Genomic DNA, 45,599 nt, shown 5'->3' on the forward strand with positions numbered 1-45,599 from the left:
CGCCCCAACTGAGCAACCCTTCGGACGAGAGAGCGGAAGGCTGATCATGACTCGAGTCAAACCCGCGAGACTGATTGCCGCACTGGCACTCCTGATCCTCGGAGTCGTCGAATTCGAACTGGCAGTCAACACTACTGGTGGTCAGATCGTCGACCAACAACTCATGGTGGGCGCGGCCACTTCCGAAGGACTCAGTGTGTTCTCCACCGAGTTCATCGGCCTCGTCACTCCGATACTGATAGTGGGAGGAGTGCTCGTGGCACTCATGATCACATTGCGCAACAACCCGATTGCGCTGGCCCTACGCGTCGTCGTCGTGACCCTCGGTCCCATCACGACGGCCTGGGTTCTCAAACAATCGTTGGATCGACCGGACCTGAACGGCCTGGTGATGCACAATTCCTTCCCCAGCGGCACGCTGACGGCCATCGCTGCTCTGGTCTGCGCGATCGTGCTCGTCACACCCTCGAGGTGGCGGGCAGTCGTTGCAGTCAACGGTGCGCTGATCACCATCGGGACCGCGATCTCGGTAGTCGTGTTGCAATGGCACCGGCCGAGTGACGTGATCGGTGCGCTACTGCTCGTCGGCTGCTACACCCTCGCCGTGTCGGCATTTCCGTTGAACACCAGCGTCGCACGGCACGCAGTACTGGCGGACTCAGGCAACGAACGGCTCTCGAAAGTGTGACCCCTGTACCCTTGGCTGACCGAGATTCCTCCGACCGCAGAAGGCCCCTGATCATGGCGAGTCCAAGGTGAGCGCATGGTGAGCATTCTTTTCATAGAAGACGATCCAGCGGTAGCCGAGGCAATCACGTTGGGACTGAACCGACTCGGGCACAACGTCAGCCATCGGCCCGACGGTAACGGCGATTTCGACGACGTCCTCGGCTCCACCGACCTCGTCCTACTCGACCTCGGACTGCCAGGAGCCGACGGTTACGAGATCTGTCGACGCATCCGTACGCGCAGTTCGATCCCGATCATCATCTTGACCGCCAGATCCGACGACATCGACACTGTTGCGGGCCTCGAGGCCGGTGCCGACGACTACGTCGTCAAACCGGCCAGTCCGCGTGTCCTCGATGCTCGGATCAAAGCCGTCGTGCGGCGCTCGGCGCCCGCAACGACGCGTTCAGATGTGGCGCCGGGCGCAGAGAAGTTCGGCGACCTGGAATTGGATCGGTCGTCATTGCAGGTACGCAAAGCCGGGACGCTGCTGACCCTGACTCCGACCGAACTCCGACTGATACTGGCGCTGACCGAAAACCCCGGACAGGTTCTCAGCCGCAGGCAGTTGTTGTCCGCAGCCTGGGACCAGGAATACCTGGGCGACTCACGAATCGTCGATGCAGCAGTGCAGCGGCTGCGCGGAAAGATCGAGGACGACCCAGCCGCACCGACCGTGATCGAAACGGTGCGCGGGTTCGGGTATCGCTTCAACACCAGCCCGGCCCGATGAGACCGACCTGGCTTCGGGTCGACGGTCTTCGGACCAGGCTCGTGCTCGTGTTCATCGCAATCGTCGTGATCATCGCCGGGGCAACCGCAGGCGTCGTCTCGTTCATGGCGCGGTCATGGATCTATTCCAACGCTCAGGACGTGGCAACGGCACAATTTCGCGACGAACTGCAGTACAGCAACGGACCGCCGGTAGACGGGTTGACACCTGACACCCTCGACCAGATCTTCCAGTCCGACATGACTCTGATCGTCGACGGCGAAGTCATTCGTCAAGGATCAGTGGATGCGGCAACGATCCCACCCAGCTTCGAAGAGGGTTTGGACAGTCCCAAACTGATCCGCTTCGAGAGACTCGACTCCCAGCGCATCATGTTGGGAATGTCGGTCAATGTCGTGGACATGACTGCAGACGACGGCTACGACAACGAGACACTGGTCAAAGCCGTCACCATCCGGCCGCTGGTAGGGGTGCAGGACAAGTTCGACGACCTGCTTCGAGCAGTCGGTCTCACCCTCGCGGCGGGTGTGCTGGTGAGCGGTCTGCTCGGACTCTGGATCGCGTCGACGCTGGTCCGTCCGCTCAAACGCCTGGACGAGGCCGCCGCCCGCGCCGCCGACGGCGACCTGAGCGTCCGGCTCCCCGAAGACGGAGTAGCCGAACTTGCCCAGGTCACAACAACTTTCAACAACATGGTCGCTCGCAACGAAGCGGTCATCCGAGGTCTGGAAGAATCGGAAGAGCAGTCGAGAAGATTTGTCGCCGACGTCTCCCACGAGCTTCGAACGCCGCTGGCGGCATTGGTTCCGGTCAGCGAAATCCTCCGCGAAGAGATCCCCAATCTTCCGCCGGACGCAGCCGCTGCAGCGCGCATCGTGAGCAGTGAGATCGGCAAGCTCACTCGACTTGTCGAAGATCTGATCGAAATGTCGCGCCACGACTCACAACAGGCGCGTCTCGTCCTCGACGACGTCGACCTCGTCGAATTGACCGAGCGCACACTCGAGAGCCGAGGTTGGACAGAAACCGTCGAACTCCGTGCACCCGAAAACGTCAGCACCAGAGTGGATTCGCGTCGAATCGACATAGTCGTCGCCAACCTCGTCGGCAACGCACTGCGCCACGGAGCGCCTCCGGTTCGCGTCGAGTTGAGCGCAGAACCCGGTTTCTCCGTCATCACCGTCGTCGACCACGGCCCCGGCATCTCACCCGAAGACCGGCAGGCGATTTTTCGGCGGTTCTACAAGGTCGACACCGCGCGCGGACGCAGCGAGGGCAGCGGACTCGGGCTCTCCCTCGCCGTCGAAAACGTGCACTTGCACGGCGGCACCATCAGCGTCGACCAGGTGGACGGGCGCACGATCTTCACGGTTCGCCTGCCCCATCGCTGACCCCTTCCCGAGCGAACGTACCTTTCGGCGCACCCAAGGCGATCGTCGTACCGTTCGCTCGAGAAGGGGTGGACACTTCGCACCCTGGGCCCCCCACGTTTGACCAAATAGTGGGATTCTGGTTTCAACATGTGAAACCACACGAGTAGCGTCGGCATCGTCGAACAGCGTAGAAATCGGAGGGCACCATGACGCAGGCGTCGCGGTTGGAAAAGACGGCCGTCTCCCCGAAGGCGTGGACGATGCTCGGAATCGGCGTCGCAGCCCAGGCCGCAGGCACCGTCTTCGTCAGCACCCCCGCCTTTTTGATCCCGCTGCTGCATTCCGAGCACGGTCTCTCGTTGACACAAGCCGGAACCCTGGCCGCTGCACCCACTTTCGGCATGGTTCTCACCTTGGTGGCGTGGGGAGCGATGGCCGACAGATTCGGTGAGAAATGGGTCATCTCCATCGGGCTCGCGCTGACGGCGATCGCCGCGCTCGCCGCGACCACCACCGACAACTACGCCCTCCTCGGGATCGCATTTCTACTGGGCGGAATGGCTGCGGCGAGCACCAACGCCGCCAGTGGGCGTGTTGTGGTCGGCTGGTTTCCCAAGGATCGGCGCGGCCTTGCGATGGGCATCAGGCAGATGTCACAGCCACTGGGCGTGACCATTGCGTCGTTGACCATCCCGACTCTCGCTGCAAACGTAGGAATCGGTTCGGCCGTCGGACTATCGGTGGCGCTCAACGGCGTCCTCGCCCTGATCTGTGCCGTCGCATTGGTCAATCCCCCGCGCCCGGCGGCACGGCCCACAGATATCCCGGTCGAAACGATCAACCCTTATCGCTCGAACTGGTTCCTCTGGCGCATTCACGTCGTCTCGGCACTCCTGGTGTTTCCGCAGTTCACCCTCTCGACGTTCGGTCTGGTCTGGCTGATCAGCGAGCAAGGCTGGGACGCGGCGCCCGCTGGACTCCTGATCGGGATCTCCCAGTTCGTGGGTGCGCTCGGCCGCATCGTCGTCGGCATCTGGAGTGATCGCGCCGGAAGCAGAGTAGGCCCGCTGAGGTTGGTTGCCGTCTCCGCATCCGCGGTCATGTTGGCAATGGCAGCAGCCGGCGCAGCGCCTTGGGGCGTTCCGGCCCTGATCCTGCTGCTGGCAACCACCGTCAGCGTCGCCGACAACGGTTTGGCGTTCACATCCGTCGCCGAAGCGGCCGGGCCGAAATGGCAAGGAAAAGCGTTGGGCGCACAGAACACCGGCCAGTTCATTGCCGCGTCAGCAGTGGGCCCGGTGGTCGGTGCGCTGATCGGCGCGGTCGGCTACCCGCTCGCTTTCGCGATAGTCGCGGCATTTCCAGCCGCGGCAATCCCCTTGGTGCCCAGCCGAGATCGCGACATCAGCGTCTAGTCCCTCATCGGATTCGGTTGCACTGCAGGTCCCGTCAGATCACAATGCGGCTTGCACGCAACCGAATCCGCTTCCTGAACAGGCTCGACAGTCGGAGTACGGATCAGCGTCGCGGCGATGGCCGCACCGATCAACAGCAGCGCCGCACAGATGTACATCGCGTACCGGAAACCGTCGGAGAAACTCGACGGATCGACCAGGCTCTCGGCATCAATGCCCACGAGAGCGGGCAAGGCCGCAACCGCAAGAAGCTGGCTCGTGCGAGCAACGGCATTGTTCACACCTGACGCGATTCCGGACTGCTCCACCGGCACCGAGCCGAGCACGGCCGCAGTCAACGGCGCCACCATCACCGCCAGGCCGAGCCCGAAGACCAGAACTCCCGGCAGCACGACGGTCAGGTACGACGCATCCGGGCCGATCCGCGTCATCAACACCAACCCCACCGCGGCAACGGCGGGCCCGACCGTCATCGGCAATCGCGGTCCGTGCGTCTGCGCGTAACTTCCCGCGCGCGAAGACAACAGCAACAATGCCAAGGTGATCGGTACCGTTGCGACGCCGGCAGCCACCGGTGAGTACCCCGCGACCAACTGCAATTGCAGCACGAGCAGGAAGAACACACCGCCAAGCGCCGCATAGACCGCGAGAGTCACCAGATTGGCCGCGACGAACATCCGCGAACGAAACAGGGACGGCGGCACCAACGCACTCGGCGATCGACGTTCCACCACAACGAACAGGCACAGCGCGAGCACCCCGACCAGCCCGACTATCGGGTTGACTTCGATCAGCCCGTACGTCAGCGCCCCGAGACCGACTACTGCGCAGGCAGATCCGACCACGTCCAGGTGCTCGGGCGGATGCGGATCGCGGCTCTCGGGCACGTGGCGCACCGCTGCCCACACCACGACGATCGCCAACGGAATGTTGAGCAGGAACACCGATCGCCATCCCGCCACTTCCACCAGCCAACCGCCGAACAGCGGACCGATAGCGCCGGCGACACCACCCAAGCCCGACCACAAGCCGATGGCCGCACCGCGGTCCTCCTCGCGAAGTGACGCGGAAATGATGGCAAGGCTGCCAGGCGTCAAGAGCGCAGCTCCCACTCCCTGCAGGATCCGCGCAATCACCAGAAATGTGATGTCAGGTGCAATTCCGCACAGCAACGACGCGACCGCGAACCAGACCGTCCCCCACACGAATACCCGCCGCCGACCCCAACGATCGCCGAGGGCTCCGCCGAGCAGTATCAGCGACGCCAATGCCAAGGTGTATCCGCTGAGAGTCCACTGCAGCCCGGCGACACCGGAATTCAAGTCCTCGCCGATGTGCGGCAGAGCAATGTTGACGACGGTGCCGTCGAGGAGAGCCATGCTCGAGCCGAGAACGGTGGCGGCGACAACCCAACGCCCACGTCTCGACGCGAGCGCCAGTGGTTCCGTCATCGGTCCATGGTGCGCCTTCACTCGCAATCGCGAAAGGGTGCGCGGAAATTCAGTCGATCTGTCGGCGATGTGCCCAACGTGTCAGCGCATTGCGATTGGACTGCTGAGTCTTTCGCAGAACGTTCGATGCGTGAGTCTCGACGGTCTTCACGGAAATCACCAGGTCCTCGGCAATTTCACGGTAGGTGTACCCACGTGCCAGCAATCTGAGCACTTCGAGTTCTCGCGGAGTGAGCGAGTCGAGTTCCGGATCGAGTTGTGGCTCGGGTGCATTGGAGCGTCCGGTGAAGGAGTCCAACACGAAACCTGCCAGGCGCGGCCCGAACACCGCGTCACCACCGGCAACGCGTCGTACGCCCTCGGCAAGTTCGGATCCCGAGATCGTCTTGGTCACGTACCCGCGCGCACCGCCGCGGATCACCGCGATCACGTCTTCGGCGGCATCGGAAACGCTGAGCGCCAGGCACACCGGGCCGGAATCGATTCCGCGCAGAACTGCCACTCCACCACCGTCGGGCATGTGGACATCGAGCAGAACGACGTGCGGCTTCGTCGAGTTGATACCGGCGATTGCCTCCGCGACGCCGCCGGCCTCACCGACGACATCCATATCCGTCTCGCGCGAGAGCTCGGCCCTCACCCCGGAGCGGAACACTGCATGATCGTCGACAAGAAATACGCGGTACGGGGGCGGCGCAAGCGAAGTCACTGGGGCTGTTCCTCGGGGTTGTCGACACGGTCAGCAGTCTGGTCCCACTTTAGAGCAGAGTCACCGAGCGGCATGTGCACGCGGATTTCGGTGCCCTTTCCGATGTCGGATCGAACCACGACGCGGCCACCGCGCCGCTCGATTCGACCACGAATCGACTTGGCCAGCCCCTGGCGATCCTCCGGCACCGCGTCGACGTCGAATCCGACGCCGCGATCACGAACGAACACACTGACCTGATCACCCTCGACCTCGGCGAACAGATTGATTTCCTTCTCCCCCGAGTGCTTTGCCGAGTTCACGAGAGCTTCACGCGTCGCACCGAGGAGCGCGGTGAACGCTTCCTTGGGCAGGCCGTTCTCGACGCCTTCGCCTTCGAGTTGTACGTCGCCGACAGTGACGGGACGGACCGTGACACCGTGCTGGTCTTCCACTTCACCGGCGATGATCTTCAGGCCTTCCGTCAGGCTCGTGTGGTCGATGTCGCCGCCGCTGAACAACCACTTGCGCAGCTCGCGTTCCTGACCGCGGGCCAGGCGCGCCACCTCTTGTGGGTTGTCGGACTGCTTCTGAATCAGAGCCAACGTCTGAAGGACGGAGTCGTGTAGGTGCGACGCAATCTCTTCACGTTCGTCGTTGCGAATTCGGGCCGCACGCTCGGCGCCGAGAGCACGCCACATCCGCAGCCACAGGGGCACCGTCAACAAACCGACACCGATCAGCGTCACGACCACCGCCAAGAGAGACGAGCGCAGTGCTTCGAGGTCGACCTGAGCAAGGACGACAACGCCAAGACCCAAGATGATCAAGGTGGCTCCCCCGACCACCCGCGCCCACGTCAGAACGGTAGGCCGCTGCGGCAAGCCGATGACAGTACGGGGACCGTCGGAGTCGAACTCGCGCCACACCAAGGCGGCACCGATCGCGACGACGAAGAACGGCGCGAGCACCGAACCCGCCGTGCCGCTGAACAACCAGGACAACGCGGCTGCGCCGCCCAATCCGAGTGCGATCAAGCCGTACGCCCGCTGCCTCTCGGCCGCGGACGGCTTCTGCGTGTCCGTGCCGGCGGAGGTGAAGATCCACAAGGCGCCGTAAATGACGATGCCGGATCCGGCCATCGCCGCAAGAATCGTGAAGGCGACGCGCACTTTCAGGACGTCGATACCGAGATGATCGGCGATCCCGCCCGCAACTCCGGCGACGATGCGACCGCCGGAGCGCCGCTCCAGCTTTCGCAGTGGCACGGCACCCGGAATGGGCACGCCCTTCTTCATGGGTACGGGATGCACCGGTACCCCGTTGACGGGCGGGCCTCCCGCAAACCCGGGAGCGGGACCGCTCACGAACGGCGGATCTGACAGATATTGCACATAGTCGATACTGGCACGAACCACGCGGACACACATCAGGGTCCAACCCTGAATCAGGCCGCCACACTCACCCGCGATCACCACAAAGATCAGGGTTGGCCCTGATGCGCGGAGGCTGCCTCGGAAGCCAGGATTGATTCATGAACAATCCGACTTTCCAAGAACAGATCCAGGATCTGTGGCGGACCCGCCCCGTGCGTCTGCCGGCACAAGGTCACGTGGCTGGGGTATGCGCCGGAATCGGATACCGGTACGGCATCGACCCCGTTCTCGTACGCGTGGCGTTTGTCGCGTCCACCATTTTCGGTGGCTCAGGCATCCTTCTCTACCTCGCCGGCTGGTTGGTACTTGCCCGTGCCGGTGACGGATCGTCCCCCGCGCAGTCGTTGATGGGCCGCGGACACAGTTCCGATTCCAGTACCAAGACCATCGTCTTGCTGGTGGCCCTCGCCATCGCGGCTACGACTGTCGGCCCCGTCGGCGTCGGTCTGGGCGGTTCCGGACTGATCGGGCTGATCCTGATGGTCGGTGGCCTGTGGCTGCTCTACCAACGAGCGCCCATCCCGCCCGCACTGCCGCAGAACACGTCGCCTTATGTCGGCGCAGGTACCGCGTATCCAGGCACCGGATTCACGCCTGGGCCGTTCACCCCCGGATACTTCGCGCCCAATCAGCCTCCCGTGTACACGCCGTACACCAAACTCCCCGACAGTTATGTGCCCGAGGAACGACCGGCCGACCATCCGCAGCAGTCACCACAATCTCAGGCCGCTCATCCGACGATCAACCTGTCGAAGGACCCGAGCGCTTCGGTCAGCACCAATCCGACCGAGGTGATCGGTGAGGCCGCCATCACGCCGCCGTCCTGGGATCCGCTCGGTGTCGCTCCGTTCGCCTGGGATCTTCCGGATCCGGCAGCCAAGGCCACACCGCTGCTCCCGTTGCCGCCACGTAAGCGTCGCTCGCGTTGGACGCTGACGGTCCTCGGACTCGCAATCATCGTCGCCGCAGTCACCGGGGCAGCGGGCGCCGCAACCGGCAACGAGTGGTTCACTCCCGGCCGGGTCGGTGCAGTCGGACTCGCCGTCATCGCACTCGGCCTGATCCTCGGGGCATTCTTCCGCAAGGGGTACGGCCTGCTGGTCGTCACCGGACCACTCGTGGGTTTCGTGCTTCTCGCCTCGCTGGTCTACCCGATCGAGTTCGACGCCTCGGGTGAGCAAAGATGGACTCCGGCAACAGCTTCCGAGCTGGAGCCGTCGTATTCGGGAGCCTTCGGAAGCTTCACTCTCGACCTCAACGGGGTCAAGTTCACCGAGGACAAGACCATCGACGTCGCGGCGTCGTTCGGCGAGTTCACCGTCATGGTGCCACCAACCGTCAACGTCAAGAACAGCTGCACCGTCGTCATGGGTGACGGATCGGGTTGCCTCGACGGCGGAATACACCCGGGCCGTGATGTGACACCGGACTCTCCCACCCTGACCATCAACGCCAAAGCCACGTTCGGCAGCCTGAAGGTGACGCAATCATGAGCGAGTACGACGAGACGACAGACCAGGACGAGACCCGAGAATCCAAGCGCCCCTCGGCACTTCTGCTGATCGCCGGACTGGCCGCACTACTGGTCAGCGTGTGGGCGTTGGTCGGGCCGTTCTCTCTGGCGCCGGCAGCGAACATTCAATTCCGTTGGCTGTTCGTCGGTGCCGCCGTCGTGGCAGGACTACTGCTGGTGATTCTGCCGAATCGGCGCAACCGCAAGTAAAACTACTGTGCGCCTTTATTAACCGCGGGGGGTTAATAAAGGCGCACAGTTGTTTTTACTCCCACTCAATAGTTCCCGGCGGCTTGCTCGTCACGTCGAGGACTACGCGGTTCACGTCCGCAACCTCGTTGGTGATTCGAGTCGAGATGCGCTCGAGGGTCTCGTACGGCAGACGCGTCCAGTCTGCGGTCATCGCGTCTTCACTCGAGACCGGACGCAGCACGATCGGATGACCGTACGTCCGGCCGTCACCCTGCACGCCCACGCTGCGGACGTCGGCGAGGAGAACCACCGGGCACTGCCAAATCGTTCCGTCCAAGCCTGCAGACGTAAGCTCTTCGCGCGCAATGGAATCTGCATGACGCAGGATCTCGAGGCGATCGCGGGTGACCTCACCGATGATGCGGATACCGAGTCCGGGACCGGGGAACGGCTGGCGTCCGACGATCTCTTCCGGCAGACCGAGTTCGCGGCCCACTGCACGGACCTCGTCCTTGAACAGCAGACGCAGCGGTTCGACCAACTTGAACTGCAGGTCTTCCGGCAGCCCGCCGACATTGTGATGGCTCTTGATGTTTGCAGTTCCCGTGCCGCCGCCGGACTCCACGACATCCGGGTACAGGGTGCCCTGCACGAGGAAGTCGACGGTCGCACCGTGAGATGCGTTCTCGCCCAGAACATCACTGACTGCGCCTTCGAAGCTGCGGATGAACTCGCGGCCGATGATCTTGCGCTTGGTCTCGGGATCGGTGACCCCAGCCAGCTCACCGATGAAGGTGTCCGCAGCATCCACGGTGATCAGACGCGCACCGGTTGCCGCGACGAAGTCCTGCTCGACCTGCGTGCGCTCACCGGCTCGCATCAAACCGTGATCGACGAAGACACACGTCAACCGGTCGCCGATTGCCCGCTGAACCAAAGCCGCAGCGACAGCCGAGTCGACACCACCGGACAGACCGCAGATGGCGTGTCCGTCGCCGACCTGCTCGCGAACCTGCTCGATCAGCGCATCGGCGATGTTGGACGCCGTCCACGCTGCCGGAATACCGGCGATCTCGTGCAGGAAGCGGCTCAGGACCTGCTGACCGTGTGGGGAATGCAGAACCTCGGGGTGGTACTGCACGCCGGCGAGCTTGCGGGCGCGATCTTCGAACGCTGCGACGGGAGCGCCATCGCTGGTCGCAGTCACCTCGAAGCCCGACGGCGCTTCGGTGACGGCGTCACCGTGGCTCATCCACACCGGCTGCGTCGCGGGAAGTCCGTCGTGCAGCAACCCACCGGATACCGCGATGTCGGTACGACCGTATTCGCGGGTGCCGGTCTCGGCAACGGTGCCGCCGAGGGCGCCTGCCATTGCCTGGAATCCGTAGCAGATTCCGAAAACCGGGATGTCGTGATCAAAAAGTGCGGGATCGAGCTTGGGAGCACCGTCTGCGTAGACACTCGAGGGCCCACCCGAGAGCACAACAGCCAAGGGGTTCTTGGCCACGATCTCCTCGACGGTCGTGGTGTGCGGAATCACCTCCGAGTAGACCTTGGCTTCGCGAACTCGCCGTGCGATCAACTGCGCGTACTGCGCTCCGAAGTCGACGACAAGAACTGGTCTCTGCTGCTCGATATCTGCCACAGGTGCAGTCTAATCGCCGCAGCCAGCGCTTCTGCGCATGCATGGACTCAGCCCGCTCCTCGGCCGAGTGAGCGCGAGGTACGTCACTACAAAGGCCGACCCTCCGGACTGCGCGGCGACCTCGGGGCGAACTAGACCACCGTCCAGGTTAACGATGCCCCAATCACCCGCACTTTAGCTTCGGCAATCAAATCGGCGACATCATCGCAGGCCAGAGCCCGAAATGGACGGAGGGTGAATTTTCTGGACGTTTGACCGATTCGCCTGAACCAAACGTCCAGTAAAGGTAATCTCGCCCGTCAAGTGATCAGGATCACGATCGCAAACGGCCGGCGCCGCCGAACGGCGCTCACCTCGAGGAGGACCTGTGCGTCGATTCATACGACGACTCGCCATACCTGTCGCGGCTGTGACGGCTGCCGCCGGACTTCTAGCCCTCGGCACGCCGGCCACTGCTGACGAAGCCCCGCCGACCACCTTCACCGGCACGACCGACAATCTGATCTTCACGAAGAGTGTCATCGGGAACGCGGCAGTTCACCCGGGTGACACCGTCACGTACAAGACCGAGATCAAGCACAACGAAAGCGGCATCGAACGGTCGATCGCAAAGATCCGTGACATCCCGCCCGCAGGATTCGTCCTCGTGCCGGGCAGCGCCAAGGCCACCTACCTGGGTGTGACCAACCGGGCGACGATCAGCAACGAATCAGATGGCGGAGTCTCAGCGAAGTGCTCGAGCGGCTGCACCTTCCTCGTCGGTGGATTCGTCGTCAAGAAGAACCAACCCGTCACGCTCGAAGCGACCTACACGGTCCCTGTCGGCACAGCGTTCGGGACGTACGACAGCGGCATGCTCTTCGACGTCAACGCCTTCAGCACGCAGCAGGGCCTCAACCCGATCAACGTCAACGTCCAGGTCGTCGACCCGTCTGTCGCCACCGGAACCACTCTGGTTGCACCGGCAACGGCGAAGGTCGGCACGCCGGTCGACCTGACCGCGACGGTTGCGCCGTCCGACGCGAGCGGCACCGTCCAGTTCAAGGACGGCGGCAACGACATCGGCGCACCCGTCCCGGTCTCGGGCGGTAGCGCCACCCTCTCCCACACCTTCGACAGCGTCGGCGCCCACGACATCACCGCCGCGTACAACGCCGGTCCGGGATTCCACAGCTCGACCTCCGGAGTCCAGACCGTCGACGTCTCCGCGGACACCACCACCACGATCTCGGCTCCGAACGCAGCATTGGTCGGTGACAGCATCACCGTGAGCGCCGTCGTCACTCCGGCCAACGCCGTGGGCACGGTGCAGTTCAAGGACGGCGACACCAACCTCGGCGCACCGGTGGCCGTGGTCGACGGAACGGCTTCCCTGACCCGCAGCTACGACGCCTCCGGCACGCACAGCTTCACCGCAGTGTTCACCGGCGAGGCCGGCTACGGCGATTCAGTGTCCACCGCAACCCAACTCGACGTCAGCGATCCCGACTGGGGAACCACCACCACCGTTGTCGAACCGCTCACAGCAGTCGTCGGTGAACCGACCAACCTCTCGGCCACCGTCTCCCCCATCCCGAGCAGCGGAACCGTGACGTTCAAGGTCGACGGCGCCGAGGTCGGTACCGCACCCGTCGGCACGGGTGACGGCGTCGCGATCCTCCCGCACACCTTCGCATCAGCCGGTGCCGCAGCCGTAGTTGCCGAGTTCTCCGGCGGAACCGGATTCATCGGCTCCACGTCCACATCGTTCACGGTGAACGTGACCGATCCCGAGCCCGCCCGCGCGGACACCACGACAGTTCTGACTGTCAGCGGCTCCGCTCAGGTCGGAAAGGCATTGCAACTCAAGGCCACCGTTGCACCCGGAACAGCAAACGGAATGGTCCAGTTCAAGTCCGGCACGACGCCCATCGGCGCACCCGTTGCCGTCGTCAACGGCGTCGCGACGCTCACGCACACCTTCGACGACGAGGGAACGTTCGGCCTCACTGCCAACTTCGTCGGCGACGCCGGCTGGAAGAACTCCGTCTCCGGCCCGACGGTCGTGCAGGTCGGCACCGCGCCGACCGACGGCGGCGGCACCGGAAGCGTGGACACCGGTTCACTCAGCGGCCTCATCCCGCTCTTCGGAAGCTAGTCCCCCACATCAGCTTTGGACACCACTCCCGTACCCAGCTCAGGAGAATCCATGTTCGTGTACTCCAGACGTCGCATCGCGGCGCCGATCGCCGCCACGGCACTCGCCAGTGGCGTCATCCTCGCGGGAATCCCCGCATCAGCGGCCCCGGTGACAACAACTTTCGGAACGAGTTGCCTCGCAACCCCGTCCGCCGTCGCCGGTCCGACCACGCAGTCCCAGTCCGGTTCGGTCATCGTCGACGCACCGGAGAGCGTCGGAGCGGGTGAGACCTTCGAGGTCACCATCCAACCCGGTCCCATCGCCTTCCCCGGATCGGCTTCGGGGGCGACCGTCCAGAACGTCTCCCGCATCAAGGTCGACGTCGACGTTCCCGCGAACGCCACCCTGGTGGAAGCCACCATCGTTCCCGGAACTTCGGCAGGGCTCAGCGGTGTCGCGCCGAACATCCTGCGTGTCAACGAGAACGGCAACGTCGATCCCAACGGAACGATTCTGCGTCTCTCCGGAAACAACCAGGTCATCGGCAACAGCCCCAGCTCGAGCATCAACTCCGAGGGCGGGATAGTCGTCAAGGCGACCGGCAAGAACGTCGACGGCTCCAACAATGCCGACGGCTACACCCAGTTCCAACTCCCCCAGGTCAAGGCAGTTCTCAAGGCCGGCGATTCAGGGGACGTCGCGATGAAGGTACGCACCGGCGGCAGCGCAGGAGCATGGAACAACGATCGCAACTTCCTCACGTTCCTCCCCAAGGCCACCCTGGTCATCACCGCCTGGGCGCCTACTCGGTGCACCCCTCGTGACGCTGAGAACGGTCCTCTCAACAGCGGCGCAGGCCCCCTCGCCACGACACGGATCATCGAAGCGGACAAGGCAACCACCACCACTGTCGTCGGACCGGCCAACGCCAAGAACGGAACTCCTGTCACTCTGTCGGCCAACGTGAGCGGCGGCGCAAACGGTGGAACCGTCCAGTTCTTCGACGGCGACAACCCCCTCGGGGACGCGGTGCCGGTAACCGGAGGGTCGGCAAGCATCTCCCCGACCTTCACCGAGGACGGACCGCACTCCATCACCGCGAGCTACAGCGGTGCACCCGGATTCCTGGCGTCGACGTCGGCGTCGGCCAAGATCGTGACCGTCACGACCGATGCGCCGCCTGACGCCGTGACCACTACCGCAACGGTTTCGCCGTCTACCGCGAAGGTCGGTCAGGACGTCAACCTCACCGCCAAGGTCGATCCGCAGGGCACCGGCGGCACCGTCGACTTCATCGTCGACGGCACCGAAACGCTGACTGCCACGGTCGGAACAGACGGAGTTGCCATCGCTCCGTACACCTTCACCTCGACAGGAACGCACAAGGTTGTCGCGAAGTTCACGGGTTCACCAGGATTCGCGCCGTCCGCTGCCCCGGCATTCCCGGTCAGTGTCACGACTCCGGCTCCCGCTGACGTCGAGACGTCCACGGTTCTCGACGCCGTCGGAACTGTTCAGAAGAACACCCCGGTGACACTCAAGGCAACGGTCGATCCGGCCGGTGCCACGGGCAAGGTCCAGTTCAAGGTCGGTGACACCCTCATCGGTGGACCGGTCGACGTGGTCAACGGTGTCGCAACGGTACCGGCCACCTTCTACAACTCCGGGACCTACAGTGTCACCGCCGAATTCGTGGGTGGTTCGGGCTACACGTCCTCGGCCTCCGCGCCGCAGACCCTGACCGTCCCCGGTGATACCGACGGCGGACCCGGTGGCGGAACCGGCAGCCTCGACCTCGGCACCCTCTTCGGGTCGCTGGGCGGCTGACAAGGTGGGCTGACGATCTGAAACTGCAAAAGGGGCGTGCCGTCGAATCCTCGACGACACGCCCCTTTTCGGTTCGCGGTGAACTATCCGGCAGCAGGCTCCGCCGGAACAGCCGTAGCCGTCTTGCCGCCGGTGATCTTCACGATCGGCAGAACCAGCGCTGCCGGAGCCGACGCCGGCACCACGGGCGACTTGGGTGCAATCGGAGCCAAACGCTCGTAGCCGCTGCCCTGGGCGGGACGCAGGTCCGTCTCCCCCTTGTTCGGCCACAGCGAGGCCGAGCGCTCGGCCTGAGCGGCGATGGTCAGCGACGGATTCACGCCGAGATTGGCCGACACCGCTGCACCGTCGACGACGCTGAGCGTCGGGTAGCCGTACACGCGGTGGTACGGATCGATGACACCGTGATCGGAATCCGACGCGATAGCGCAACCGCCCAGGAAGTGCGCGGTCAAAGGAACGTTGAAGATCTCGCCCCACGTGCCGCCTGCGACGCCGTCGATCTTCGCGGCAACTCGACGCGTCGCCTCGTTGCCCTCGGGAATCCACGTCGGGTTCGGCTGACCGTGGCCCTGCTTGCTGGTGACCTTGCGTCGACCGAACAGGCCCTTCTTCGTGTACGTGGTGATCGAGTTGTCGAGGTTCTGCATGACCAACGCAATGATCGTGCGCTCGCTCCAGTCCTTGACAGTCAGCATGCGCAGCATCTGGTACGGGTTCTTCGCGACCACACCGAGGAACTTGATCCACCGCGGTGTCGAGCCACCGCCATCCGTCATCAAGGTCTGCAGCAGTCCCATCGCGTTGGAACCCTTGCCGTAGCGGACCGGCTCGATGTGGGTGTCACTACTCGGGTGGAACGACGACGTGATCGCCACTCCGCGGGTCAGGTCGAGTGCAGGATCGACCTTGTACTTGCCTGCGCCGACGATGGATTCGGAGTTCGTTCGAGTCAGCTCGCCGAGCTTGTCGGAGAGCTTGGGCAGCGCTCCGGTGTCCTTCATGTCGAAGAGCAGATGCTGAGTGCCCCACGTTCCGGCCGCGAGAATCACGTTCGCAGCCGTGTAGGTGCGGCGGTTCTTTCGTCCGAATGCACCGGTTCGCTCGGTGAACACATCCCACGAACCGTCGCGAGCCTCACGAAGTCCGGACACAGTGGTCATCGGAATGATCTCGGCGCCGGCTGTCTCGGCAAGGCCCAGGTAGTTCTTGAGGAGAGTGTTCTTCGCGCCGTGACGGCAGCCCGTCATGCACTCGCCGCACTCGATGCAACCTGTGCGCTCGGGTCCGACGCCGCCGAAGTACGGGTCCTTCGCCTTCTTGCCCGGCTCACCGAAGTAGACGCCGACGGGCGTCTGGATGAACGTGTCGCCGACGCCCATGTCGTCGGCGACCGACTTCATGATCTCGTCAGCGGGCGTCATGTGCGGATTCTGCACGACGCCGAGCATCTTCTGAGCCTGCTCGTAGTACGGGGTGAGCTCACTTCGCCAGTCGGTGATGTGCGCCCACTGCTTGTCCTGGAAGAACGGCTCCGGTGGCTGGTACAGCGTATTGGCGTAATTCAACGACCCGCCGCCGACCCCTGCACCCGCGAGGATGAGGCAGTCGCGCAGCAGATGCACGCGCTGAATGCCGAAGCAACCCAGCTTCGGAGCCCAGAGGAACTTCTTGAGATCCCAGCTGGTCTTCGCGAAATCTTCGTCGGCATACCGTCGGCCGGCTTCGATGACGCCGACCTTGTAGCCCTTCTCCACGAGACGAAGCGCGCTCACGCTTCCGCCGAACCCGGATCCGACGATCAGTACGTCGTAGTCCGTTGCCCGTTGCTTGCCCATCAGGACACCTCCACCGTGAACCGTAGTTACCCGCCAGTATGCACCTATCCCTTGTGACTACCACCACAAGGGGCCCCATAAGCGTAACCGCAAGTATCAGGAACGGAAGAAAGTCCTGCACAACGAACTGTGGCCCCGGTTCACGAAGAACCGGGGCCACAGAAAGGTACAAACTACGCGCGGACCGTCAGCCCGACCTTCTGGAACTCCTTGAGGTCGGAGTACCCGGCCTTGGCCATCGACCGACGAAGACCGCCGACGAAGTTCAGAGAACCGTACGGATCATCCGAAGGACCGCTCAGGACCTGATCCAGGCTCGGACGCTCGCCGTAGGAAACCGGAAGAAGCGCTCCACGCGGAACCGAAGGATGAGCCGCAGCGGACGGCCAGTACCAGCCGCCACCCGGCGCCTCGGCGGACACGGCCAGCGGCGCGCCCAGAACGGCAGCGTCGGCACCGCAGGCGATGGCCTTCGCCAGATCACCCGAAGTTGCGATGTCACCGTCGGCGATGACGTGGACGTAGCGTCCACCCGTCTCGTCGAGGTAGTCGCGCCTGGCTGCTGCAGCGTCGGCAATGGCCGTGGCCATCGGAACGCCGATACCCAGGACCTCACCGGTGGTGGTTGCACCCTCGGTGGAGCCGTACCCGACGATGACACCGGCAGCGCCGGTACGCATCAGGTGCAGCGCGGTGCGGTGGTCACTGACCCCACCAGCGACAACCGGAACGTCGAGTTCCGAGATGAACGTCTTGAGGTTCAGCGGTTCCTGCTCGGTGTGCACGACGTGCTCGGCCGAGATGATCGTCCCGTGGACGACCAGCAGGTCGATTCCGGCCTTGATCAGCTCGGGCGTCAGTGCGCGCGCATTCTGCGGACTGACCCGAACGGCAGTGGTGACCCCCGAATCACGGACCTGCGCCACCGCAGCAGCCAGAAGACCCGCCTGCAGCGGTGCCGCGTGCAGCTCCTGCAAGTAGCGGATGGCTGCGTCGACGCCACCGTCCTTTTCGGCGATCTCGACGAGACGCCGGAGCTTCTCCTCGACATCGGGGTGACGACCCCACAGGCCTTCACCGTTGATGACACCGAGGCCGCCGCGCTTACCCAGCTCGATCGCGAAGGTCGGCGAGACCAACGCGTCGGTGGGATGTGCGAGGACTGGGATGTCGAACCTGTAAGCGTCGAGCTGCCAAGCAGTCGACACCTCCTTCGACGAACGGGTTCGCCGGGAGGGAACGATGTTCACATCGTCCAACTCGTAGGTACGTCGGGCCGTTCGACCCATGCCGATCTCAACGAGGTCGCGCACGCGCGCCCCTTTCTCGTGTACTGGTTGCTAACGAGCGGTGTAGTTGGGTGCTTCGACAGTCATCGTGATGTCGTGCGGATGGCTTTCCTTCAAACCGGCCGCCGTGATCTGGACGAACTGAGCGTTCTGCAGGTGCTCGATCGTCGCCGACCCCGTGTAACCCATGGCAGCGCGCAGACCACCGGTGAGCTGGTGCGTCACCTGGGAAAGCGGGCCACGGAACGGAACACGTCCTTCGATGCCTTCCGGAACCAACTTGTCCTCGGAAAGTACGTCGTCCTGGAAGTACCGGTCCTTGGAGTACGACTTGGCCTCGCCACGCGACTGCATCGCGCCGAGCGAACCCATTCCGCGGTAGCTCTTGAACTGCTTGCCGCCGACCAGGATCAGTTCGCCGGGCGATTCAGCGGTACCGGCCAGGAGCGAACCCAGCATGGCCGTCGACGCACCCGCGGCGAGAGCCTTCGCGATGTCACCGGAGAACTGGAGTCCACCGTCAGCGATGACGGGCACACCGAGAGGCTTGCACGCGGCAACCGCTTCCAGGATGGCCGTGACCTGAGGGGCACCGACGCCGGCGATGACGCGGGTGGTGCAGATGGAACCAGGGCCGACTCCGACCTTGACGGCATCGACACCGGCTTCGACCAGTGCCAGAGCACCCGCGCGCGTAGCGACGTTGCCACCGATGATCTGAACCCGCTCACCCAGTTCACGCTTGAGCTTGGCGATCATGTCGAGAACGTTGGACGAATGACCGTGCGCACTGTCAACCACAAGTACGTCCACACCGGCATCGGTGAGCGCCATCGCACGCTGGAAGGCGTCGTCGCCTGCACCGACTGCAGCGCCGACGAGCAGTCGACCGTCACGGTCCTTGGTGGCGTCCGGATGCTGCTCGGTCTTGACGAAGTCCTTGACCGTGATCAGGCCGGTGAGCTTGCCGTTGCCGTCGACGATCGGCAGCTTCTCGATCTTGTGCCGACGAAGAAGGCCCAGTGCCACGTCTGCGGTGACGCCTTCCTGAGCGGTGATCAGCGGCATCTTGGTCATGATCTCGACGACCGGACGATTCTGGTCGACCTCGAAACGCATGTCACGGTTCGTGACGATGCCGACCAGCTGGCCGGCGTCGTCGGTGACCGGCAGACCCGAGATGCGGAAGCGAGCGCACTTCGCGTCGACCTCACCCATCGTGTCGGTCGGCTTACACGTGACGGGATCGGTCACCATGCCGGCCTCGGAGCGCTTGACGGTCTCGACCTGTCCTGCCTGAACCTCGACGGACGAGTTGCGGTGCAGAACACCCATGCCGCCGGCGCGTGCCATCGCAATTGCCATGCGCGACTCGGTGACGGTGTCCATCGCAGAACTGACCAACGGAATCCGCAGACGGATGTCGCGGGTCAGTTGACTGGACGTGTCGACCTGGCTCGGGATGACGTCGGACGCAGCAGGCAACAGCAGCACGTCGTCGTAAGTCAGTCCCAGCATCGCGACCTTGTTGGGGTCGTCTCCTCCGGTGTGTACATGTCCTGCAGAACTACTCATGCGGTCAGGACCCTCCATGGACCTAGATTCGCCCAGGGCGACCGCTGTAGCAGCCGCCTCGAAACGGATTACGAAAGCTGGATATCGGATAGAAGGCGCCTGCACGGAAAGAAATTCCTGGCACCTTTTCCCGGCGTTGCACACCATGGTATCGGCTCACTCAAAGGTCCGAACCATCCCACCCACGCTGCGGGTACGCGTAACAAGTGGCGCTGACCCCCCTGACCTGCGTACCGTGGTGCTGTGCGTGATCAACTGCCCCCCGGTCTGCCGCCAGATCCCTTCGCCGGCGACCCAGCTGACCCCTCCGCGGCTCTCGATGCCATCGAGCCGGGTCAACCACTCGACCCCCACGAACGCCAAGCGGTCGAGGAGGATCTCGCTGACCTCGCCGTCTATGAGGCGCTCCTCGCTCACCGCGGCATCCGCGGTCTCGTAGTGTGCTGCGAGGACTGCCAACAGGATCACTACCACGACTGGGACATGCTGCGCGCAAACCTGCTGCAGCTCCTCGTGGACGGAACCGTCCGCCCCCACGAGCCTGCCTACGACCCGATGCCTGAGGCATATGTCACGTGGGACTACTGCCGTGGATACGCCGACGCGTCGATGAACGAGGCGATGCACGGCGACGGTTTCGACAGCTGAGCGAAACCCCACCAGGTTCAAACGAAAGTGGCCGACAAGCAATTGCTTGTCGGCCACTTTCGTATGAACCTGGACCGCAACGATGCGATCAGAGCGGGAACCTCAGGGTGGGGGTGAAGAAGAATCACCCGACGGCGACGAGGCCGGGGCCAGTGACGTCGTTGTCGTGGTGGTCGTCGTGGTCGTGGTAGTCGTCGTGGGCGACGATGACGGTGTAGACGACGCCGCGCTTGGACCAGGCGCTTGCATGATTCCAGGGTCGGGCGTTGTCGTTGTGGTCACGCCGCCAGACAACTGAGGGTTGGCCGGATTGACTGAAGTCCCCGGAATCGCCGTGGGAGAGGTGGCAAGCGAGGATTGCTGATCGGACGTCAACGGCGGTACGGCGGGTGACGTGGTCTCCTGGACCTGCGTCATCAACTTGCCCCAACGCTCGACGAGATCCGTCTTGTCCTGCGAGTCCTTGACCGCATCGGCACGGTGAGCTGCGTTGTCCAGCACCATCTTTGCCGCGGGAATGTCCCCGGCGGCCAACAGACGCTCGGCCTTTTCCAGCTCGGATGTCGTGTCGATCTTCGCGACCGTCGAGTTGGCCTCGTCGGCGAAGACGACCTGCTTGACGCCCCAGAGGGCATCGCCGGGCTGGGCGTCGTACGCCATCGCTGTGGCACCACCGAAGACCACTGCTGCAACAGCTGCTGCGGCGGCGATCGGGCGGACCACACGCAATCGGGAACGGGAACGTGAACGCTGACGATCGGAGAAGCCGGACGGCGTCGCTGTGATTGCAGCGATGACATCGTCCAACAACGGACCCTCGGGCATCGGAGTCGCAACGACATCGTCACGCCATTGCGAGAGAATCAACGCAAGTTCGTACTGTTCGGTGCTATCGGTTGCTACCGGCCCGCCACTTGAAATGGATTCGATCAGCGCATCGTCACGCCGAACCGCAGCCAAGTCCACTGGCGTACCGTCGTCGGCGAGATCACCGAGATTCGAAGCGTCACGCCCCTCGTCTCTAGCCAAAGCTCTCACCTGCTTTCGTTACTTCTTTTTTCAGTTTCGCGATCGCCCTGTGCTGAGCGACTCGTACAGCTCCGGCGGTACTACCGACGGCGACGGCCGTTTCCTCGGCCGACATCCCGACCACCAGGCGAAGTATCAAGATTTCTCGATGCTTCTCCGGAAGTGTGCCGAGAAGTTCATGCATCTGTCTGCTGGACTCCGAATCGAGTGCTCGCTGTTCGGGACCATCATCCAGTGCTATTACATCCGGTACTTCGGAAACGGGCTCCGACTTGTTACGGGCGGAACTTCTATGTGCGTCCGCAACCTTGTGCGCGGCAATTCCGTACACAAAGGCCATGAACGGGCGTCCCTGGTCTTGATAACGCGGCAGCGCGGTCATCACGGCCAGACACACTTCCTGCGCGACGTCGTCAGCGGACAGGTGTCCACGCTCGGCCGCACCCACTCGACCGCGGCAGTAGCGCACCACCATCGGTCGGATGTTCTCCAGAACCAAAGCTAGAGCTGTACGGTCGCCCTGCGCAGCAGCGGCGACCGCGGTGTCCAACTCATCGCTCGTATTTGTCATCGTCAGCGAAAATCCTGGCGTTACAGTGGCACCTCCCGAGCGGGTGTGCTCCCGCTCTCAGCGGAACCCTCTAAGAGTAACCATCCGGACCGGCTGGTCTCCGCATGCCCGCCCAGCAGTCGCGATATCGAAACAGCCCTGTGGGAATCGTTCGCGAGAGACTTCGGGTGGATCGATTACGACAAAGGTAGGAGTGATCCACCGCGCATCGCAATCAGATCGCCGATCTCACGGGCACTCGGCGAGGTCCTCCCGCCGCTCACGCCCTCGATCAGCAGCGACGACGCCCAGGCCAGGGGCAGCAGGCCGTATTGCTGACACCTCGCAAGCACTTCCGCTGCCGACTCCACGGCAGCGCTTGGGTCTGTTCCGGTCAGCGCGGCGCTGCGCAGTAGATCCGACTTCACGCGGTGCCGGACGGACTCCGATTTCCCCGACAATTCGACGGCGCGTTCTGCGTGTCTGCGGGCGCGCGCGAAGTCACCTCCCGCCAGCGCCAGTTCCGCCGAGACCCATTCGATCCGAATTTCCTGCCGCCACAGCCCGCCCTCGCCGCCCAGACGGGTCCGACACTCCCCCAGCAGGCGCCAGCCGAGCGGGAGCCGGCCACAGCCGAGGGCGTCCGCGGCCAGACCGGTCAGAGCGTCACAGGCAGCCTCTGGATCGACTGGCAGACCGCCGACGATCGCCAGTGCGCGCCCGTCCCACGTCGACGCGAGTGCATGACGTCCACTCTGGCGAAGAAACGACGCCCTCGTGCTGGCAGAGAGAGAGGCAAGAACTCGATCCGAGTGCGTCGAGGACCCCGTCGTGAGCCGATCGAGGACATCCAATGCTGCCCGCGCCCTGGCGTAGTGCCCCTGACCACCCAGAATTACTGCCGTTGTCCACCAATCCCGGGTAGAGCACGGCGCCGGGAGACGGTCAAGGTCCGGATCCGCACCGAATGCGGCGGATTCGAGAGTCCCGGGACGGCCAGGTGACTCAGTGAACGAAGGCGATTCAGGGGGCTCAGGTGTCGACACAGGTAGATCATCGCAGCAGCGCCAACAGACAAGCGCCTGACCGATGCCGTTTGCCGCACGGGAAGACGAAAAGGCAAGTTTGTCGGAGTTAATCAGATATTCAACTGAGATTTGCCGAATGTACTCGTAATGATATTTAACGGGCATATATCCGTGACGTTAACTGCGCATTACTTATTGGACAGATGTCCTAGTTGAAACTTGGGCACTAAGTCCCGAAATGGAGTACGGCCCTGCCCGCGCAATATCGGACAAATGACGCAAACCGAGCCGGCGGGCTGAGTGTTTTCGCCGGGCGATCAGCAGAAAACATATCCCTGATCTGTGGGTTTCGCATCTCGAGCAGCCAGGCTTGCCTGCCACCACCTCGATCGACCCGATTTCAACATCGGCGCAGCACAACGCATGAGAGACCCGAAATGTAAATATATACTTCGTTAACTCTCGCATTTCGATATATGCCGATCGCCACTGAACGAGCCTATTGACGCGATTTACTCAGCACCCTTACGGTTAGCAAGCGTGAACGATTCAGAAGGCCCGGATAACCTCCGGGCAACTTGGTCCGCTCGTTGATCAACGCGAGCTTGCAGTAAGGAGTCAACATGCCTGCACCGAATCACCTTCCAGGCCCCAACGCAGACATCTGGGACTGGCAGATGCACGGTCTGTGCCGCGGAGTCGACTCCTCCATGTTCTTCCATCCCGATGGCGAACGCGGTAGAGCACGTGCCCAGCGCGAAACCCGCGCAAAAGAGATGTGCCGTCAGTGCCCGGTACTGATGCAGTGCCGCAGCCACGCGCTGACCGTCGCCGAGCCGTACGGCATCTGGGGAGGAATGTCGGAAACCGAACGTGAACTACATGCGCGCCACCGTCGCACCACCCGCATAGCTTCCTGATACACGTAGGTCGAGTGCACAAGGCCCCCGAGAGTTTTCGGGGGCTTTTGCTTGTGTACACCAGCTCCTGAAAAGAATTTCCGACTCCGACCCATCCTGTCGACAACCGACTCCGAATGCCTTCTGACAGTGCACCTCAGCACATCCCTTCAGGAAGGCAGACCCATGAACACCTCTACTCGAGTTCTGGCAGTCACCGCAGCAGCCTCTTTCGCCGTCTTCGGCGTCGTCGGTTGCTCCTCCGACGACAACGATTCGTCGACCGACACGTCCAGCGCCGCCATGACGTCTTCTGCCATGGGATCGAGCATGTCTCCCAGCAGCGCGATGGCGGAGCCTGCTTCTGATCTGGTCGGTGCCGGTTGTGCCGACTATGCAGCCGCAGTGCCGAGCGGCGCCGGATCGGTCAGCGGAATGGCCCAGGATCCGGTTGCCACAGCGGCATCCAACAATCCTTTGCTCACCACCTTGACCGCGGCAGTCTCCGGACAGCTCAACCCGGACGTCAACCTGGTCGACACTCTCAACGGCGGCGAGTTCACCGTCTTCGCGCCGATCGACTCGGCATTCGCCAAGATCGACCCCGCGACGATCGACAGCCTCAAGACGGACAGCGCCACGCTCACCAAGATCCTCACCTACCACGTGGTTCCCGGCCAGATCGCTCCTGACGCGATCGACGGAACGCACCCCACCGCCGAGGGCGGAACGGTCACCGTCACCGGATCCGGTGACAACATCAAGGTCAACGACGCAACTGTCGTCTGCGGTGGAGTCAAGACCGCAAACGCCACCGTCTACCTCATCGATTCGGTGCTGATGCCGCAGTAGTCCCCACCTGCTGTGCGCCTTTATTAACCCCCCGCGGTTAATAAAGGCGCACAGCGGCCAACGGCGGGCCGAGAGAAAAGAACCGGACATGCACGCTACGGTTGTACGCGATGAAGCGAGACAACTCTTCGTGAGCGAGCCAGACCATGCGTCGGATGCGGCCGACGCATGCCCGACGGACAATTCTGCGGCCCGCACCGCGCGAATCGCGGAATCACGCGAGCTGGCAGTGATCCTCGCGAACGTGGCCGGTGGCGACCAGAGCGCCTTTGCCGAGTTCTACGACCGAACCAGCTCTCGTGTCTACGGCATGGTTCTCCGTGTACTCCGCGATCCAGGCTTCTCCGAGGAAGCGGTCCAAGAGGTCTACCTCCAAGCCTGGAAATCAGCCGACAGCTTCGATCCTGCCAAGGGGTCCGCACTCTCCTGGCTTCTGACACTTGCCCACCGCCGCGCGGTGGATCGCGTGCGCTCCGAACAGTCGAGTTCGGATCGACAGGCTCTCTACGACACCACCAATGCCACTCCCGAGTTCGACGTCGTCAGCGACGAAGTGACACGAAGAGACGAGCATCGTGCTGTCACCGACTGTCTCGAAACGCTGACGGACACTCAGCGCCAATCGGTGACTCTCGCCTATTACGGCGGCCGAACGTACCGCGAGGTGGCCGAAGATCTCGGCGTGGCGATTCCCACGATCAAGTCGCGAATTCGCGACGGACTACTGCGCCTACGTGGATGTTTGGGGGTGATGTGAGATGGACGAAGAGCTGATCGACTACGCGTACGCCTACGCGATCGATGCGTTGGACCTCGACGAGCGCCGTGAGGTCGACAGACGACTTGCCGCTTCGGACTCCGCGACCCGCGCCGAATTCGACGCCCAGGTCCGACTCACCGCCGAAACCATGGCCGCGATGACCGTCGTCGACGCCGTCGAGCCCCCGCCGTCGCTGCGCAGCAGCGTCCTCGCCTCGATCGCAGAACAGACCGCGGCTCCCAACGCCCCGGTTTCGCTGGCCGAGCGTCGTAACCGTCGACGCCCGTGGACCATGGCTCTTGCGGCGGCCGCCGCAGTCGCAATCCTGGTCGGCGGCATCGGAATCGGACGCACGCTGTCCGACAACACGCCACCGCAGAACCCCGCATCCGAAATCATGGCAGCACCCGACGTTCATGCCACGACGCGTGACATCCCGGGCGGCGGTAGTGCCACGACGCTGTTCTCGCCCTCCGAAGACGCCGCAGTCCTCGTGATGAACGATGTGACTCCCCCGAGTCCGGATACCGTCTACCAGATGTGGCTGGTGCCGGGCGACACCGACGACACCACGATGATCCCGATGGGGACGATGGCTCCGAGCGACGTCAAACCCACTACCCAGGTGGTGCTCGACGGCATCGGCCCGAACACGAAGTTGGCGTTCACGGTCGAACCGCCCGGCGGATCGCAGCAGCCCACCAGCGAGCCGTTCGCAACGATCCCGCTCATCTGATCGCCAGACGAAAGAAGAGATCCCCCACCGGAATCCGGTGGGGGATCTCTTCTTTGTCGAAACTACGAGCAGCGAGCTAGTGGCTGTGACCGTGTCCGGTGTCGGCAACTGCCTCGGTCGGCTTCTCGACGACAGCGCTCTCGGTCGTGAGGATCATGCGCGCGACGGAAGCGGCGTTGACCACTGCCGAGCGAGTGACCTTGACCGGGTCGACGACGCCGTCGGCAAGCAGGTTGCCGTAGGTGAGGGTGGCAGCGTTGAAGCCTTCGCCCTTGGTCATCTCGGCGACCTTGCTGACAACGACGGATCCGTCGATGCCAGCGTTGCTGGAGATCCAGAACAACGGAGCGTTGAGGGCTTCACGGACCACGGCAACGCCGGTGGCCTCGTCACCCGACAGGCCGAGGTTCCCGATCAGAGCCGTACCGGCCTGAACGAGAGCCGATCCGCCACCGGGGACGATGCCCTCGGCAACTGCTGCCTTGGCTGCGTTGACCGCATCCTCGACGCGGAACTTGCGTTCCTTGAGATCGGTTTCGGTGGCTGCGCCGACCTTGATGACGGCCACGCCGCCGGACAGCTTCGCCAGACGCTCTTCGAGCTTCTCGCGGTCCCAATCCGAATCGGTGTTCTCGATCTCGCGACGCAACTGCGCGACGCGGGTCGCGATGTCGTCAGCGGTGCCGGCACCGTCGACGATGACCGTCTCGTCCTTGGTGACGACAACGCGGCGAGCGCTGCCGAGCAGGTCGAGGCCGGCTTCCTTCAGGGAGAGGCCGACGTCGGTGTTGATGACGGTGCCTGCCGTGACGACTGCGAGGTCGTCGAGGAATGCCTTGCGACGATCACCGAAGAACGGCGCCTTGACGGCGACGGCCTTGATGGTCTTGCGGATGGAATTGACCACCAGGGTGGAGAGAACTTCACCCTCGACGTCCTCGGCGATGATCAAGAGCGGCTTGCCGGATTCGGCAACCTTCTCGAGCAGCGGCAGGAAGTCGGGAAGTGAGCTGATCTTCTCGCGGAAGAGCAGGATCAACGCGTCTTCGTAGACGGCCTTCTGCGCATCGATGTCGGTGACGAAGTAGGGCGAGAGGTAGCCCTTGTCGAACTGAACGCCTTCGGTGACAACGAGTTCGGTTGCAACGGTGGAGGATTCCTCGACCGTCACGACGCCGTCGGTTCCGACACGGGTGAGTGCCTCGCCGACGAGCTTGCCGATCTCTTCGTCACGCGAGGAGACGGTGGCGACCTGGGCGATCGACTTCTCGCCCTCGACCGGGGTGGCCGCGGCGAGCAGTTCCTCGACGACCTTGTCGGCTGCGGCGTTGATGCCGACGCCGAGCGCCATCGGGTTCGCGCCCGCTGCGATGTTCTTGAGTCCGCCGCGGACGATGGCCTGGGCCAGAACGGTCGCGGTGGTGGTGCCGTCGCCGGCAACATCGTTGGTCTTGGTGGCGACGCTCTTGACGAGCTGTGCGCCGAGGTTCTCGAAGGGATCTTCGAGCTCGATCTCACGGGCGATGCTCACACCGTCGTTGGTGACGGTGGGGCCGCCGAATGCCTTGGCGAGCACGACGTGGCGTCCACGCGGGCCCAAGGTCACCTTGACGGCGTCGGCAAGCTTGTCGACTCCGGCTTCGAGAGCGCGGCGTGCGGTCTCGTTGAACGCAATTTGCTTGGACATCTGTTCTGTCAGCTCCTGAATCTTCGGGGCGTGAACGCATTCCGCCCCGGGATCCTGTGTGGACTCCGGGGCGGATCACGTGTGTCTTACTTGGAGACGACAGCCAGCACGTCGCGTGCCGACAGGATCAGGTATTCCTGGCCGGCGTACTTGATCTCGGTTCCGCCGTACTTGGAGTAGATGACCGTGTCACCCTCCTTGACGTCGACCGGGATGCGGTTGCCCTGCTCGTTGACGCGGCCTTCGCCGACTGCAACGACGGTGCCCTCCTGGGGCTTTTCCTTGGCTGTGTCAGGAATGACCAGGCCGGAAGCCGTCGTCGTTTCAGCCTCGTTGGCCTGGACGAGGATCTTGTCCTCGAGCGGCTTGATGTTGACGCTCGCCACGATGAGCCCTCCACTTTGGGGTATGTGCGTCCGAGGCGATCCTCGGACAGCTGTTTGGGTATGCCGTTTACGGCGCGTCACTGCAGTCCCGTCGTCGCGGGTGCCGGAACTCGATCAGCGCCAATTGGCACTCTATACGTGAGAGTGCCAACCCTCAAGGACTGGGCGCATTTTTCTCTTCGTCCAGAGCGAAACAGGACAGCCGTCCACCACGTTCACCTATTGTTCACTTCGTGACGAACATCAATCGCCGTAGTTTTCTGACCTTCGCCGGACTCGGCGCCGTCGGCGCGGTCAGCCTTGGCAAGCCGTGGGGCCTGCAATACGCAGGCGCGTCGACCATTCCGACGTCAGGTCCCGGCACCACTCTCGAGTCCGTGTCCACGCCCGTCAGCAGCAGCGGCTACACCAGGCTCACCGCCGGTCCCGGTTGGGCGAACATCGTGCGCAGCGAGTTGGCCGAGCCGAAGTCAGGACGCGAGGACCGACGCACCGCGCTCGCCTCACTCGTGCAGTTGACCGACGTCCACATCGTCGACGCCCAGTCCCCCATGCGCTTCGAATACGTCCATCAGATCACCGGCTCGGCGTTCCGCCCCCAGGAGACCTTGACGGCGCACGGGTTGATTTCGCTTGTCCGACGCGTCAATTCGATCGGGAGCGGCCCGCACACCTCGCGCCCCTTCGATGCCGTGGTCACCACCGGCGACAACACGGACAACAAGGAATTCGCCGAACTCGACTGGTTCCTCACCTCACTCAACGGCGGAACCGTCGTCGCCAACACCGGCGCCAAGGACCGCTACGAGGGTGTGCAGAACTCGGGTGCCGATCTGTACTGGAACCCTGAATCGCCGATGCTCGACATGTACAAGAAGGCCGGCTTCCCGGAGATTCCGGACTTCTTCGGGGCCGCGTTCACTCCCGTGTCGAGCCCCGGCCTGAACACCCCTTGGTACTGCGTGTTCGGCAACCACGACGATTCGGTGTCCGGCACGGTGCCCAGCGGCATCCCACCGCTCGAAGCGATGTACACGGGATCTCTCAAATTCGAGGTGCCCGGTTCACCGGAGCAGGCCAAGCAGATCGACATCGCCACCAAGTTCGATCCCAGTGCGATTCCCGGAATCCTGTCCGCCTTCACGACGCCGCCGCGCCAGGTCACCCCCGACCCGTCGCGCGCACCGTTCACACCCCGGCAGTTCATCGCCGCACACCTTGATCCCGCGCACACCGGCCCCGGCCCTGTCGGGCACGGTTTCGCCCCCGACGCCGGCGAAACCGGTATCGGCTACTACTCGTTCCAGATCGCACCGGGCGTCGTCGGCATCAGCATGGACTCCACCAACCGCGCAGGCCTTGTCGACGGTTCGCTGGGCGCCGCTCAGTTCCAGTGGATCGAGAACACCCTGCGCGCCGGCAGCAGCACCTACTACGACGCCGCGGGCTCTCGCGTCACCGAGTCGCGCAGTGACACCTATTTCGTGCTGTTCAGTCACCACACGAGCGACACGATGGACAATCTCATTCCCGACCCCGAGAACGTCCTCGAGCCGCGCCTGCGCGGTTCACAGCTTCTGGACTTGCTGCATCGTTTCCCGAACGTACTTGCCTGGGTGAACGGACACACCCACGAGAACAAGATCACCCCGTGGCCCGGCGCGACCCCCGAGCAGGGCTTCTGGGAGATCAACACCGCCTCTCACATCGACTACCCACAGCTCGGGCGCATCATCGAGATCGCGGACAATCACGACGGAACGGTGTCGTTGCTTGCGACGCTCTTCGAAGCGGAAAGTCCCAATTCAGTCGAGTACAGCGACAAGTCGGCAGCCGGGCTCGCCTCGCTGTACCGCGAACTGTCGTTCAACGACGTCCACCGCGACCCGAAGTTGACGGGTACCGGCGTCGACCAGAACGTCGAATTGTTGGTCCACACCGGACGATGACTCCGATTGCCGCAGTGTCCTAGGTGATTTCAGGTCCGCTCGAAGGCGAGCGGTGCGCTTTCGCCCACGACACTGCGGCAACCACGAATCGAACGCCGAATCCGATCAACACCAGATTGCAGACGATCTGAAGGCTCACGAGTCCCCTGGCAAGGTCCGTCTGTGCAGCGATGTCGCCGAAGCCGACGGTCGAGAACACCGACAGCGAAAAATACAGGGCCGCCATACGCGACAGCGGTTCGGTGAAACTGCCGGCACTCGCATGCTCGACCGAAAAATAGGTGATGGACACCAACAGCAAGTAGGTCGGCATCACGACCGCCACTGCTTCGACCGCCTGCAGAGAAGGCACATCGGAACGCAGAATTCGACGCACCTGCCAGGTCGTCACGGCAAGCACCGCTGCCCCTCCACCGATCAAGAGGAAAATCGCACCCACTGTGTGGACATCGATCCACGGCAGGAAGAAGTACGCACATCCGAAGGCGATCATCGTCAGCGTGGGTCGAAGCACCGCACCCCGGATCAGCGCGCGTCGTCGATCCCGGTCGATGTGGGGAGAATCGCCTTTTTTCCGCATGAATCAATGATCGACAATTTCGCAGGTAAAACCACCCTTTCGGTCCGAAAAGGGTGTCATGGAGACAAAAAGCACTGAGCAATCCTCACGAACCTTCTGTAACGTTCATATAACGGCGGTCGATTGAACATTGACCGGTATTGACTGTGAGGAGGTGCGCGATGAGTTGTTCACTGGGAATTTCCACTGGATCTTCCGGTGTCTATTCAGCACTCGTCGACACCGATACCAGCACAAACGCGCCAGGAGCGGTGCCTGCCGAGACTCGCTTCGTCTCGGCGGATCAGGCCAATTCCAACGTCGGTGACCTCGTCCGGGCGTCCATCAAGCTGATGACGACGCAGGTAACGGACGGATCTGAAGCGCCGCGCTCGATCGGTGTCAGCTATCGCACGGACGACCAGCTCGCGAGCATCAGGTCATCTCTCTCGCGCTCGCCGAAGCAGGTCCGTGCCATCCCCGAACCTGCCGCCGTACACGCGTATCTCGCCGAGACCGGGAAAACCGAGCGGTACGACACGACAGCTCAGGTGGACGTCGGCGATCAGGGTCTGACGGTGTCCGTCGTCGATCACACCGGTGAAGTTCTGCATTCCGACCGTATCGACGCCCTCGCGGGGGCCGGAATCGACCGGGCATTGGTCGACTTCGTGACGGAGAAGGCGCCAGGGCACCTGCGCCGGTACACCGACGCGGAGCTTCTTGCTGCCCGGTGCCACGTCGCGAAGGAGCAACTGTCCACGGCCGCCAAGGTGACCATCGACCTTCCCGTCGACGCAATGGCGATCACGCGCGACGAGTTCGAAGCCATCATCGCCCCGGATATCGAGCGCGCCGTCACCTTCATCCGGGAAGTCGTGAACGGCTCACCGCGGCCGGTCGGTGCCGTTGTGCTCATCGGCGGTGGCGCACACATTCCGGCCGTGCGGTCCGCCGTCGCCGCTGCCGTCGACCTCCCCTTGGTCGAGATCGTCGAGCCCGAGACTGCGGCAACCAAAGGTGCTGCACTCCTGGCAGATTCGATCACCGCAATTCGTTTCCCCTTGCTGGGCTCCGGAAGTGACCAGCGCTCGGGATCCACCGCCAAGGTCTCGGGAGCTTTGATCGGTGCGCTCGTGGTCGGCGGACTGGTACTCGGCTACGGCGCAAAGGAATTGGTGCCGACCGACGACACCGCGGTCTCGCCTGTCGGAACCGGTTCGACCACGACGACGGTGAGCCCCGAAGCGACGCCGAGCACCGGATCGACGATCATCCCCTCGCACGATCCTCTGCCTTCGGTAGTGGGCAGCACTTTCCCGCAGTACGGCTATCCCACAACGCCGTTCGACTCACAGCCGTTCGACACGCACTCGTACACAACGCATCAGTACACGCTTCCGCCGGCGCCGATACCGGACACGTCGACGACAACCACACCGCCGACGACGACAACGACCACTCCGAACTGGCCGACCATCCCCGGAATCACGCTGCCCGATCCACCGGCGTGGTGGCCGACGCTGCCGGACACCGAGGCGACTCCCCCGGTCGATCCGACCGAGGCAAACCCCGGCGGCGGTCTCGGCCCGGGTGAGAGCGGCGGCGAAAACCCGACGACGCCGGAAAATCCTGGATCCGGTTCCACCGAAACCGAACTCACCACCCCCGGTGGTGATCCGACGACAAAACCCGGTGAACCGAATACCTCGACGCCCGAACCCGGCCCCGCGACCACACCGGATCGGGAACCGGTCCCAGTCGGTTGATTCTCAGCGCATCAACTGGCTGACCGAGACCGACAGCCCCGGGTCCGTGGCAACACTCAATTCCGAAGGGCCCGCACCATTTCCGATCAGGTGGGCAGCCAACGAAGCGATCATCACGCCGTTGTCCGTGCACAGTCGAGGTTTCGGAATGCGCAACGTGATGCCGGCTTCGGCGCAGCGCTGCTCGGCGAGTGAACGGATACGTGAATTGGCCGTGGCGCCGCCGCCGAGAACCAACGTGTCGACCCCGACGTCCTTGGCTGCACGCACTGCCTTCATCGTCAGGACGTCGGCAACCGCTTCCTGGAACGAGGCAGCGATGTCCGGGATCGAAAAGGTCTCGCCTGCACGCTCTTTCGATTCGACATAGCGGGCGACGGACGTCTTGAGCCCCGAGAACGAGAAGTCGTGCCGCGAATCGCGCGGGCCGGTCATGCCGCGGGGGAAGGCGATTGCGTTCCGATCTCCCTCTTGCGCAGCAGCATCGAGTGCCGGTCCGCCCGGAAAGCCGAGCCCGAGCAGTCTGGCCACCTTGTCGAAGGCCTCACCGGCGGCGTCGTCGACAGTCGTGCCCAGTTCGACAATGGGCTTGCCCAGATCTTCGACGTGAAGCAGGTGCGTGTGACCGCCGGAGACCAGCAATGCGACGCACGAGGGCAACGGACCGTGCTCGAGAGTGTCAACCGAGACGTGACCACCGAGATGATTGACCGCATAGAACGGGATGTTCCAGGCTGCGGCATAGGCTTTCGCGGCGGCGACACCGACCAGTAGCGCACCGGCCAGGCCGGGTCCGATGGTGACGGCAAGTGCGTCGGGCTTCTCGATACCGGCGGCAGCAAGGGCACGGCGCATCGTCGGCACTATCGCCTCGAGGTGAGCCCGCGAGGCTACTTCGGGAACCACTCCCCCGTACCTGGCGTGCTGATCCACGCTCGATGCCACCTCGTCGGCCAACAGGTCGCAGGTTCCGTCACCGTTCCAGCGAACGATACCGACACCTGTTTCGTCGCAAGAGCTTTCGACACCCATGACGATCATGCTTGCTGCTCCTCAATTTCGCGGACACCGAGCACGGCGGGCCGTCTCATCGTGTACGCATCTGCCCCACTGGGCTGGTAGTACTTCTTTCGTGTTCCGACGATCTCGAATCCTTCGCGCCGGTACAGCGCGATGGCAGGGTCGTTGTCGGTGCGCACTTCCAGGAACACCGGACACTGCCGTGAATCCGCCAGGGTCAGAAGCGCATCGAGCAACGCGCCGCCGATTCCCAGTCGCTGAGCCGAGGGATCGGTACCGATGGTGTGAACCTCGGCCTCCATGTTCGGCGACGCGCCCAACAACGCGACTCCGGCGTAGCCGAGGACGTGACCGTCGGGTTCCCTGGCAACGAAGTAATGATTATGTGCGCCCGCAAGTTCCGAGACGAACGCTTGCGCGCTCCAGGGTCCGTCGCCCGCGAACAACGCGCGCTCCAACTCCCCGCACCGTTCGGCGTCATCGACGTTCATCGGCTCGATGCTGTACTTCATCTGCTCGGTCTCACTTGCCACGTTCTGCGAGGGTCTTCGCATCCGGGCGTCGGAGGTACAGCGGCTCGAGCGGGGCCGGAACCGATCCGGCCAGAATCTCGCGAGCAGCGACTGTGACCAAGCCGGCCGGTGAGGGTGTCTCCGCCGGGTCGACGGGCAGATCGAAGAAGTCCACGTGCGAAGCAGATCCGGCAATCAGCGTCGAAGGCGAAGGATCAACGTCGCCGGCGGAATTCACAGCCGGCCCTTCGACGCGCACTCCGCCGTCGTAGCGCGCCCAGTAGATCTCGCGACGCCTCGCGTCAGTCACGACGAGCAGGCTCTGTGTGGTCGGTACCGCAGCCGCGATGGCGTCGAGGCTGCACACGCCGTACACGGGAACACCGAGTGCATCACCGAAGGCAGCGCCTGTCGCCATGCCGACACGCAGTCCGGTGTACGGCCCCGGCCCGACACCCACGACGACGGCGTTCAACTCTGCCGGCGTGAGCCCGGCCTCGGCGAGGCATTCGAGGACGTGAGGGGTCAAGACCTCGGCGTGCGCACGGGGATTGACCGTGACACGCACGGCAAGCGTCTCCACTGTGCCCGGTGACTCGGTGTCCGGTGACGGAGCAGACAGGGAGACGACACCGGCAGTGACTGCCGGAGTGGAGGTGTCAATTGCGAGAACAAGCACGATTTCTCAGGGTACCCGGACGTGAAGAACTACTTCCGGCCCGGGAGGGTCACGACGTCCATAACACCAAACGCGGTTTCACGACGTCTGCGACACAAAACGCCGTTTCACGACGTCTGCGACACAAAACGCCGTTTCACGACGTCCAGGACCAACTCGCAGTCCGCACATCCGATTCAGGTTCCCGATGAAGCTGCACTCGCAAGTGTCGTTCGACGAGCCTTTCCACGACGTCACCACCCCATTCGACCACCACCACAGCATCGGTGAGGTCGGTGTCGAGGTCGAGGGCATCGAGTTCGTCGAGCGCATGCGGTCCGCTGTCTCCCAGCCGGTATGCGTCGACGTGGATCATGCCGACGGGAACTCCGCCGCCGGGGCGGGTGCCCGGACGATGCTCACGAGCGATGACAAACGTCGGGGACGTCACCCGGCCCTGCACTCCGAGCCCGGCGCCGATTCCGCGCGTCAACGCGGTCTTGCCCGCCCCGAGTGGCCCGTCCAGCACCACCAGGTCGCCGGCAACAAGTCCCGCCGCCAACCGTCGGCCGAAAGCCTCGGTGTCCTCGGCCGTTTCCAACGTGATCTGTCCGGATTCGGGAAGTCCCGTGGCGTTCTCAGCCGACATCGGACCGCTCTTCTACCTGTGCACGCTGCACCAGCTTGTCGATTGCGTCCGTCACGATCGCCGGGAACTCGAGCTGCACCAGATGGCCGGCCCCGTGAACTCTCACGAGTTCAGACTCGGGGAGATCGGCAGCGAGACGCTTGGAGCTGATGAACGGAATCATCATGTCTTGATCGCCGCAGATCACGACTGCCGGTGTGTGCGCGAGCACCTCGAGGGACGCGGACTCGTCGTGCAGTTCCAACGTCCGCAAGAAATTGACGATGGTCACGACCGAGGTCCGGTCGAGCATGCCGTCCGACAGCTCATGCAGTCGTGGGCTGACATCGGTGCCGTACGACGCTGCACGCAGGATCGGCGTGATCAGTACTCGCGCAGCGCCCCGGGCGTGCTGAACCACTCCTGGCGAGGTGCGCACTGCCAACCGGAACCCGTCGATGATCGGATTCTGCAGATTGCGGGTCAGACCGGTCTCGGCCAGCCCTGCCGCCGTCGTCGCGACCAGCCCGACGCCGATGACTCGGCCCTCGAACCATTCGGGTCGCTGACCGGCAAGCGCGAGCACCGTCATGCCGCCCATCGAGTGGCCGACGAGAACTATCGGTCCCTTGGGCACTTTGGCCTCGACGACAGTCGCGAGGTCGCGGCCCAGCTGCGAGACCGTGCAACTCTTCGAACGCGGCATACCTGAATCTCCGTGTCCGCGCTGGTCGTAGAACACCATGCGAACCTTGTTGCCCCATCGCTCTTCGAGCTGGCGGCGCTGGAAATGCCAGGACAGCGCACTCAGGCAGTACCCGTGCACGAAAACGACTGTCAGCGGAGCGTCATCCGGTCCCACTTCGCGAACTGCCAGCTCGACGCCGTCCTCGGTGCGCACCGTGCTCTTGCGGTCGCGCGTCATGAGGTCGAAGTCCTCGTCCGCGTAGATTTCCCGGCCCGGACGCGTCGCGGTCTTGAATGCATTCACGCCGGCCATCGAGCCGAGCGCCACAGCGCTGAGCAGGCCACCGAGAATGCTCATCTTTCCTGCAGTCTTCATGACGTCTCTCCCCCGATGTACGTACGCACAGTGCGTCCACGTATTCCGGTCACGACCTCGTAGTGAATGGTGTCGAGTACGTCGGCCCAGGCCTGCGCGTTGGGTTCGCCGTGATCGCCGTTGCCGAAGAAGATCGCGGTGTCGCCTTCGCGGACTCCGTCGCCGTCCGGCCCCAGGTCCACCAACACCTGGTCCATGCAGATCCGCCCGACGGCCTGGCGACGCTTGCCGCCCAACTGCACTTCGAACTTGCCGCTCAGTGAACGAGTCAGACCGTCGGCGTAGCCGACGGGAAGCAGCGCAAGAGTGGTGTCGTGCGGTGCGACCCACTGATGCCCGTAGGAGACGCCCTCTCCGGCGGCCACCTTCTTCACCAGAATCACCTTCGCTCGCAGCGTCATCGCCGGTCGTAAACCGAAATCTCCGAGTTCGGGCACCGGAGACAATCCATATATCGCGATTCCGGGTCGAACCATGTCAAATTGCAGGTCAGGACGGGTGACTGTAGCGGCGGAGTTGGAAAGATGAACAACTTCGGGTTCGAATCCGCGAGCGCGGACGTCGGCAACCGCTTCGATCAAACGCTGCTTCTGCATGTCGATGACGTCGTGATGCGGTTCGTCCGAGTGCGCAAGATGGGAAAACACTCCGCGCAGCCTGATCGTGCCCTCGTCCCGGGCAGTAGCGAGGTCGTCGAGCATCTGCGGCCACTCGGTTCTCGAGACGCCGTTGCGATTGAGACCGGTGTCCACCTTGAGCGTCACGGTCGCCTGTTGTCCCAGAACCCGTGCCGCGTCGACGACAGCAGCCAGGTGCCGCGGCGAGGACACGCCGATCTCGACGTCGGACCGGATCGCCGAGGAGAAATCGGCGTCGAGGCCGTGCAGCCAGGCCAGGACGGGAGCGGTGATGCCTGCCTCGCGAAGGACCAGTGCCTCCGCGATGGTGGTGACGCCGAGTTCCCGGGCTCCGGCCGACAGTGCCGTCCGCGCAACCGCAACTGCGCCGTGGTTGTATCCGTCCGCCTTGATGACCGCCATCAACGCTGCATCACCGGCAAATTCACGCAGGACACGCACGTTGTGCGCGATCGCGTCCAGATCGACGACTGCCTCCGTCTGCGGCCCTACTGCGTCGTCGAGTCGGCTCGCCTTCCCCTCCGCAGGCTCCTTCGGTGCTCTTCCCTGGGCAAGCGTCATGGCGACAATCCTGCCACCCGCGCAGAATCGGACACGTGTTCGGGTTTGAACACCCTCAATCAAGGGCAAAAGAGCGAAGCACACGCACCGACTCGCGCAGACCTCCCAACAGCGGCGAAGCCGAAATCGGTGCTCCGGCGACATCGCTCTGACCGCCGGCAGCGGCGATGTTCGCAGCCAACGCGTGAGCCCGCGCCCCGACGGCCCCGGCTTCGAGAGGGCTCAGACCCGCCGCCAGCAACGCGCCGATCACACCGGAGAGGATGTCACCCGAGCCTGCGGTCGACGCCCAGGAGCCGCCGGCGTCGTTGACCAGGACCTCACCGCCGGGATCCGAGATCACCGTCGTATGGCCTTTCAGCAGAATCGTGACTCCGAGGCGTTCGGCGAGAGCACGCGTGGCCGCGATTCTGTCGTCGCCGAGTGGTGTGAATCGTGCGAACTCGCCGGCGTGGGGCGTCAGAAGAGTCGGCGCGGTCCGGGCTGCGACAAGTTCGGGACGTTGAGCGAGGAGGGTAAGTCCGTCCGCATCGACGACAACGGGTACATCGGTAGCCAGTACCGACGCCAGCAGCCGCGCGGCGTCGTCGTCGGTACCCATACCGGGTCCGACCACCCAGGCCTGAACCCGCCCGGCGGCTTGGAACGTCTCACTCGCAATCACCTCCGGGAACCGGGCGAGCACCTCGGCGGCGCCGTGCCCGGCGTAGCGAACCAGTCCGGAGGTCGCGGTCACCGCGGCGCCGGTGCAGAGCACTCCCGCGCCGGGATACTGCTTACTTCCCGCAACGATGCCCACCACACCCTGCGAGTACTTGTCGTCCTCCGCGCCTGGCACCGGCCACAGCGCACCGACCTCGGCCGGATCGAGCGAACCGAACGCCGGTTCGCCGACGCTCAATCCGATATCCACGAGTTCGACACGACCACACAGCGGAGCCGCGAGTACGTGCACCGGCTTGAGCGCACCGAATGTGACCGTCACATCAGCGGTCACCGACGGGCCGTCCACTGCGCCGGTGTTCGCGTCGACGCCGCTCGGAAGATCGACCGCCACGATCGGTGCCTCCACCTGGCCGACGAGCTCGGCTGCGTCAGGCCTCAGACCGCCGTGTCCGGAAATCCCGACGATGCCGTCGATCACCAGATCCGGCGACCCGACTTCGGCAGCGACTCGGCCACCGGCCTTCAGGAGAGCGTCGAGGCCCGACCGATGAGCGCGCGCCGGATCGAGCAACACGGCCCGAACACTCACACCTCGTTTGCGGAGCAACGCACCCGCCCACAGGGCATCACCGCCGTTGTCGCCGGTACCGACCAGAAGCGTCACCGACCGATGCGCGACCGATCCTGTACGGGAACGTAATTCGTCCGCGACGACTCGCGCGAGACCGTACGCCGCTCGACGCATCAGCACTCCGTCGGGCAGCTTGTCGAGCAGCGGCGCCTCCGCTGCTCGCACCTGATCGGCTGTGTAGTACCCACGCATGTCGGAACCCTTCAGTTGCCGTCGCTACCCTCGAAACCATGAAATCACGTCTTCGCCCGGCAATCGCGGGACTCGTCCTCGCTCTCGGCCTGGTCGGGTGCAGTTCCGGCACCGACTCCACACCATCTGCGGCCGAAACGACGGCGAGCGGACCCGTGGTGACCATCTCCGGGATGGCGTACTCCCCCGCTTCCATCACCGTGAACGTCGGCGACACCGTCACGTGGGTATTCGACGACAACGGAATGGCCCACGACGTCAACGGCCTCGGAGACGCCAAGGGCAAACTCCGTAGCCCACTCAAGAAATCGGGAACTTACACCTACACGTTCACCGAACCCGGAACCTACGCCTACACCTGTACACCGCATCCCGAGATGCGCGGAACCGTCGTCGTCGAGACGCCGTAACGCACTCGGGCCCCACAGTCTTTCGACTGCGGGGCCCGAAATTCCCTACGAAAACTATTCGACCGTAACCGATTTCGCCAGGTTACGCGGCTTGTCGACGTCGTATCCGCGCGCCGCGGCAACCTCGGCCGCAAAGATCTGCAACGGAACCGTGGACAGCAACGGCTGCAGCAGAGTCGGTGACGCCGGAATCTCGATCAGGTGATCCGCGTGCGCCGCGGCGACGGTGTCGCCTTCCTCCGCGATGACGATAGTCGTTGCCCCGCGCGCCTTGATCTCCTGAATGTTGGACACCAACTTCGAGTGCAGCACAGCGCGACCCTGCGGCGACGGCATGACGATGATGACCGGAAGGTCCTCCTCGATCAGCGCGATCGGGCCGTGCTTGAGCTCACCGGCGGCAAAGCCCTCGGCGTGCATGTATGCAAGCTCCTTGAGCTTGAGCGCACCCTCGAGCGCCACCGGGTAGCCGACGTGACGCCCCAGGAACAGCACGGTCGACGCGTGCGCGAACTGGCGTGCCAACGCGCGGACCGGTTCTGCCGTTTCGAGCACCTTGCTGACCAACGCGGGCATAGCTTCGAGGTCGGCGTACTCGCGCGCAACCTCGTCCGGATACTTGGTGCCGCGAGCCTGCGCCAAAGCCAAACCGACGAGGTAGTTCGCGGTCACCTGCGCCAGGAAGGCCTTGGTCGACGCAACCGCGATTTCCGGTCCCGCCCGCGTGTAGAGAACGGCGTCGGCTTCGCGCGGGATCTGTGCACCGTTGGTGTTGCAGATCGCCAGGACGCGTGCCTTCTGATCCTTGGCGTGCTTGACAGCTTCGAGTGTGTCCGCCGTCTCCCCCGACTGCGAGATCGCGACAACAAGCGTCGAGCGATCCAGAACCGGGTCGCGGTAACGGAATTCGCTGGCGAGTTCGACCTCGACAGGTAGACGCGTCCAATGCTCGATCGCGTACTTCGCCAACAGTCCGGAGTGGTAGGCACTACCGCAGGCGACGACAAACACCTTGTCGACGTCGCGCAATTCCTGATCGGACAACCGCTGCTCGTCGAGGACGATCTTCCCGTTCTCGAAGTGGCCGAGGAGCGTGTCGGCGACAGCGGTCGGCTGCTCTTCGATCTCCTTGAGCATGAAGTAGTCGTGACCACCCTTTTCGGCGGCCGCGAGATCCCAGTCGATGCGGAACGGGCGCCCCTCTGCCTCGTTACCCGCGAAGTCGGAGATCCGATAGCTGTCCGCAGTGATCACCACTGCCTGATCCTGTCCGAGTTCAACCGCATCGCGTGTGTGCTCGATGAACGCAGCGACGTCGGAGCCGAGGAACATCTCGCCCTCACCGACACCGACGACGAGCGGCGTCGAGCGGCGGGCGGCGACAATCGTGTCCGCATGGTCGGCGTGCGTGAAGACGAGCGTGAACGCACCTTCCAACCGACGAACCACCGACAGCGCACTCTCGATGAAATCACCTGCCGTCGGCCCCTGGGCGTACGCCCGGGCTACCAGGTGAACTGCCACCTCGGAATCCGTGTCGCTCTGAAGCTCGACGCCTGCAGCCTCGAGCTCCGCACGCAGCGGGGCGAAATTCTCGATGATTCCGTTGTGAACGACAGCCAGCTTGCCCGACGCATCACGATGCGGATGCGCATTACGGTCGGTCGGACGCCCATGCGTCGCCCACCGGGTATGACCCATACCCGACGTACCGACAAAGTGATCCGCGCCGTACTCGCCGAGCTCCGCCTCGAGGTTGGCCAACTTACCGGCCTTACGCTCGATCTCGACCCCACCGGTTCCGTCGAGAATCGCGATTCCCGACGAGTCGTACCCGCGATACTCCATTCGCCGTAAAGCCTCCACCACAACGCCCAGAGCTGGGCGGTGGCCGACGTATCCCACGATTCCGCACATGGTGACTCAGGGTACTTGGACATCGGCGGTGGGCGCATTTTGCGGTTCCCCAGACATCCCCCAGCCGGTTGCAGCGTCGGCTCCGCATACACGAGACGGCTCATCGGATAACGTCTTCAACCGTGGCACCGAAACTGAAGACACTGACCCGTGAGCTGTCCAAGCGCGGCCCGCACCGAGTTCTCCGCGGCAACCTCGCCCTGGCCGGACAGCCGGGTGTCGTGTACACGCCGGAAACCGGTTTCAATCTCCCCGCCGTTGCCTTCGCGCACGGGTGGATGGTCGGGTCCCACAAGTACGAGCAGACACTCCAGCACCTCGCTTCCTGGGGAATTGTCGCAGCGGCGCCCGACAGCGAACGCGGTCCGGTCCCGTCCCATCTCGGCTTGGCTGCAGATCTTCGAGCGACGCTCGACATCTGCGTCGGCGTACGACTCGGCCCCGGCCAGATCAGCGTCCACCCCGATCGAGTCGCCTTTGCCGGTCACGGCATGGGCGCGGGCGCGGCGGTACTGGCCGCAGCGCAGCGCGGGGATGTCGGTGCAGTAGCCGCGCTGTTCCCGGCCCCGACAGCACCCAAGGCGGAGAACTACGCGTCGAAGATCACAGCGCCCGGATTGATCCTTGCCGGCCAAGACGACGTCGATTCCTTGACCAGCAATGCGCGCCCGCTGAGCGTGGAGTGGGGCGGTCCCGTCGTCGCACGCACCGTGAACGACGGCCAAGACGCCGGACTGATCGAAGGCCGCCGACTCCTCGGAGCCCTGGGCCTCGGTGGATCCGAGCGCAAGACACAGTCCGCCACACGGTGCCTGCTCACGGGCTTCCTGTTGTTCCATCTGACCGGCGACAAGAAGTACCAGGACTTTGCTGATCCTGATGTCGAGATTCCACACACGGCGCCGTTGCTCCCGGTTGAACCTCACTCCGACGCGCGGGCCAGCCAGCTGTTGCGTAAGTAGGAGTCCGTGCCCGCCCCCGACTCCGGCGGCGAGCACGGCTTCGTCGGCGTCGTCGTCGGCTCTGACGCGGATCGCAGATACGGGCCGGATCTGACCGACCCTTCCGTGTCGTTATCGGCAGACGTCGTTTCGGACGGCGGCTCCTGGCGCGATTCCTCGCTCGCCACTGCCGCTCTGCGCTCACGGAAGTCCTCGAGCGCTCTGCGCTCACGGAAGTCCTCGAGTTGAGAATCGAGAGTTCGACGGATCTCTTCGAAGGGCGCGTGAACGGACTTCACAGCGGACCAGCTCCGGCCAGCTCAGCGCCCGTCTCTCCGTCGGGGCCGGCGATCGACTCGTCCGGGACTGTGACAGGCGGCTCCGGGTCCGGCGCGGGCGAGACTTCGGCGGTGGTTTCAACCGGTATTTCGGGCTGGGGAATATCGGGCTGGGGAATTTCGGGGTGAAGTGTCGCGGGCTGGGACGCTTCTTGCGGGTATGTCTCCTGCATGACCGCCTCCCGATCGGCATCAAAAACTATTCTCGGCCAACCGTTTTCGTCCAACTCCACGGCGACCGACACAGAGTTCCCGTCAGCACCGGCGACATCGAGACTCACCCCACGACCGTCGGACGCAATCGAGAAACCCCATGTGTTGCCGCCGATCGAGAAAGAGATCGGCGCAGCCGCGGCACCGGATTCGATCGACTCGGCGACCGGCAAGGTCGACGGGAAGGCGTCTGTCACCCACTGAGTCGCGGCATCAAAAGCATCGCCTACCGCGCTCGCACACTGCGCGCACGCCCTGTCGAATTCGTCGCGGGCATCCAGATACGCCGAGCGAAAAACGGTGTCCAGCCATGGCGCCGCGCCACGACCGCTGGAAGCGACGTGAGCCAGCTGATCGATCTCCCCCGCACCCAGACCGCCGATGGTCGCCCGGTCGAGGCTGGCCACCTTGAAAGCTTTGTCTGCCAAGGCCGTTCGAACAGTCCGCGCAAGTTCGTCGGCTAGCGTGATCAACAGTGGCGCCGAATCCGCATCGGACCGAGCTTCGCGCCGCGCGGCGAAGACCTGATCGACGACCGCATCCACGCCGGAAACATTCCACACTGCGGGAAGATTCTCGGCCAGGACCGTCAGCATCGCGATCTCCGCGACCGAACCGTCCACCGCCGCAGCCATGTCCGACATGTCTCGCGTCAGTGCCGCGATATCGATGCCCGCCTCTGCGCGATATGCATCCTCATAGGAGGTAAGCATCCGTTCTTCGAAACCCAACCGGGTGGCCAGGTCGTGAAATCGGCCGAAGAACTGCAGTCCGCTAGCGCCCGCTTCCAGAATTTCGTCGGGATGAGCATGTGAATCACGCAGTGCAAGAATATCTTCGAAAGAACACGGGCCGTTCGGTACTGCCTGGGCTGTAAGGCTGTTCGGTATCACGAGGCCGACCCGCCGGAGTCCCGCACCCGCCGCGCACCCTCGCGATCCGCCTCAGTGATTGCCTCAGCCGAAGAGGAAAGCCGGCGCGCCAACGTATCGAGAAGATCCGCACGGCCAGTCAAGCGAGAATTCAGGACCGCCAATGCCGACGCCAACGCGGCTCCGTGCTCGGCGTAGTCACGGCCCGAAGCGGCACCGCCCCATCGCAAACGCTTGATCGGCTCGGCAGAATCGCGCAGACCCTGGGCCACCGACACCGCATGACGTGCCAATTCATCTGTTCCAGCGCGGTCGACATCCACGAGCGCCCCCAAGTTTCAACGGAACCACTCGCACGTCGAGCGGCCTTTGACTCCTTGGACGCAGCGGGGCGCAATTGCGTTCCCTCTAAACGCGAACGCGTAATGAGGGGGCTACACCGAACCGACGATCTCGGCCAACTCGTCAGCCAGCTTCTGCGCGAGCGGAAGTTCAGTGGCCTCGACCATGACGCGGACCAGTTGCTCTGTCCCGGACGGGCGCAGGAGCACTCGACCACCGTCACCGAGAACGCGCTCGGCGTCCGCGACTGCTGCAAGTACCGACGGCGACGCTGCGACTGTCGCCTTGTCCCCGACCTTCACGTTGATCAGCACTTGCGGGAGGGTGGTCATCGTTGCAGCCAATGCCGATGCCGACTTACGCGTACGAGCCATGCGTCCGAGCAGCCGGAGACCGGTGAGAATTCCGTCGCCCGTGGTGCCGAACGCCGGCAACACAACATGACCTGACTGCTCGCCACCGAGGCTGTACCCGCCCGCGCGCAATTCCTCCAAGACGTAGCGGTCGCCTACGGCAGCAGTCACGATGTTGATGCCTGCCTCGCGCATCGCGATGTGCAAACCGAGATTGCTCATGACAGTCGCGACGAGAGTGTTCTCGACCAACTCCCCGGCCTCGTTCATCGCGATCGCCAGAACAGCCATGATCGCGTCACCGTCGACCACCGCGCCGGTCTCGTCGACGGCCAAGCAGCGGTCGGCGTCGCCGTCGTGCGCGAGGCCTAGATCCGCCCCGTGATCGACTACGGCTTTCTGAAGATTCTCCAGGTGCGTCGATCCGCAGCCGTCGTTGATGTTGAGGCCGTCGGGATCGGCGCTGATCGCGATGACGCGAGCGCCCGCTGCTGCGTAGGCAACCGGTGCGAGCGCGGAAGCAGCGCCGTTGGCGCAGTCGACGACAACGGTAAGTCCAGCGAGTGGCTCGCTCGCCGCGCTCGCCAGATGCGCAAGGTACAGCTGAGCGGCGTCGTCGACCGCGCGGACTCGGCCGATGCCGGCACCTGTCGGAAGGACCGGCGGCGCAGTGCCGTCGAGTGCATCCTCGATCGCCACCTCGACAGCGTCATCCAACTTGTGCCCACCGGCCGCGAAAATCTTGATTCCGTTGTCCGGCATGGGATTATGCGATGCAGAAATCATGACACCGAGACTGGCGTCGAGCTTTGCCGTCAAGTATGCAACTGCCGGAGTCGGAAGGATACCCACGTCGAGCACGTCGACGCCTGCGGAACTCAACCCGGCCGTCACCGCGGCTTGAAGCATCTCACCGCTGGCGCGAGGATCGCGGCCGATCACGGCGGTCGGACGGGCATCCGAAGTGCC

At 63.8% G+C, this 45,599-nt stretch carries 43 protein-coding genes (1 of these 43 only partly in view); 19 read left to right on the forward strand and 24 right to left on the reverse strand.

Features of this window, described 5'->3' with window-relative positions:
• The 5 genes from QMA15_RS13790 to QMA15_RS13810 all read left to right on the forward strand — a co-directional run.
• Nucleotides 1-44 carry the final stretch of a M15 family metallopeptidase gene (locus QMA15_RS13790; RefSeq protein ID WP_019747603.1) on the forward strand. Its footprint begins 541 nt before the window's first position, so 44 of the gene's 585 nt are visible here — the last part of the coding sequence; its start codon lies off the left edge, out of view; it ends in the stop codon at nucleotides 42-44.
• Nucleotides 45-46: 2 nt separating this feature from the next.
• On the forward strand, nucleotides 47-688 hold the full coding sequence (locus QMA15_RS13795; RefSeq protein WP_019747602.1) for a phosphatase PAP2 family protein: 642 nt from the start codon (nucleotides 47-49) through the stop codon (nucleotides 686-688).
• Nucleotides 689-763: 75 nt separating this feature from the next.
• Complete coding sequence (locus tag QMA15_RS13800; protein WP_020906944.1) at nucleotides 764-1,462, forward strand: response regulator transcription factor; 699 nt, start codon at nucleotides 764-766, stop codon at nucleotides 1,460-1,462.
• Nucleotides 1,459-2,853 carry a HAMP domain-containing sensor histidine kinase gene (locus QMA15_RS13805; protein ID WP_021343597.1) on the forward strand — a complete coding sequence of 465 codons (1,395 nt, stop codon included), beginning with the start codon at nucleotides 1,459-1,461 and terminating at the stop codon, nucleotides 2,851-2,853. The genes QMA15_RS13800 and QMA15_RS13805 overlap by 4 nt, the downstream gene beginning before the upstream one ends.
• Nucleotides 2,854-3,041: 188 nt before the next feature.
• Nucleotides 3,042-4,250, forward strand: a complete 1,209-nt coding sequence (locus tag QMA15_RS13810) for an MFS transporter (protein ID WP_020906942.1) — start codon at nucleotides 3,042-3,044, stop codon at nucleotides 4,248-4,250.
• Here the strand turns inward: QMA15_RS13810 and QMA15_RS13815 are convergent.
• Genes QMA15_RS13815 through QMA15_RS13825 form a run of 3 tightly spaced genes read right to left on the reverse strand, consistent with a single transcriptional unit; the run spans nucleotide 4,247 to nucleotide 7,687 of the window.
• Complete coding sequence (locus QMA15_RS13815) at nucleotides 4,247-5,701, reverse strand: MFS transporter (RefSeq protein WP_279163703.1); 1,455 nt, start codon at nucleotides 5,699-5,701, stop codon at nucleotides 4,247-4,249. The two genes, QMA15_RS13810 and QMA15_RS13815, sit on opposite strands and share 4 nt — an antisense overlap.
• 49 nt (nucleotides 5,702-5,750) lie before the next feature.
• Nucleotides 5,751-6,410 carry a response regulator transcription factor gene (locus QMA15_RS13820; protein ID WP_020969075.1) on the reverse strand — a complete coding sequence of 220 codons (660 nt, stop codon included), beginning with the start codon at nucleotides 6,408-6,410 and terminating at the stop codon, nucleotides 5,751-5,753.
• The gene (locus QMA15_RS13825; protein WP_037134353.1) at nucleotides 6,407-7,687 is read right to left on the reverse strand and encodes an ATP-binding protein; all 1,281 of its coding nucleotides are present in this window, start codon (nucleotides 7,685-7,687) and stop codon (nucleotides 6,407-6,409) included. The genes QMA15_RS13820 and QMA15_RS13825 overlap by 4 nt, the downstream gene beginning before the upstream one ends.
• A gap of 236 nt (nucleotides 7,688-7,923) precedes the next feature.
• On the opposite strand from QMA15_RS13825, the gene QMA15_RS13830 reads away from it, so the two are divergent.
• Nucleotides 7,924-9,318, forward strand: coding sequence for a PspC domain-containing protein (locus tag QMA15_RS13830; RefSeq protein WP_069145833.1), 1,395 nt, complete (start codon nucleotides 7,924-7,926; stop codon nucleotides 9,316-9,318).
• The gene (locus QMA15_RS13835; RefSeq protein WP_020906937.1) at nucleotides 9,315-9,548 is read left to right on the forward strand and encodes a hypothetical protein; all 234 of its coding nucleotides are present in this window, start codon (nucleotides 9,315-9,317) and stop codon (nucleotides 9,546-9,548) included. Before QMA15_RS13830 ends, QMA15_RS13835 begins: the two co-directional genes overlap by 4 nt.
• Before the next feature lie 55 nt (nucleotides 9,549-9,603).
• On the opposite strand, the gene guaA is transcribed toward QMA15_RS13835, so the two are convergent.
• Nucleotides 9,604-11,175 (reverse strand): glutamine-hydrolyzing GMP synthase, encoded by a 1,572-nt coding sequence (gene guaA / locus QMA15_RS13840; protein WP_019747593.1) that lies wholly within the window; start codon nucleotides 11,173-11,175, stop codon nucleotides 9,604-9,606.
• 367 nt (nucleotides 11,176-11,542) lie between these two features.
• Between guaA and QMA15_RS13845 the strand changes: the two genes are divergently transcribed.
• Both QMA15_RS13845 and QMA15_RS13850 read left to right on the forward strand, forming a co-directional pair.
• Nucleotides 11,543-13,312, forward strand: a complete 1,770-nt coding sequence (locus tag QMA15_RS13845) for an Ig-like domain-containing protein (protein WP_279163702.1) — start codon at nucleotides 11,543-11,545, stop codon at nucleotides 13,310-13,312.
• A gap of 51 nt (nucleotides 13,313-13,363) precedes the next feature.
• Nucleotides 13,364-15,121 carry an Ig-like domain-containing protein gene (locus QMA15_RS13850; RefSeq protein ID WP_020969070.1) on the forward strand — a complete coding sequence of 586 codons (1,758 nt, stop codon included), beginning with the start codon at nucleotides 13,364-13,366 and terminating at the stop codon, nucleotides 15,119-15,121.
• Nucleotides 15,122-15,204: 83 nt separating this feature from the next.
• Here the strand turns inward: QMA15_RS13850 and QMA15_RS13855 are convergent, their stop codons facing one another.
• From QMA15_RS13855 to guaB, 3 genes are all read right to left on the reverse strand, one after another.
• Complete coding sequence (locus QMA15_RS13855; protein ID WP_020906934.1) at nucleotides 15,205-16,959, reverse strand: GMC family oxidoreductase; 1,755 nt, start codon at nucleotides 16,957-16,959, stop codon at nucleotides 15,205-15,207.
• A gap of 173 nt (nucleotides 16,960-17,132) precedes the next feature.
• A complete protein-coding gene (locus QMA15_RS13860) occupies nucleotides 17,133-18,272 on the reverse strand; it encodes a GuaB3 family IMP dehydrogenase-related protein (RefSeq protein WP_021332462.1) in 1,140 nt (379 codons plus the stop codon).
• Between the two features lie 27 nt (nucleotides 18,273-18,299).
• Nucleotides 18,300-19,823: an IMP dehydrogenase gene (gene guaB, locus QMA15_RS13865; protein ID WP_020723641.1), complete on the reverse strand. Its 1,524-nt coding sequence runs from the start codon at nucleotides 19,821-19,823 to the stop codon at nucleotides 18,300-18,302.
• A 243-nt stretch (nucleotides 19,824-20,066) separates the two neighbouring features.
• Between guaB and QMA15_RS13870 the strand changes: the two genes are divergently transcribed.
• Complete coding sequence (locus tag QMA15_RS13870; protein ID WP_003940777.1) at nucleotides 20,067-20,471, forward strand: DUF5319 domain-containing protein; 405 nt, start codon at nucleotides 20,067-20,069, stop codon at nucleotides 20,469-20,471.
• 102 nt (nucleotides 20,472-20,573) lie between these two features.
• On the opposite strand, the gene QMA15_RS13875 is transcribed toward QMA15_RS13870, so the two are convergent.
• The 3 genes from QMA15_RS13875 to QMA15_RS13885 all read right to left on the reverse strand — a co-directional run bounded on the left by QMA15_RS13875 (nucleotide 20,574) and on the right by QMA15_RS13885 (nucleotide 23,096).
• On the reverse strand, nucleotides 20,574-21,500 hold the full coding sequence (locus tag QMA15_RS13875; RefSeq protein ID WP_020969067.1) for an anti-sigma-D factor RsdA: 927 nt from the start codon (nucleotides 21,498-21,500) through the stop codon (nucleotides 20,574-20,576).
• A complete protein-coding gene (locus QMA15_RS13880) occupies nucleotides 21,493-22,071 on the reverse strand; it encodes a sigma-70 family RNA polymerase sigma factor (protein WP_003940953.1) in 579 nt (192 codons plus the stop codon). Before QMA15_RS13880 ends, QMA15_RS13875 begins: the two co-directional genes overlap by 8 nt.
• A 176-nt stretch (nucleotides 22,072-22,247) precedes the next feature.
• Entirely contained in the window at nucleotides 22,248-23,096 is an 849-nt protein-coding gene (locus QMA15_RS13885; RefSeq protein WP_256922252.1) for a hypothetical protein, read from the reverse strand.
• A gap of 605 nt (nucleotides 23,097-23,701) precedes the next feature.
• Here QMA15_RS13885 and QMA15_RS13890 point away from each other — a divergent pair.
• The 4 genes from QMA15_RS13890 (at nucleotide 23,702) to QMA15_RS13905 (ending at nucleotide 26,325) form a co-directional block, all read left to right on the forward strand.
• Nucleotides 23,702-23,998, forward strand: coding sequence for a WhiB family transcriptional regulator (locus tag QMA15_RS13890; protein WP_003940939.1), 297 nt, complete (start codon nucleotides 23,702-23,704; stop codon nucleotides 23,996-23,998).
• Nucleotides 23,999-24,163: 165 nt separating this feature from the next.
• A complete protein-coding gene (locus QMA15_RS13895; RefSeq protein WP_007728616.1) occupies nucleotides 24,164-24,829 on the forward strand; it encodes a fasciclin domain-containing protein in 666 nt (221 codons plus the stop codon).
• An 88-nt stretch (nucleotides 24,830-24,917) separates the two neighbouring features.
• Nucleotides 24,918-25,586 carry a sigma-70 family RNA polymerase sigma factor gene (locus tag QMA15_RS13900; RefSeq protein ID WP_007728615.1) on the forward strand — a complete coding sequence of 223 codons (669 nt, stop codon included), beginning with the start codon at nucleotides 24,918-24,920 and terminating at the stop codon, nucleotides 25,584-25,586.
• Nucleotide 25,587: 1 nt separating this feature from the next.
• Complete coding sequence (locus QMA15_RS13905) at nucleotides 25,588-26,325, forward strand: anti-sigma factor (RefSeq protein WP_211917133.1); 738 nt, start codon at nucleotides 25,588-25,590, stop codon at nucleotides 26,323-26,325.
• Between the two features lie 76 nt (nucleotides 26,326-26,401).
• Here the strand turns inward: QMA15_RS13905 and groL are convergent, their stop codons facing one another.
• Entirely contained in the window at nucleotides 26,402-28,012 is a 1,611-nt protein-coding gene (gene groL, locus QMA15_RS13910) for a chaperonin GroEL (RefSeq protein ID WP_019747583.1), read from the reverse strand.
• 86 nt (nucleotides 28,013-28,098) lie between these two features.
• A complete protein-coding gene (gene groES / locus QMA15_RS13915; RefSeq protein ID WP_003940763.1) occupies nucleotides 28,099-28,398 on the reverse strand; it encodes a co-chaperone GroES in 300 nt (99 codons plus the stop codon).
• Between the two features lie 233 nt (nucleotides 28,399-28,631).
• On the opposite strand from groES, the gene QMA15_RS13920 reads away from it, so the two are divergent.
• Nucleotides 28,632-30,347, forward strand: coding sequence for a TIGR03767 family metallophosphoesterase (locus tag QMA15_RS13920; protein WP_279163700.1), 1,716 nt, complete (start codon nucleotides 28,632-28,634; stop codon nucleotides 30,345-30,347).
• A gap of 19 nt (nucleotides 30,348-30,366) precedes the next feature.
• Here the strand turns inward: QMA15_RS13920 and QMA15_RS13925 are convergent, their stop codons facing one another.
• Complete coding sequence (locus QMA15_RS13925) at nucleotides 30,367-30,927, reverse strand: potassium channel family protein (protein ID WP_020906930.1); 561 nt, start codon at nucleotides 30,925-30,927, stop codon at nucleotides 30,367-30,369.
• A 161-nt stretch (nucleotides 30,928-31,088) separates the two neighbouring features.
• On the opposite strand from QMA15_RS13925, the gene QMA15_RS13930 reads away from it, so the two are divergent.
• Nucleotides 31,089-32,675 carry an Hsp70 family protein gene (locus QMA15_RS13930; RefSeq protein ID WP_019747580.1) on the forward strand — a complete coding sequence of 529 codons (1,587 nt, stop codon included), beginning with the start codon at nucleotides 31,089-31,091 and terminating at the stop codon, nucleotides 32,673-32,675.
• Between the two features lie 3 nt (nucleotides 32,676-32,678).
• Here QMA15_RS13930 and tsaD read toward each other — a convergent pair whose 3' ends face one another.
• The 7 genes from tsaD to QMA15_RS13965 form a co-directional block, all read right to left on the reverse strand.
• Nucleotides 32,679-33,716, reverse strand: coding sequence for a tRNA (adenosine(37)-N6)-threonylcarbamoyltransferase complex transferase subunit TsaD (gene tsaD, locus QMA15_RS13935; protein WP_069145824.1), 1,038 nt, complete (start codon nucleotides 33,714-33,716; stop codon nucleotides 32,679-32,681).
• Nucleotides 33,713-34,207 carry a ribosomal protein S18-alanine N-acetyltransferase gene (rimI, locus tag QMA15_RS13940; protein ID WP_020906927.1) on the reverse strand — a complete coding sequence of 165 codons (495 nt, stop codon included), beginning with the start codon at nucleotides 34,205-34,207 and terminating at the stop codon, nucleotides 33,713-33,715. Before rimI ends, tsaD begins: the two co-directional genes overlap by 4 nt.
• A 10-nt stretch (nucleotides 34,208-34,217) precedes the next feature.
• A complete protein-coding gene (gene tsaB / locus QMA15_RS13945; protein WP_070796120.1) occupies nucleotides 34,218-34,886 on the reverse strand; it encodes a tRNA (adenosine(37)-N6)-threonylcarbamoyltransferase complex dimerization subunit type 1 TsaB in 669 nt (222 codons plus the stop codon).
• A 136-nt stretch (nucleotides 34,887-35,022) separates the two neighbouring features.
• Nucleotides 35,023-35,514, reverse strand: coding sequence for a tRNA (adenosine(37)-N6)-threonylcarbamoyltransferase complex ATPase subunit type 1 TsaE (gene tsaE, locus QMA15_RS13950; protein WP_019747576.1), 492 nt, complete (start codon nucleotides 35,512-35,514; stop codon nucleotides 35,023-35,025).
• Nucleotides 35,504-36,556: an alpha/beta hydrolase gene (locus QMA15_RS13955; RefSeq protein WP_003940782.1), complete on the reverse strand. Its 1,053-nt coding sequence runs from the start codon at nucleotides 36,554-36,556 to the stop codon at nucleotides 35,504-35,506. The genes tsaE and QMA15_RS13955 overlap by 11 nt, the downstream gene beginning before the upstream one ends.
• Nucleotides 36,553-37,755: an alanine racemase gene (gene alr, locus QMA15_RS13960; RefSeq protein WP_019747575.1), complete on the reverse strand. Its 1,203-nt coding sequence runs from the start codon at nucleotides 37,753-37,755 to the stop codon at nucleotides 36,553-36,555. Before alr ends, QMA15_RS13955 begins: the two co-directional genes overlap by 4 nt.
• 55 nt (nucleotides 37,756-37,810) lie before the next feature.
• Nucleotides 37,811-39,244 carry an NAD(P)H-hydrate dehydratase gene (locus tag QMA15_RS13965; RefSeq protein WP_279163699.1) on the reverse strand — a complete coding sequence of 478 codons (1,434 nt, stop codon included), beginning with the start codon at nucleotides 39,242-39,244 and terminating at the stop codon, nucleotides 37,811-37,813.
• 38 nt (nucleotides 39,245-39,282) lie between these two features.
• Between QMA15_RS13965 and QMA15_RS13970 the strand changes: the two genes are divergently transcribed.
• Nucleotides 39,283-39,654 (forward strand): plastocyanin/azurin family copper-binding protein, encoded by a 372-nt coding sequence (locus tag QMA15_RS13970; RefSeq protein ID WP_279163698.1) that lies wholly within the window; start codon nucleotides 39,283-39,285, stop codon nucleotides 39,652-39,654.
• Nucleotides 39,655-39,708: 54 nt separating this feature from the next.
• Here QMA15_RS13970 and glmS read toward each other — a convergent pair whose 3' ends face one another.
• Nucleotides 39,709-41,571, reverse strand: a complete 1,863-nt coding sequence (gene glmS / locus QMA15_RS13975) for a glutamine--fructose-6-phosphate transaminase (isomerizing) (protein ID WP_003940837.1) — start codon at nucleotides 41,569-41,571, stop codon at nucleotides 39,709-39,711.
• 122 nt (nucleotides 41,572-41,693) lie between these two features.
• Between glmS and QMA15_RS13980 the strand changes: the two genes are divergently transcribed.
• Together QMA15_RS13980 and QMA15_RS13985 are read left to right on the forward strand one after the other, a co-directional pair.
• Nucleotides 41,694-42,533, forward strand: coding sequence for a dienelactone hydrolase family protein (locus QMA15_RS13980; RefSeq protein WP_020969056.1), 840 nt, complete (start codon nucleotides 41,694-41,696; stop codon nucleotides 42,531-42,533).
• A gap of 6 nt (nucleotides 42,534-42,539) precedes the next feature.
• Nucleotides 42,540-42,761: a hypothetical protein gene (locus QMA15_RS13985; RefSeq protein ID WP_021343574.1), complete on the forward strand. Its 222-nt coding sequence runs from the start codon at nucleotides 42,540-42,542 to the stop codon at nucleotides 42,759-42,761.
• A gap of 46 nt (nucleotides 42,762-42,807) precedes the next feature.
• Here the strand turns inward: QMA15_RS13985 and QMA15_RS13990 are convergent, their stop codons facing one another.
• From QMA15_RS13990 to glmM, 3 genes are all read right to left on the reverse strand, one after another.
• Complete coding sequence (locus QMA15_RS13990; RefSeq protein WP_279163697.1) at nucleotides 42,808-43,776, reverse strand: hypothetical protein; 969 nt, start codon at nucleotides 43,774-43,776, stop codon at nucleotides 42,808-42,810.
• Between the two features lie 176 nt (nucleotides 43,777-43,952).
• Nucleotides 43,953-44,258, reverse strand: a complete 306-nt coding sequence (locus QMA15_RS13995) for a hypothetical protein (protein WP_019747569.1) — start codon at nucleotides 44,256-44,258, stop codon at nucleotides 43,953-43,955.
• A gap of 111 nt (nucleotides 44,259-44,369) precedes the next feature.
• Nucleotides 44,370-45,599: phosphoglucosamine mutase (gene glmM / locus QMA15_RS14000; protein ID WP_290284999.1), on the reverse strand; the 1,230-nt coding region annotated here is incomplete at its 5' end.

This window comes from Rhodococcus sp. APC 3903 (genome assembly GCF_030407755.1).
GTDB lineage: Bacteria > Actinomycetota > Actinomycetes > Mycobacteriales > Mycobacteriaceae > Rhodococcus_F > Rhodococcus_F erythropolis.

Coding starts and splice junctions, on each gene's coding strand:
- QMA15_RS13990 (WP_279163697.1), bottom strand. CDS start 43,776: ATGCTTACCTCCTATGAGGATGCATATCGCGCAGAGGCGGGCATCGAT.
- QMA15_RS13800 (WP_020906944.1), top strand. CDS start 764: ATGGTGAGCATTCTTTTCATAGAAGACGATCCAGCGGTAGCCGAGGCA.
- QMA15_RS13830 (WP_069145833.1), top strand. CDS start 7,924: ATGAACAATCCGACTTTCCAAGAACAGATCCAGGATCTGTGGCGGACC.
- QMA15_RS13835 (WP_020906937.1), top strand. CDS start 9,315: ATGAGCGAGTACGACGAGACGACAGACCAGGACGAGACCCGAGAATCC.
- rimI (WP_020906927.1), bottom strand. CDS start 34,207: ATGAAGTACAGCATCGAGCCGATGAACGTCGATGACGCCGAACGGTGC.
- QMA15_RS13905 (WP_211917133.1), top strand. CDS start 25,588: ATGGACGAAGAGCTGATCGACTACGCGTACGCCTACGCGATCGATGCG.
- QMA15_RS13805 (WP_021343597.1), top strand. CDS start 1,459: ATGAGACCGACCTGGCTTCGGGTCGACGGTCTTCGGACCAGGCTCGTG.
- QMA15_RS13930 (WP_019747580.1), top strand. CDS start 31,089: ATGAGTTGTTCACTGGGAATTTCCACTGGATCTTCCGGTGTCTATTCA.
- QMA15_RS13965 (WP_279163699.1), bottom strand. CDS start 39,244: ATGCGTGGGTACTACACAGCCGATCAGGTGCGAGCAGCGGAGGCGCCG.
- QMA15_RS13855 (WP_020906934.1), bottom strand. CDS start 16,959: ATGGGCAAGCAACGGGCAACGGACTACGACGTACTGATCGTCGGATCC.
- QMA15_RS13815 (WP_279163703.1), bottom strand. CDS start 5,701: ATGACGGAACCACTGGCGCTCGCGTCGAGACGTGGGCGTTGGGTTGTC.
- QMA15_RS13825 (WP_037134353.1), bottom strand. CDS start 7,687: ATGAAGAAGGGCGTGCCCATTCCGGGTGCCGTGCCACTGCGAAAGCTG.
- QMA15_RS13890 (WP_003940939.1), top strand. CDS start 23,702: ATGCCTGCACCGAATCACCTTCCAGGCCCCAACGCAGACATCTGGGAC.
- tsaE (WP_019747576.1), bottom strand. CDS start 35,514: ATGTCGGCTGAGAACGCCACGGGACTTCCCGAATCCGGACAGATCACG.
- QMA15_RS13955 (WP_003940782.1), bottom strand. CDS start 36,556: ATGAAGACTGCAGGAAAGATGAGCATTCTCGGTGGCCTGCTCAGCGCT.
- alr (WP_019747575.1), bottom strand. CDS start 37,755: ATGACGCTTGCCCAGGGAAGAGCACCGAAGGAGCCTGCGGAGGGGAAG.
- QMA15_RS13900 (WP_007728615.1), top strand. CDS start 24,918: ATGCACGCTACGGTTGTACGCGATGAAGCGAGACAACTCTTCGTGAGC.
- groL (WP_019747583.1), bottom strand. CDS start 28,012: ATGTCCAAGCAAATTGCGTTCAACGAGACCGCACGCCGCGCTCTCGAA.
- QMA15_RS13850 (WP_020969070.1), top strand. CDS start 13,364: ATGTTCGTGTACTCCAGACGTCGCATCGCGGCGCCGATCGCCGCCACG.
- tsaD (WP_069145824.1), bottom strand. CDS start 33,716: ATGATCGTCATGGGTGTCGAAAGCTCTTGCGACGAAACAGGTGTCGGT.
- QMA15_RS13810 (WP_020906942.1), top strand. CDS start 3,042: ATGACGCAGGCGTCGCGGTTGGAAAAGACGGCCGTCTCCCCGAAGGCG.
- QMA15_RS13970 (WP_279163698.1), top strand. CDS start 39,283: ATGAAATCACGTCTTCGCCCGGCAATCGCGGGACTCGTCCTCGCTCTC.
- QMA15_RS13795 (WP_019747602.1), top strand. CDS start 47: ATGACTCGAGTCAAACCCGCGAGACTGATTGCCGCACTGGCACTCCTG.
- guaB (WP_020723641.1), bottom strand. CDS start 19,823: ATGAGTAGTTCTGCAGGACATGTACACACCGGAGGAGACGACCCCAAC.
- QMA15_RS13895 (WP_007728616.1), top strand. CDS start 24,164: ATGAACACCTCTACTCGAGTTCTGGCAGTCACCGCAGCAGCCTCTTTC.
- glmS (WP_003940837.1), bottom strand. CDS start 41,571: ATGTGCGGAATCGTGGGATACGTCGGCCACCGCCCAGCTCTGGGCGTT.
- QMA15_RS13880 (WP_003940953.1), bottom strand. CDS start 22,071: ATGACAAATACGAGCGATGAGTTGGACACCGCGGTCGCCGCTGCTGCG.
- QMA15_RS13925 (WP_020906930.1), bottom strand. CDS start 30,927: ATGCGGAAAAAAGGCGATTCTCCCCACATCGACCGGGATCGACGACGC.